This window comes from Shewanella morhuae (assembly GCF_900156405.1).
Classification (GTDB): Bacteria; Pseudomonadota; Gammaproteobacteria; order Enterobacterales; family Shewanellaceae; genus Shewanella; species Shewanella morhuae.
The window spans coordinates 470,993-524,476 of record NZ_FTNN01000001.1 but is presented as its reverse complement, the minus strand read 5'-3'; the positions used below and the strand labels follow the sequence as shown (position 1 = coordinate 524,476).

The 53,484-nt window shown below is 41.1% G+C and carries 51 protein-coding genes and 1 pseudogene (1 of these 52 running past the window's edge); 4 read left to right on the top strand and 48 right to left on the bottom strand.

Annotated features, from left to right (window positions below):
- A partial coding sequence (locus BW947_RS02365; RefSeq protein WP_143562184.1) for an integrase core domain-containing protein occupies positions 1-341 on the top strand: 341 nt, incomplete at its 5' end.
- Here the strand turns inward: BW947_RS02365 and BW947_RS02360 are convergent.
- The 15 genes and pseudogenes from BW947_RS02360 to rfaH all read right to left on the bottom strand — a co-directional run bounded on the left by BW947_RS02360 (position 334) and on the right by rfaH (position 17,920).
- Positions 334-1,005 (bottom strand): glycosyltransferase family 4 protein, encoded by a 672-nt coding sequence (locus BW947_RS02360; protein ID WP_076496712.1) that lies wholly within the window; start codon positions 1,003-1,005, stop codon positions 334-336. The two genes, BW947_RS02365 and BW947_RS02360, sit on opposite strands and share 8 nt — an antisense overlap.
- Positions 1,002-2,135 carry a non-hydrolyzing UDP-N-acetylglucosamine 2-epimerase gene (wecB, locus tag BW947_RS02355; protein ID WP_076496711.1) on the bottom strand — a complete coding sequence of 378 codons (1,134 nt, stop codon included), beginning with the start codon at positions 2,133-2,135 and terminating at the stop codon, positions 1,002-1,004. Before wecB ends, BW947_RS02360 begins: the two co-directional genes overlap by 4 nt.
- Positions 2,123-3,004 carry a dTDP-4-dehydrorhamnose reductase family protein gene (locus BW947_RS02350; protein WP_076496710.1) on the bottom strand — a complete coding sequence of 294 codons (882 nt, stop codon included), beginning with the start codon at positions 3,002-3,004 and terminating at the stop codon, positions 2,123-2,125. The genes wecB and BW947_RS02350 overlap by 13 nt, the downstream gene beginning before the upstream one ends.
- A gap of 2 nt (positions 3,005-3,006) precedes the next feature.
- Positions 3,007-4,044 carry a polysaccharide biosynthesis protein gene (locus BW947_RS02345; RefSeq protein WP_076496709.1) on the bottom strand — a complete coding sequence of 346 codons (1,038 nt, stop codon included), beginning with the start codon at positions 4,042-4,044 and terminating at the stop codon, positions 3,007-3,009.
- Positions 4,045-4,074: 30 nt separating this feature from the next.
- Entirely contained in the window at positions 4,075-5,091 is a 1,017-nt protein-coding gene (locus BW947_RS02340) for a Stealth CR1 domain-containing protein (RefSeq protein ID WP_076496708.1), read from the bottom strand.
- Positions 5,084-6,367 carry an oligosaccharide repeat unit polymerase gene (gene wzy, locus BW947_RS02335; RefSeq protein ID WP_076496707.1) on the bottom strand — a complete coding sequence of 428 codons (1,284 nt, stop codon included), beginning with the start codon at positions 6,365-6,367 and terminating at the stop codon, positions 5,084-5,086. Before wzy ends, BW947_RS02340 begins: the two co-directional genes overlap by 8 nt.
- A complete protein-coding gene (locus BW947_RS02330) occupies positions 6,354-7,349 on the bottom strand; it encodes a glycosyltransferase (protein WP_076496706.1) in 996 nt (331 codons plus the stop codon). The genes wzy and BW947_RS02330 overlap by 14 nt, the downstream gene beginning before the upstream one ends.
- Positions 7,350-7,379: 30 nt before the next feature.
- On the bottom strand, positions 7,380-7,940 hold the full coding sequence (locus tag BW947_RS02325; RefSeq protein WP_076496705.1) for an acyltransferase: 561 nt from the start codon (positions 7,938-7,940) through the stop codon (positions 7,380-7,382).
- 1 nt (position 7,941) lies between these two features.
- Entirely contained in the window at positions 7,942-9,051 is a 1,110-nt protein-coding gene (gene vioA / locus BW947_RS02320) for a dTDP-4-amino-4,6-dideoxy-D-glucose aminotransferase VioA (protein ID WP_076496704.1), read from the bottom strand.
- A gap of 48 nt (positions 9,052-9,099) precedes the next feature.
- Positions 9,100-10,530 carry a lipopolysaccharide biosynthesis protein gene (locus BW947_RS02315; protein ID WP_076496703.1) on the bottom strand — a complete coding sequence of 477 codons (1,431 nt, stop codon included), beginning with the start codon at positions 10,528-10,530 and terminating at the stop codon, positions 9,100-9,102.
- Between the two features lie 4 nt (positions 10,531-10,534).
- Positions 10,535-11,410, bottom strand: coding sequence for a glucose-1-phosphate thymidylyltransferase RfbA (gene rfbA / locus BW947_RS02310; RefSeq protein WP_076496702.1), 876 nt, complete (start codon positions 11,408-11,410; stop codon positions 10,535-10,537).
- Positions 11,411-11,486: 76 nt separating this feature from the next.
- Positions 11,487-12,551, bottom strand: a complete 1,065-nt coding sequence (rfbB, locus tag BW947_RS02305) for a dTDP-glucose 4,6-dehydratase (protein WP_076496701.1) — start codon at positions 12,549-12,551, stop codon at positions 11,487-11,489.
- Positions 12,552-12,770: 219 nt separating this feature from the next.
- A pseudogene (locus BW947_RS02300) lies at positions 12,771-13,732 on the bottom strand (Wzz/FepE/Etk N-terminal domain-containing protein).
- A gap of 149 nt (positions 13,733-13,881) precedes the next feature.
- Positions 13,882-16,626 (bottom strand): SLBB domain-containing protein, encoded by a 2,745-nt coding sequence (locus tag BW947_RS02295; protein WP_076496700.1) that lies wholly within the window; start codon positions 16,624-16,626, stop codon positions 13,882-13,884.
- 787 nt (positions 16,627-17,413) lie between these two features.
- Positions 17,414-17,920, bottom strand: a complete 507-nt coding sequence (gene rfaH, locus BW947_RS02290) for a transcription/translation regulatory transformer protein RfaH (RefSeq protein ID WP_076496699.1) — start codon at positions 17,918-17,920, stop codon at positions 17,414-17,416.
- A gap of 481 nt (positions 17,921-18,401) precedes the next feature.
- Here rfaH and BW947_RS02285 point away from each other — a divergent pair, with 481 nt between their 5' ends.
- Complete coding sequence (locus BW947_RS02285; RefSeq protein WP_076496698.1) at positions 18,402-19,910, top strand: peptide MFS transporter; 1,509 nt, start codon at positions 18,402-18,404, stop codon at positions 19,908-19,910.
- Positions 19,911-20,021: 111 nt separating this feature from the next.
- On the opposite strand, the gene BW947_RS02280 is transcribed toward BW947_RS02285, so the two are convergent.
- Both BW947_RS02280 and BW947_RS02275 read right to left on the bottom strand, forming a co-directional pair.
- Positions 20,022-21,125: a response regulator gene (locus tag BW947_RS02280; protein WP_076496697.1), complete on the bottom strand. Its 1,104-nt coding sequence runs from the start codon at positions 21,123-21,125 to the stop codon at positions 20,022-20,024.
- A gap of 126 nt (positions 21,126-21,251) precedes the next feature.
- A complete protein-coding gene (locus BW947_RS02275; RefSeq protein WP_076496696.1) occupies positions 21,252-22,034 on the bottom strand; it encodes an MlaA family lipoprotein in 783 nt (260 codons plus the stop codon).
- A gap of 216 nt (positions 22,035-22,250) precedes the next feature.
- Between BW947_RS02275 and BW947_RS02270 the strand changes: the two genes are divergently transcribed.
- Together BW947_RS02270 and BW947_RS02265 are read left to right on the top strand one after the other, a co-directional pair.
- A complete protein-coding gene (locus BW947_RS02270; RefSeq protein ID WP_076496695.1) occupies positions 22,251-23,927 on the top strand; it encodes a hypothetical protein in 1,677 nt (558 codons plus the stop codon).
- Between the two features lie 55 nt (positions 23,928-23,982).
- On the top strand, positions 23,983-24,291 hold the full coding sequence (locus BW947_RS02265; RefSeq protein WP_076496694.1) for an EscU/YscU/HrcU family type III secretion system export apparatus switch protein: 309 nt from the start codon (positions 23,983-23,985) through the stop codon (positions 24,289-24,291).
- 67 nt (positions 24,292-24,358) lie between these two features.
- Here the strand turns inward: BW947_RS02265 and BW947_RS02260 are convergent, their stop codons facing one another.
- The 31 genes from BW947_RS02260 to BW947_RS02110 form a co-directional block, all read right to left on the bottom strand.
- Positions 24,359-24,757 (bottom strand): DUF2802 domain-containing protein, encoded by a 399-nt coding sequence (locus tag BW947_RS02260; RefSeq protein WP_076496693.1) that lies wholly within the window; start codon positions 24,755-24,757, stop codon positions 24,359-24,361.
- A gap of 218 nt (positions 24,758-24,975) precedes the next feature.
- The gene (locus BW947_RS02255; RefSeq protein ID WP_076496692.1) at positions 24,976-25,470 is read right to left on the bottom strand and encodes a chemotaxis protein CheW; all 495 of its coding nucleotides are present in this window, start codon (positions 25,468-25,470) and stop codon (positions 24,976-24,978) included.
- Positions 25,471-25,477: 7 nt separating this feature from the next.
- Positions 25,478-26,476 carry a chemotaxis protein CheW gene (locus BW947_RS02250; protein WP_076496691.1) on the bottom strand — a complete coding sequence of 333 codons (999 nt, stop codon included), beginning with the start codon at positions 26,474-26,476 and terminating at the stop codon, positions 25,478-25,480.
- A complete protein-coding gene (locus BW947_RS02245) occupies positions 26,460-27,251 on the bottom strand; it encodes a ParA family protein (protein WP_076496690.1) in 792 nt (263 codons plus the stop codon). The genes BW947_RS02250 and BW947_RS02245 overlap by 17 nt, the downstream gene beginning before the upstream one ends.
- A 58-nt stretch (positions 27,252-27,309) precedes the next feature.
- The gene (locus tag BW947_RS02240; RefSeq protein ID WP_076496732.1) at positions 27,310-27,807 is read right to left on the bottom strand and encodes a membrane anchored protein in chemotaxis locus; all 498 of its coding nucleotides are present in this window, start codon (positions 27,805-27,807) and stop codon (positions 27,310-27,312) included.
- A gap of 13 nt (positions 27,808-27,820) precedes the next feature.
- Positions 27,821-28,948, bottom strand: coding sequence for a protein-glutamate methylesterase/protein-glutamine glutaminase (locus tag BW947_RS02235; RefSeq protein WP_076496689.1), 1,128 nt, complete (start codon positions 28,946-28,948; stop codon positions 27,821-27,823).
- Between the two features lie 20 nt (positions 28,949-28,968).
- A complete protein-coding gene (locus BW947_RS02230; RefSeq protein WP_076496688.1) occupies positions 28,969-31,158 on the bottom strand; it encodes a chemotaxis protein CheA in 2,190 nt (729 codons plus the stop codon).
- 15 nt (positions 31,159-31,173) lie between these two features.
- A complete protein-coding gene (locus tag BW947_RS02225; protein WP_076496687.1) occupies positions 31,174-31,911 on the bottom strand; it encodes a protein phosphatase CheZ in 738 nt (245 codons plus the stop codon).
- Positions 31,912-31,924: 13 nt separating this feature from the next.
- On the bottom strand, positions 31,925-32,308 hold the full coding sequence (cheY, locus tag BW947_RS02220; RefSeq protein WP_076496686.1) for a chemotaxis response regulator CheY: 384 nt from the start codon (positions 32,306-32,308) through the stop codon (positions 31,925-31,927).
- A 47-nt stretch (positions 32,309-32,355) separates the two neighbouring features.
- A complete protein-coding gene (locus tag BW947_RS02215) occupies positions 32,356-33,069 on the bottom strand; it encodes an RNA polymerase sigma factor FliA (protein WP_076496685.1) in 714 nt (237 codons plus the stop codon).
- Positions 33,062-33,943 carry a MinD/ParA family protein gene (locus BW947_RS02210; protein ID WP_076496684.1) on the bottom strand — a complete coding sequence of 294 codons (882 nt, stop codon included), beginning with the start codon at positions 33,941-33,943 and terminating at the stop codon, positions 33,062-33,064. The genes BW947_RS02215 and BW947_RS02210 overlap by 8 nt, the downstream gene beginning before the upstream one ends.
- Before the next feature lie 4 nt (positions 33,944-33,947).
- The gene (flhF, locus tag BW947_RS02205) at positions 33,948-35,333 is read right to left on the bottom strand and encodes a flagellar biosynthesis GTPase FlhF (RefSeq protein ID WP_076496683.1); all 1,386 of its coding nucleotides are present in this window, start codon (positions 35,331-35,333) and stop codon (positions 33,948-33,950) included.
- Between the two features lie 11 nt (positions 35,334-35,344).
- Entirely contained in the window at positions 35,345-37,444 is a 2,100-nt protein-coding gene (flhA, locus tag BW947_RS02200; RefSeq protein WP_076496682.1) for a flagellar biosynthesis protein FlhA, read from the bottom strand.
- A gap of 260 nt (positions 37,445-37,704) precedes the next feature.
- Positions 37,705-38,835 carry a flagellar biosynthesis protein FlhB gene (gene flhB / locus BW947_RS02195; protein ID WP_076496681.1) on the bottom strand — a complete coding sequence of 377 codons (1,131 nt, stop codon included), beginning with the start codon at positions 38,833-38,835 and terminating at the stop codon, positions 37,705-37,707.
- 15 nt (positions 38,836-38,850) lie between these two features.
- Positions 38,851-39,648 (bottom strand): flagellar biosynthetic protein FliR, encoded by a 798-nt coding sequence (gene fliR, locus BW947_RS02190; protein WP_076496680.1) that lies wholly within the window; start codon positions 39,646-39,648, stop codon positions 38,851-38,853.
- A 4-nt stretch (positions 39,649-39,652) separates the two neighbouring features.
- Positions 39,653-39,922: a flagellar biosynthesis protein FliQ gene (gene fliQ / locus BW947_RS02185; protein WP_076496679.1), complete on the bottom strand. Its 270-nt coding sequence runs from the start codon at positions 39,920-39,922 to the stop codon at positions 39,653-39,655.
- Between the two features lie 16 nt (positions 39,923-39,938).
- The gene (fliP, locus tag BW947_RS02180; RefSeq protein ID WP_076496678.1) at positions 39,939-40,685 is read right to left on the bottom strand and encodes a flagellar type III secretion system pore protein FliP; all 747 of its coding nucleotides are present in this window, start codon (positions 40,683-40,685) and stop codon (positions 39,939-39,941) included.
- On the bottom strand, positions 40,682-41,110 hold the full coding sequence (gene fliO / locus BW947_RS02175) for a flagellar biosynthetic protein FliO (RefSeq protein ID WP_076496677.1): 429 nt from the start codon (positions 41,108-41,110) through the stop codon (positions 40,682-40,684). Before fliO ends, fliP begins: the two co-directional genes overlap by 4 nt.
- A 31-nt stretch (positions 41,111-41,141) precedes the next feature.
- Positions 41,142-41,522 carry a flagellar motor switch protein FliN gene (gene fliN / locus BW947_RS02170; RefSeq protein WP_076496676.1) on the bottom strand — a complete coding sequence of 127 codons (381 nt, stop codon included), beginning with the start codon at positions 41,520-41,522 and terminating at the stop codon, positions 41,142-41,144.
- Between the two features lie 11 nt (positions 41,523-41,533).
- A complete protein-coding gene (gene fliM, locus BW947_RS02165) occupies positions 41,534-42,562 on the bottom strand; it encodes a flagellar motor switch protein FliM (RefSeq protein ID WP_076496675.1) in 1,029 nt (342 codons plus the stop codon).
- A gap of 45 nt (positions 42,563-42,607) precedes the next feature.
- Positions 42,608-43,120, bottom strand: coding sequence for a flagellar basal body-associated protein FliL (gene fliL, locus BW947_RS02160; protein ID WP_076496674.1), 513 nt, complete (start codon positions 43,118-43,120; stop codon positions 42,608-42,610).
- A 101-nt stretch (positions 43,121-43,221) separates the two neighbouring features.
- A complete protein-coding gene (locus BW947_RS02155) occupies positions 43,222-44,562 on the bottom strand; it encodes a flagellar hook-length control protein FliK (protein WP_076496673.1) in 1,341 nt (446 codons plus the stop codon).
- Positions 44,563-44,815: 253 nt separating this feature from the next.
- Positions 44,816-45,262: a flagellar export protein FliJ gene (fliJ, locus tag BW947_RS02150; RefSeq protein ID WP_076496672.1), complete on the bottom strand. Its 447-nt coding sequence runs from the start codon at positions 45,260-45,262 to the stop codon at positions 44,816-44,818.
- A 29-nt stretch (positions 45,263-45,291) separates the two neighbouring features.
- On the bottom strand, positions 45,292-46,629 hold the full coding sequence (gene fliI / locus BW947_RS02145; protein WP_076496671.1) for a flagellar protein export ATPase FliI: 1,338 nt from the start codon (positions 46,627-46,629) through the stop codon (positions 45,292-45,294).
- Entirely contained in the window at positions 46,598-47,608 is a 1,011-nt protein-coding gene (gene fliH, locus BW947_RS02140) for a flagellar assembly protein FliH (RefSeq protein ID WP_076496670.1), read from the bottom strand. The genes fliI and fliH overlap by 32 nt, the downstream gene beginning before the upstream one ends.
- Complete coding sequence (fliG, locus tag BW947_RS02135) at positions 47,595-48,638, bottom strand: flagellar motor switch protein FliG (protein ID WP_076496669.1); 1,044 nt, start codon at positions 48,636-48,638, stop codon at positions 47,595-47,597. Before fliG ends, fliH begins: the two co-directional genes overlap by 14 nt.
- On the bottom strand, positions 48,631-50,310 hold the full coding sequence (gene fliF / locus BW947_RS02130; protein ID WP_076496668.1) for a flagellar basal-body MS-ring/collar protein FliF: 1,680 nt from the start codon (positions 50,308-50,310) through the stop codon (positions 48,631-48,633). Before fliF ends, fliG begins: the two co-directional genes overlap by 8 nt.
- 45 nt (positions 50,311-50,355) lie before the next feature.
- A complete protein-coding gene (fliE, locus tag BW947_RS02125) occupies positions 50,356-50,691 on the bottom strand; it encodes a flagellar hook-basal body complex protein FliE (RefSeq protein WP_076496667.1) in 336 nt (111 codons plus the stop codon).
- A gap of 230 nt (positions 50,692-50,921) precedes the next feature.
- Positions 50,922-52,265: a sigma-54-dependent transcriptional regulator gene (locus BW947_RS02120; protein WP_076496666.1), complete on the bottom strand. Its 1,344-nt coding sequence runs from the start codon at positions 52,263-52,265 to the stop codon at positions 50,922-50,924.
- Positions 52,258-53,340 carry a sensor histidine kinase gene (locus BW947_RS02115; RefSeq protein ID WP_076496665.1) on the bottom strand — a complete coding sequence of 361 codons (1,083 nt, stop codon included), beginning with the start codon at positions 53,338-53,340 and terminating at the stop codon, positions 52,258-52,260. Before BW947_RS02115 ends, BW947_RS02120 begins: the two co-directional genes overlap by 8 nt.
- A gap of 109 nt (positions 53,341-53,449) precedes the next feature.
- Positions 53,450-53,484, bottom strand: the 3' portion of a protein-coding gene (locus tag BW947_RS02110) for a sigma-54 dependent transcriptional regulator (protein ID WP_076496664.1). Its footprint extends 1,399 nt past the window's final position; the window shows 35 of its 1,434 coding nt (coding positions 1,400-1,434); its start codon lies off the right edge, out of view; the stop codon is at positions 53,450-53,452.

The window sequence follows — 53,484 nt, the reverse complement described above, 5'->3', positions numbered from 1 at the left end:
GTAAGCCTAAAAACCTGATATTTCACTCAGACCAAGGCAGTCATTACACTAGCCTTAAATACCGTCAACGGCTGTGGAAATATCAAATAACTCAGAGCATGAGCCGCCGAGGTAACTGCTGGGATAATGCGCCAATGGAGCGATTTTTCAGAAGTTTAAAAACGGAATGGGTGCCAACGCAAGGCTATAAGGGTTTTGTGGAAGCTAAACAAGATGTGACTGATTATATTATTGGTTATTACAGCCAAGTCAGGCCACATCATTACAATGCAGGATTAAGCCCAAATGAATCAGAGCGAAGATTTTGGGAAGATTCTAAAGCCGTGGCCAAATTTAGTTGACCACTTCATTGCCTTCAAGACCCAGTTTACTTCGTAATGAAACAGTCTCACGTTGAGTAAAGTAGGGCGTTAACGCCGCCCAATTTCGCAAAATTTCAGTTGGGTATCGAGTACTATTTGCCTGACAAAACACCTCAATATTCTTTTCAGACATCAGGCCAATTACATCTGCTTGACGATATGAATAGTGCTCAAAAAACCTAAAATAGCGCTCAATCAAGGAACCAGCTCGAATCATGCCCGCATCAACGACCCATTGTGGGAACAGATCTCTCAACACTAAATATGATGGGCATTTACATACTTGCTTTATCTTTGAAACTAAACCGCCAAAAAAGATAGAAGGAGAATAGTAAATAACGCCATCAAAAGAATCACTTTGTACTTTATGCTTGATGGCTTGCCAGGCCTTAAATGAAAGCAAGGTTTCATTTAAGGCACGGGTCACTTTGCCTACATCTTTTATGGGCCCAGAACGGAAGCGCCAGACATTGACGCCATCGATATCTTCTTCAAGAAATGACGGAACCTGACTAACAGAAGGAGTAATTACCGTTACATTATGACCGTTAGTAATCAACTCAACTGCGAGTTCGTGAAACATTTTCGCAGCCACTCTTGTGCTATCAGGTAAATAATCATCAATGATAAGCGCTAACTTCAAAGTGATTTTCTCCAAATAACTCGGTTCACGTAATCTGTATAACTTAAAATTGTACGTAACACCTTGTCAGAAACATTTGGAGCTACATAATCCTGTACTTTATTAATCAAACGAATAACACCTCGAGGTTGCTTTTCAAGAATATCAATTGCTTGTAATATTCGCTCGACACTCATACCTGTAAACATTACAGCACCTTCTTCGAATCCCTCAGGACGTTCTTGTGCCTCCCGAATATTAACGGCTGGAAAATTTAAAATTGAGGACTCTTCTGTGATAGTTCCACTATCACTTAGCACCACTTTGGCATCCATTTGCAGACGAACATAATCACTAAAACCGAGAGGTTTTAATAAATTAACTAAGGGGTGGAAAGATAAATTTAAAGCATCAATTTTTTTGCGCGTACGGGGATGAGTCGAAACAATAATCGGATACTGATATTTTTCAGCTAACTCATTTAACACCTGCACGTAGCTATGGATATTTTTATCAGAATCGACATTTTCTTCACGATGCACACTCACTAAAAAGTATTCATTTTGATCCAATGACAGGCGAGAGAGTACGTCAGAAGCTGCTATTTTATCCTGATAAAAAGCCAGCACCTCATCCATAGGGCTACCAGTTTTAACGATTAAATCAGGCTTAATACCTTCATTTAACAGATACTCGCGAGCTATATCGCTATAGGGCATATTTACATCTGAAATATGATCAACAATTTTGCGGTTAATCTCTTCAGGTACACGTAAATCAAAGCAACGGTTACCCGCCTCCATATGAAAAATTGGAATTTTTTTACGCTTAGCCGAAATAGCCGCTAGTGCACTGTTTGTATCACCTAGAATAAGAAGCGCTTCAGGCTTTAAATCGGCAAAGACCTTATCGGATTTGCTAATTACTTGCGCCATTGTTTCGGCAGCGCTGCCACCGGCACACTCTAAAAACACATCTGGCGCACGAATACCCAAGTCATCAAAAAAGATTTGATTAAGCTCATAATCGTAATTTTGCCCAGTATGCACCAAAGTGTGGTCACAAAACTCGTCCAGCTTGGCGATAGTACGAGACAAACGGATAATTTCAGGGCGAGTGCCAACAATAGTCATCACTTTTAGTTTTTGCATGGGACATACCTTGTTAAATAATCGTTATGCATATATTCAATTAACTCTGGCCAACTTGGGGGAGTAAAATCGATCGCTTGGCGCAATAAATCAGAATTAAGTGAACGGTCAATCACCAGTTGGGTAGACTCATTAATCTCAATCTCTTTGCCATAAATGTTAGCCACTAACGAGATTAAACTGTACTTATCAATCGGTTCGACCGACAGATGATACAACCCGCAGATCTCAGGTTTGTAGAGAATGTTGTCGGCCAACAGTTTGGCGATATAACAAGTCGGCAAACCTGAAAACACAGCCTTGGAAAACCCATTCACAGCGCCGCGCTGGCTTAAAAACCAATCAACCAGGCTAGCTGCGGAATCCAGTTCATGACCAATAATGGAGGTGCGTAAGGTTAGATGGCGACCATAGTTAACCTCACCCAAGCACTTAGATTTGCCATAAAGATCCGTGGCGGTTGGCAAGTCAGCTTCATGATACATCCCTTGCTTGCCATCAAACACGCAATCGGTAGAAAAATGGATCAAACGAGCATTATATTGGTCACACAAAGCGGCTAATTGATGTGGGAGTAAGGCATTAATTTCAATCGCAGCAACATGCTGTTTGGCAATATCATGTTGCTTAATCAACCCGATACAGTTGATCACCACATCAGGTTTAGCTTCTATAATTGCCCGCTCAATGCTAGCAATATCCGTTACATCGATTCCTAGTAACAGCTTATCTTGATACTTTTCAAAAAAAGCCTGCTTTCCTTTTATGCTACGCACAGTACCTTTTACGGTTAACTCTGCATAATCTGCCAGATTGCTAAACAGGCTGTACCCCAACATCCCAGTAGCCCCAAGGATCAAAACATTCACTGTTATACCCCTTCTGGCACAATGATATTGCCTGCTTCAATTTCTCGAATAAAATCGAGCTTACGAAGGAGTGTTTTCATTCCTTCAACATCGAGACGTTCAGTATTGTGAGAATTATAATCTTCAACCTTAGACAGATCTTGCTCACCTTGTTCGAAATACTTTGAATAATTAAGGTCGCGATTATCTGCTGGCACTCGATAATATTGACCTTGTTCCTGCGCAACAAACATTTCTTCGCGACTACAAAGTGCTTCAAATTGTTTTTCACCATGGCGTGTACCAATTACATTCACTGGATGTTCGGGCTTATTCATGATCTCCAGTAACGCCTTTACCAATACATCAATGGTCGCAGCTGGTGCTTTTTGTACGAAGATATCGCCGTTTTTACCTTGCTCAAAGGCATGTAAAACCAAATCGACAGCATCATCAAGGGTCATCATAAAGCGAGTCATATTCGGGTCAGTAATAGTGATGGCATCGCCATTAACAACTTGGCGGATAAACAACGGGATCACAGAACCACGAGAAGCCATAACGTTACCATAACGAGTACAACAAATTGTCGTATTGGTATGTTCAAGATTACGACTCTTGGCCACAATCACCTTTTCCATCATTGCCTTCGAAATCCCCATGGCATTAATGGGATACACGGCTTTATCTGCACTCAAACAAACCACACGTTCAACCTTATGGTTGATTGCGGCTTCTAATACATTTTCAGTACCCAACACATTGGTTTTTACCGCTTCCAACGGATAAAACTCACAAGAAGGGACTTGCTTTAACGCTGCTGCATGGTAAACATAATCCACTCCACGCATAGCATTGGCGACACTTTGGTAGTCGCGTACATCACCAATATAAAACTTTAATTTATCCGATTGAAAATGCTTACGCATATCATCTTGTTTTTTCTCATCACGGGAAAAAATGCGAATTTCATTTATATCAGTATTTAAAAAACGACGCAGTACTGCATTACCAAAAGATCCTGTGCCGCCGGTTATCAGTAAAATTTTACTTTCAAACATAAATCACCTCTTAATAAAAATGGAAATAAATCATTTCTCGAAACTGCTTTTTTCAGGAAAGATTCGAAGTAAGTTATTACTTAATGCGATTTTCAACTTTTCGAACTTATGATCATCAATTGACTCTTCTTCACAAATACATAGAAAAGTTGGCAATTTTCTTAATTGGAAAACCTTATCAATGTCAAGCTCATTTTTTACATAAATAGAGAGATGATCACGGAATTGTTTTGGGTAGAACCGACCAGACAGTAAATTAATAAAACGAAACAAATACTGATTGATATCGTTTGGAGATCTAAACTTCGAATATACGGTATTTTTTATTACACCATCTTTATTATCACCGATGAACTTAAGCCAGGTTGATTTAAGGTGTGGTTGAGGTTGATGATATATATCTAACCACATAACTTTTAGTAACAAAAAGTAAAGCAAATTATTCACATTAGTAATCATACTATAGTTTTTAGAGAAGATATTTTTTATATCAAGTTCCAAGACCCGCAATGGCCCTATATATTTATAAGCATTCATAATAAACTGAGCAGCAAGATAATTCTGTGGTTTCAATTTACTATATATAAAACCTTGCCTCGGATATGACAGTTTAAGATAATCAACTGGAAGATTATTGATAAAGAATCGCTCTATATCAACAGGATTCAGAACAAGCATATCGTCATTGAACAATATGAACTTTTCAGCCAACCCATCAATATTTGCAAAATTAATTTCTATTGCTGATGAATTAAAAACTGGCAACGCATCAGGATATATAAATATATTTTCATGCGTGTGAAATTTTAATCTTGGATTTGATAAATTAAGCCATGAAGGTAAATGACCACTAGTAATAAAATGAATATGCCTTACCCATGGAAAAAACTTATCAAATCCCCTAAAAACATATTTTAATGTAGATAGATCTCTAAATCGTTTTGGAGGCATTGCTTTATACTTACTATATTGATTGAGCCATTCAGGGTCACTGCCGTCTACCCAATATATAATAATGTCGACATTATCATTTTTATCACTATCCATTAAGTCTCACCTTAGAATTAGAAACATAAATAAAAAAAATATGAAAAAAACGAACCAGATAAAGTAAAAAAATAAACATAAAAACTGTCTGAACAAATAAGAAAAACGCCAGAAACCATCCATGAATAACAAATAAAAGAACATAGCACCAAGTTAACTCATTTAAGTTTGGACTAATTTTTTTTGATAAAAAAACAGAAGTTAAAACTAAAAATACAATAAATATATAGATAAATAATGAATCTACACCTGACACAATCATACGCCCCCAAAAGCTAACGTGCACATTCCAGCTAATATCAGGATTAATTTTATTTGCAACAACAGACTCAATCCATAGTGCAGATTCATTAACGTTACAAAATAACTGATAAGTAAAGTTTATTATTGAGTGCGTTCTAAAAAAATCATAATAAAAGCTTTCGAACATAATTGAGTTATCAATCAAATACTGTATATTAGCTACAACTTGAAATCTTTCAAATGTATGTATAGCGAAATCAAAATATAATCCCAGAAATCCTTCATCACCAACCATACTTATGAGTATAGAGCTTATTTTATCTACAAAATTAACTGACTCGAAAGAACTATTAAAATTAGTCAATACTAGAGATAGAGCTACAAACTTTGCAATCCTTAACAAAGGAGCAAGAACAAAACCCAAAACAACAAAAAACAAAACAAGATAATTAAACCTTGCGTTATTAACACCTGACTTATGACACAAAACAAAATATGGCAACAACAAAATATAAGTTGACATTGCACCTGTAATTAAAGGAGATAAAAAATAACCCACTACAATAATTTTATAAAGAAAATTTCTTATACCCGCAAAACAAAATATATAAATTAACAAAAGAAAGTGAGGCTGTAATAAAAAGAAAGTATATTTAAAAACTGAACCAACATTTTTTACATTTTCATCAGCAACACCATTAACACCCAACCCCTTAGATATAGAGAAAATATAGAAAATAAAAATAAAAAAAAATAATACGTGCAATGTCATACTTGGAGGTATTTGATGTATCAGCCCTCTTTTTCCTATATTTACTTTATTAACAAAAGTAAAAACCCCTATATTAAAAAAAATGATGCTGATCAAAACTAGAAAAAATGAGAAAAATAAAATTTCTAAATTTGAATGCCAACTTAAACTAGAAAGGTCACCACCAAGATGACCATCTAAAGCGTATATAAAAACGTAGGCAGCGTTAAAAAATATATATACAAATAAAAGTATATTTCTATGTATTTTATTTTCTTTCATCGAAAAAGTCTTTTAAAGAAAAAATTAAATTCAGAAAAAAAAGATAATCTCTCATCAAATAGAAAACTTTCTGGCCTATACTTAATTCAGGGTGTAAACTCCAACTTTTTAAAATTAAAACCTTAGATCTGCCATACATTTTTTTTCTAATTGCTTTGGTAGCCAAATAATATAACTCCCTTGCTAGTGGATAATTAACTAAGGTAACATCCTCCCCTCCATTAACCCCAACCATTCTTTTATAAGCTTGCATATATCCAAAGTATCCTCTAGAAATCATCCTCGGATTTACATTCATTTTTGATTCACTCCATGAACCATTAGAGTTAGCCCTATATACACTAGATAACATTGGAATATATATTGCACCTCCATTTTTAGCGCCTAGACCTTGAATAAAAATATCACCAACAGGGGCAAATGATAACCAATCAATCACATTGTCAAGGATTTTTTTTCTAAAAAATAAAGAAGGAGAAGGCATGGCACCTCCTCCTCCATATAGGACATCTTTAAAAGAAATGATTTTAATCTCAGAACCATAATCGCAGATAGTACCTATAATCAAACCATTTTCACTACAAACATTTGCTTTAGAAAAGCATAGGTCTATCATATCGAACGATTGCAAAACATCATATTGGGTTTGTAACTTATTATTTGAGCACCAATAATCATCCCCTTCACAAAAAGCTATATATGTGCCGTTGCAATAATTAAGTGCATTTATCAAAGGGACATTAATTCCCTTTGAATATAAATTCTGTTTAGGCAAAATATGCTTAATCAAATTAGGGTACTTAATTCTATATTCATCAATAATTTCAGATGTACCATCATTCGAGCAATCATCATGGACTATAACTTCATATTTGAAACTAACATTTTGGGAAACAAATGATTCAAGTGTTTTCGCTATATATTTTTTTTGATTATAAGTTGTACAAAGGACACTTACCGCACAGTCATTAATAACAGTCATTGTTTTTACCATCTTAAAATTTAAAAATACCTATATATTCTGTCGATAAAAACTTGAATCTAATAAATTTCTCTTTCTCTTTTTTAATTTTTTTGCTGGAACACCAACATATATATAAAATGCATCACAATCCTTGTCCACCAAAGAAAGTGAACCAACAGCAACCCCTTCATTTAATGTAACACCAGGTAAAACTACTGAACCAGCTCCTACTATCACATGTTTATTTATTTTAACATCAGCACTAGTAACATTCGTATATTTTGTAGGCACCATTGGATTTGTCATAAACTCGCCACTATAATCATCATTACTTGAATAAATCGCAACTTTAGATGATATATTAGAAAAATCAGCTAGGATAATTTTACCTGCACCAATTAATGAGCAATAAACAGCTATATGGATATAGTTACCAATATCAATCCCTCCTTCACCCGCCGACAAAACACAAAAATCATCGATACGAACATTATTGCCAATCTTAATACGGTTGGCACCATAAATAGAGGCTTTGTCAGAAATCAGCACATTGTTTCCCAGTGCAGCAAAGCCCATTTCATTTAATTGCCGCTCTGTAAGAAACGCCACTTTAACTCTCCTTAATCAGACGAATAATATAGTTTTGATCTTCCGATATAAGCTCATGGAATATTGGTAAACAAAGCACTTTATCTGCTAAAGCATTTGCACAGGGTAGCTGAGTGATTGAGGAACTCGATAAGCCGCGATACATAGGCATATTACTAATCAATGGGTAAAAATAGCGGCGTGATAAAATATTATTTTCTTTTAATTTCTCATATAACTCATCACGGGTAAGTGGATAATCTGGCTCAACTAAAATAGGAAAGTAGGAATAGTTGCAGTTAGCATATTGATTATGTTGATAGAGGCTAATACCTTTTATATCAGCTAGCATTGAACGGTAACGATTATCTACAGCTTGACGCTGCTCCATGGCTTGCTGAATATGCTTAAGCTGTACCAAGCCAAAAGCGGCGTTGATCTCGCTCATCTTGCCGTTAATTCCAGGCGCAGTCACAGTGAGTTCGTCTTCAATACCAAAGTTTTTTAGGTGATCTATACGCTGCTTGGTTTTAGCGTCTGGGCTGATGACCGCACCACCTTCAAAGGTATTAAATACTTTAGTTGCGTGGAAACTTAAAATTGAAAGATCGCCCCATTTAAGTAGGCTCTCTCCCTTATAATTCACGCCAAAGGCATGGGCTGCATCATAAATCACTTTAAGGCCGTAGTTATCTGCAATCTCTTGAATCGCCTCCACATCACAGGGATTGGAATAACAATGCACTGGCATAATTGCGGTAGTACGAGGTGTGATAGCGGCTTCAATTTTAGCGGGATCAATATTAAATGTAGCAGGATCTACATCAACAAACACCGGCTCTAAACCATTCCACATAATAGAATGACTGGTTGCAACAAAAGAATAAGGTGTTGTAATGACCTCTCCGCTGATGCGCATGGCTTGCAAGGCGGTGATTAATGCAATCGTGGCGTTATTAAACAGTGATACATGCTCAACGCCTAAATATTTACAAAGTTCAGCCTCAAGCTGCTGATGAAAGGGACCATTATTAGTCAACCAACGATTGTTCCAAATTTTTTCTAAATACGGAATAAACTCACTTAATTCAGGCAAAAAAGGCTGAGTAACCGGGATGTTTTTGTTGCTCATGTAATGTTCCAATAAAAAATTAAATTAGATAAATAGATGATTAAAAATTTAACGATGTAACACGGAGCGGATCTGTGACAACAACAGCTTTTGTGTCAACCGTAGATAGAGTGCATAACAACTTAAAGCAACTGATATGTTCACAAGCATTTGCAACCAGAGGATTGTTTGTAAATAGGAGCCAGCCCAATATCCCAAAGCAGCGAAAACAATAACTGAGCACCAAATAGGAAGTAAATCCTTACACTGCTGCCATTGGCTAATTCTAGTGAGCTTGGCTGTATAATAGGTATTAAGTAGCAGTGCCAAATAAGAGGTTACACTGAGTCCTATACACATGGCTAAAACGCCAAATGGAATAGTGATAAATAATATTGTTACACCGATGATTTTTTTAAATACTTCTAACTTTAAAAACAAATCACTACGGCCTTTCACTTGTAGTAAATTTAAGTTAATTGCATGAACAGGATAAAGCATATAACCAAAGCATAACACACTAAGTAAACTGGCTGCAGCCTGCCATTGCACTCCCAATAACGCCGTTAATAACGGCTGCGCAATAAGCCCCAAGCCAATGATAAGCGGAAAGATCACTACTGCAGCCATTTTCAGAGTTAAGCGATAGGCGTTCTCCATTTTCGCTTCATCATCTTGTAACTGGCTAAACATAGGGTAAGTTACCCGCTGAATAATTCCTGTCATAGTCATTGCAAGAACGCTGGCCAGTTGATTTGCTTGAGTAAACTGCCCCACTACTGCTGGAGAAAACTTTTTACCAATAATAATTTGATACAAGTTGTTGTAGATAACATCCAATAAACCAGATAGCAATAATTTGCTACCAAAGCCGAATAAATAACTAAAAGCCTCTTTAGTCATTTTCCCCTGTGGCCGCCAAGGTGCAAACATATTAAACAATAAAGTGGTGCAGATTGCGGTAAGCAAAGTTTGCACGACCAATGTCCAGACTCCATAGCCATTTATTGCCAAAATCATGGCGACTGAACCACTGATTAACACACTGATGATCGAGATTTTAGCTTGGGTTTTAAAATCCATCGCCACTGTCAGTATAACTCTTGGGATCAAGGTAAAGGCATTGACTAACACAGTCACACCTAACACCCGTAATAAAGATTGCAGTTCAGTCTGTTGGTAAAATTCAGCAATATAGGGAGCGCTGAAATAAAGTGCAAGGTAACAGAGGCTAGAAATTAGAATGTTATAGTAAAACGCAGTAACTAAATCGCTGTCACAGCGATCGGTCTTACGAATCAATGCTGAAGTAAATCCACTATCAACAAAGACATTCGAAATGGCAATAAATACAGCTAACATTCCCACTAAACCAAAGGCAGTTGGTCCAAGTAATCTAGCCAGCATAAGGGTAATAGCCAGCTGAATGCCTTGTGTTAAAAAGCGTTCAATAGCGCTCCACAGCAACCCCTTTTTCGCTTTACTTGTGAGATCCTGCATATAGTTAAGGTTTGCTCAAGGTTAATAAATATTGACCGTAGCTATTTTTGCTCATTAATTTTCCGCGGGCCATCAGCTCAGTTAGGCCTAGCCAGCCTTGTAGATATGCGATTTCTTCTAAGCAAGCAATCTTGTATCCTTGGCGTTTTTCAAGCGTTTCAACAAATTGTGCAGCCTCTAACAAACTTTCATGTGTCCCAGTATCAAGCCAAGCAAAGCCACGACCAAGCATTTCAACATGCAATTGACCTTTTTTAAGATACATGTCATTTAGAGTTGTAATTTCAAGTTCGCCACGCTCGGATGGCTTAACTCGCTTTGCCAATTGAACAACATCATTAGGGTAAAAATAAAGACCTGTGACCGCATAATGACTTTTTGGATTTACAGGTTTTTCCTCTATAGAGATGGCTTTTTGATCCTGATCAAACTCTACAACTCCAAAACGTTCAGGATCTTTAACTTGGTAACCAAAAACGGTCGCTCCTTCACCTGTCTGAGCTTTATCAACCGCTTTTTTCAGCTTGGCACTAAAGCCCTGCCCATAAAAAATATTATCACCAAGAACCAAACAAACACTGGAACCACCAATAAATTCTTCACCAATAATAAATGCCTGCGCTAAGCCATCTGGGCTTGGCTGGAGAGCATATTCGAGTGTAATACCAAATTGGGAGCCGTCACCGAGTAGACGCTTAAAACTATCGCTATCTTCTGGGGTAGTGATAATCAAAATATCCTTAATACCCGCGAGCATTAACACCGACAGCGGATAATAAATCATGGGTTTGTCGTAAACTGGCAGCAACTGCTTAGAAACGCCCATAGTTATAGGGTATAAACGAGTGCCTGAACCACCCGCGAGAATAATTCCTTTCATATTAAAATCAGTTCCTAGATAAATAGGCCCTAGGTTTAAAGCAAAACTAGGACATAAAACAAAATAATAAAAGAGATTAAATGCCTAAACGCTCTCGCTGATAGCTACCATCTTGGACATGCTGACACCACTCTTGATTCGCTAAATACCATTCAATGGTTTTACGTAGGCCAGTTTCGAAGGTTTCAAGAGGTTGCCAATTAAGCTCATGGCTCATTTTAGATGCATCAATAGCATAGCGGCGATCATGGCCGGGTCTATCAGTGACGTAGGTAATTTGATTTGCGTAAGACATGGCTTTAGGCACGAGTGTATCCAAAATACTGCAAATAGTTTGTACGACTTCGAGATTCTGTTTCTCGTTATGTCCACCTATATTGTATGTCTCTCCAACATTCCCTACGGTGACTACTTTGTAGAGGGCACGTGCATGATCTTCAACGAAAAGCCAATCGCGAATTTGATCGCCTTTACCGTAAATAGGTAATGGCTTACCTTCTAGTGCATTAAGAATCACTAGCGGGATTAACTTTTCAGGGAAATGATTCGGGCCGTAGTTATTCGAGCAGTTAGTCACCACAGTAGGCAAACCATAAGTGCGTAACCACGCTCTAACTAAATGATCGCTTGCTGCTTTTGATGCTGAATAAGGGCTGCTTGGCGCATAAGACGTATTTTCAGTAAATAATGGCAGCTCACCGTCTTGTTCATCTGGATGCGGCAAATCACCATACACTTCATCAGTGGAGATATGATGGAAACGAAACGCTTTCTTTGCTTGCTCAGATAAACCATTCCAATACTCGCGAGTCGATTCAAGTAACGTATAAGTGCCAACAATATTGGTTTGAATAAAATCACTTGGACCTGTAATAGAACGGTCAACATGAGACTCTGCCGCCAAATGCATTACCGCATCAGGTTGGTACTTATTAAAAACTCTATCTAACTCAGCTCGGTCACATATATCAACTTGCTCAAAAGCGTATCTTTCATTTTTATCTACACTGATGAGTGACTCTAGATTACCTGCATAAGTTAATTTATCAACATTAACGACGCTATCTTGAGTGTTATTGATGATATGACGAACAACTGCAGAGCCGATAAAACCAGCGCCACCTGTGACTAAAATTTTCATTTCTACTACCAAATCCGATGAAGTTAACCTGCAATAAAGGGTTATCTTTTAGTGACAAATATTGAAAATATACACTTTTTGTTCTCAGCCTTCCAAACCAGACTGAGACACTTTTTATCCATTTTGAGACAGCTGTATCTTTGCCATCCCACGTAAAGCCTAGGTTTTACTGTTTTTCTAAAAACTGTCCCAATAGGCCCTTAAAAAATTAGAGATGTTTCAATCTCCTTTCCTAACAAAATGCCTTACTAATACAAACATGATGCCGAGCATACCGCCGAGCATAGTGCCTAATACGCAAATTAATGCACGTTTAGGTTTTGCCTTTTCTTCAGGTACTAAAGCTGGATCTATCGTTTTAAATACGTATTCATCCCGTACCTCAGCGAACATAATAGTTTTAGCTTGTTCTTCAACGAGTTTATAAAGAATTGTTTTAATATCTGCGACATTAGTTAGCGCAATCTGTTTATTTAAAAACTCACTACTACGATTCGCCTCAGCAACATCGCGTTCCTTCATGACTTTATTGATATCTTGCACCAACCAAGCGACCCATTTTTGGGCTACTGTCGGCGATATATGCTCAACCGCTAGAGTGACCATGCCAGTTTCTTTATCCGAATTAACTGTAAATATCTTGCTAAAAACTTTATAAGCCTCTTGCATTGATGGTTCCGGCTTCAGAGGTGCCTCGACTTCTCGTACCCAAGTATTGGTTTCAACCGAGTAATCATCTTCATTATAAATAAGAGTATCTTGCTCTCGATTCCATTTTTTAGCCGCCATTAGGTCAGCTAAAATATTATGCTTTGTATAAACTCACTAGTAAATTGACGAGATTTTAATACCTCTATTGCTAGCTGAGTTTTATCTGTACCACCTTTCCCGCCTAAATTAACACCAGCAAGGCTCGCTAAACCACCAAACTGAGACGCTAGCGCACTTAAACCACCGCCCTGCTCCTCAGCGGCTGGAGCAAGCAATGCCTCAGACTTATAAATATTAGGTTGCATTACCGCAAATACCACAGAACCAATGGCAAATACCGTAGTAATGGCAATAATCAACCATTTCCCTTGCCAAATAACTGAGAAAAGCTCACGAAGGTCGATTTCGTCATTGTGTGCTTCCGACGGAAACTTTGCATCTTGCATATATTTTTTTATTTCATTAGGCATTTAAAACTTATCTCGTTATTTAAGTTCTCTAATACGGTCAACGGTTAACAGAACACTTAGCTCACTTTGATGGTGAAGACAGTTCAGTAAAGTAGAAGCAATGTTCAGTTATCCGTAAGCCGCATTCCTAAAGCCACGCTGCGTTGCTACTACAGCCCAGCAATCACAGATACTGCAACCGCGGTATTGTAGATAATACCGGTGATCTGCGTCCACAAGCTTAAATTATCTTTATATTCAGTATCTAAAGGCACAATTATAGTGTCACCCGGCTGTAACTGATCTTCGCTACTAAACCAACTTGAACGTCCTGGCATTAGTACCGAACCATTAGCTTGGATAACATAAGTGCGATCTTCATCGGCGCGCTTACGTGCACCGCCAGACATTGCTAAATACTGGTCTAGAGTCAGGCCATCTTTAAATCTATGCGTTGCAGGATGTTGAACTTCACCCATAACCGCAATGGTTTGCTTTGTTGATGGGACATAAAGAATATCTGCATCCTCAAGCTGAATATTAGCCTGTTCAATCCCTAATGAAATCGCCGGCAAATCAACAACGAGACGACCTACCGCTTTTATATTTTCTAAATCAGCTAACATCAATTGTGCATCGGCATAATTTACAACCGAACCGTCTTTAGATACTCCACGCGTGGCTATGTCGCGACGCAACTGATCGGCTAATTTTTTAATTTCTATTTGTTCTTGTTGACGGACAGATTCACGCACAAACACTGCTGATGGTAGATAGGCATAATCAGTAAAGCCTCCCACCCGGGTAATTAAATCATTTAATGTTTCACCGCGGCGAATGTTATAACGTCCAGGAAATTTGACCTCACCTCGGATTTCGACCACTTTAGTTTCTTGCCAATCCGGAGTCGTCATGACAGTTAACATGTCACGCCCTGTTAAACGAATGTTGGCACCGTCGAATCCCTGCAGAGCTTGTGTTAAATCAATATTATTATGTCTAATACTTGAGCCATTAATATCGGTTGAGGTGGTGGTTAATTCTGCTTTGGCAGTATAAGCCCCCTCCTTTAAACCGCCTGCGGCAATCAGTAAATCATTAACACGAGCACCCACAGTCAGAGGATATACCCCAGGTTCGCGGACTTGACCATCAATAGCAACAATTTGAATCCCTGAACCCGCGCGGCCTTGACTATTTAATTTAACCATTACGGGATACAGCAACTCTTGTCGTCCCATTTGATCGCTGAGTTTAAGTAGCTCAACGTCGTCAAAAAGATTAGCCAACATTTTATTGACAACACCTTTAACGACTTCAGCCTCTTCTGCTTCTTTTTTATCTGTTAATACTACACCCGCAAGATCTGAACGTTGTTTTAATTTACTTTTGTCCAGTTGTACAAATCCTGCTTTAAATAAATCAGTACCTAAAAAGCTACTTGTATTTAACGAAGTTACCTTTTTAATCCGTTCTTTTACTAATTTGTTTAACTCATAACGATTCTGAATATCATCTGAAAAGTTAAAAACAATGATTTTATCGCGAGCATTTAAACTTAAGTCTTGACTGCTATCTCTAGCGCCGATGGCTTTTCCTGGAGAAAATTGATGTACTTCGATATCGCCATATTGATTGACTTCGCGAATCACAATCGCGTAATCAAGATCGGCAGAGGCGGCTAAATCCCCCCACAACGAAGGTAATACATCACTAATTTTTTGACCCGCAAACCATTGATATTTACCAGGGCGAACCACAGCACCGGCGATAGAGATGGCACTTTCGTATTGCTCTGAAGCACTTTTCACTTTAACAACATCGCCGGCTTTAGCTGGTGTACCTTTGCCTTGCTCGGTAGTTAAATCCACATTTACAACTGTTTTCAAAGAATTGCTATTGTATCGTTCAATAGAGCTACTTTTTGGATAGGCTCCGGCGTTTAACCCCGCGGCCATTGCAATAACGTCGGCCATATTTTCATTATGTTTTAACTCGTAAATAGCTGGTCGCCTAACTTCGCCCGTCACGGTAACCAGTCCACCAATCGAGGGAATAAACACAACATCCCCAGAACGGAGCATTAAATCCCCCGAAGCATCACCACGCATAAGGAGATCATATAGGTCTAAAGTGCCTACAAGCTTGCCATTACGCTTAAGTTGCACATTTCGTAGCGAGCCAATTTCATTAACGCCGCCAGCAACAAATAAGGCTTGAGTAATAGTTGAAAGGCTTGAAACGGTGTAAGAACCTGGTTTATAAGCGTCACCCGCCACAAAAATACGGATTGAGCGCAACTCACCCATAGTGATATTTGACTCGATACCAATCATCTGTTGCTTAATTCGCTCGGATAAAGAATCTCGAAGCTCAGAAAAGCTAAGCCCCATAACCGGTATTGGCCCGAGTTCTGGGAACTGTATAACACCGTCACGATTGATAACTAAGTCATACTCTTTGTTATCTTTGCCATAAAGTTGGACTTTAATATTGTCCCCAGGACCGACAAGGTACTCACTAGGCACAGGCACATCTGATACTGGTGCAAAGGTACTCGGTTCACCCGCGAACATTTCGTAGCCGAAACGGCGCAATTTTATGTTGCTGCTATCTTCAGAAAAATCGAACTCTGATTTAGCCGTTTTTTTACGATTGTCAGTCTTGCTATCGTTATCAATTTGATCTCGAGCCCCTACCACTTCTGGGTTTGAAAGCTGAGTTTGTGCCTGAGATCCAGAAAGCATCGCTGGATCGATTCCATATTGCTTCGCGAGCCTTGTTTGTTCCGATTTAGGTAATTGCTTGAACTGCTCAATCATTTGCGGAGATGGCGTGACGGCCAGAGCCTGAGTGCCCATCAATATGGTCGTACTAAGGCCAACTATGATGATTTTTTTGATTTGTTGTAACACCAGTTATCTCCGTTAATATAATTCAATCAAAACGTTAAGTTAAGCCTTCAGCTAAATACTCAGAGCAATTAAAGGCGGGATAATCTTTTATTTGAAGCTTGTGCGCATATATGACAACTGTACGTTCGAGATTTTTGGATCTTGTATTTTGGTTCTTGTATATAGAGCCAAGCTGTAATTCTAATGCTTTCAAACACGCTAACTATCCACGTAGTGGCTTTTGACGTCAGCTTAACGAATGACACTATTTAGTCATGTATCCATGCCTTTAAGACACGCTACCGATCCGCGTGGCGGCCAGAGGCCTTCGGCGTCCGCTTAACGAATGAAACTATTCATTCGATGTCTTTCAGACACGCTACCGCCCATAGATTGCGGCTTCTAAATTGCCCTTCGCGATGCGAAAATTCTTATTTTTCATAAACAAAGCACTAATTGCATATCGTTATAGTAGCAAAATGTAGCGTTTAATATCCAACTGCTAGCGCGTGATACCCCATCAGCTTATAAAAATACGCTTAACAATTAACATTGCATCAATAAAGCTGCATATTACTCTAAAAATGCACTTCACTTTGTGCACTTATTACTCTACTGAATACCTAGCCATTCACATTTCAACCAATTAAGTTGCCGGCGAGTCAAATTATGCGCACCAAGGCTGCAAGCGACTGTTAAATAAGTGATTGACAATCATCTATCTTCCATAAAATAAGTCAAGAGCAGCTTAAGAATAGCTAATGTCTTACAAAAAAACTAGCAAATCTCTTACCGCGATATCTATAAATTAAATACAAACTCTTTCTACACTTTGCTGTGGCACAGCAACGATTTTGACTTGGCCCATAATATTAAAAAGGATATGACAACGCTTATTAGGGCATTTTTCTTGAAAAACACCCTCTAAATCAATGAAAGGCCCATCTTTAAAACGAATTTTCTCCCCCGTTTTCAGCTCCGGTTCATCGGCTAATACGGTTTGGGAAGGCGTTAACTCTTTCATGCGAATGGCATGGATAACTCTATCGTCAATAGGTGTCATTTGTTCACGACAATTAACGATGCGATTCACACCACGAGTAGAATGGACCTGCCTAACACTTGTCTGGCTTGGGTCAAAATTGATGAATAGGTAGTTAGGGAACAATGGTACGCGGCAGATTTGTTTACGCCCACGTTGAGATTTTTCTTCAGAGATCATAGGTAAGTAAGTCTCTAAATTTTGAAGTGCTAAGTTTTGTTGTGCTCTCGTTTCACTACGAGGCTTACAATACAAGAGATACCATGCCTTCATATACTAATCTCACTGCCCTATTTTAAGTGACGTCCATTCACGGGGCGCAATCATAGCAAAGATGTTTAAGCTCATGGAAGTAGTTTTTAGTCAATTAACATCTCTCGCTCAGTATCCATACAATCACTTCTACATTAGCAAAACTGTGTTAACTTTTTCGAATAACTCAATTGTCGACAATGTCACCACTTAGTGCTTACCAAAATTGACTTTTGTTGCTTTTAAGGGGTATATAAGGTGGGATTTTAGCGAAGCAACACATTTGAAAACTAAAAAATTACTTTTACTATAAAAAAGTAACAATAACCCATACGTAACTAGCGGTTATTCAACAATTACAGAGCATGCTATTGTTTATCGTGCTAAATGATTGTCGATTAAACCGCTGACGATTTGGGGCGAGTAATCATTATTTTTCTGTGGTGACATCATCCTGTTTCAGGGGCCCACAGGCAATCACGAGCTTAAGGTAGAATACTTCATGAGCGTAGCAAAACCACAAGGAACGATGCTTGGACATCCAAAAGGATTGTTCTTGCTGTTTACAACAGAACTTTGGGAACGTTTTAGTTATTATGCAATGCGCGCCATTTTGGTGCTGTACCTCGTCGATAGAGTTCAGAGTGATGGCGGGCATGGTCTAGGCTGGACTCAAGCAGAAGCCTTATCGCTTTATGGCACATTCACAGGTTTGGTCTATTTAACACCACTTATTGGCGGTTGGTTAGCAGATAACGTACTGGGTCAACGTAAAGCGATTTATTTTGGTGGCGCCTTGATGGCCGCGGGTCAGTTTTTACTTGCTGCGCCACATAGCTGGATCCCCGGTTTAGAAGCAACCGTATTCTATATAGGATTAGGTACACTCATTCTTGGTAACGGTCTATTCAAACCCAATATTTCAACAATGGTTGGCGATCTATACGAAGAAGGCGATCACCGCCGTGATGGTGCTTTCACTATTTTCTATATGGGTATCAATCTAGGCGCAGCTCTGTCCGGCTTCATCGTGGCTTGGGCATACACCACTTTCGGGTATGCTTCTGTCGTTAATGGAGAGGAAGTTTTTGTTAATAACTGGCAAGCAGGTTTCTTCTGTGCCGGTGTTGGAATGATTTTCTCATTAATCATTCAATTTTTGTTCGCACAAAAGTATTTAGGCGATATAGGAAGAGTGCCGGCAGCTAAGCTTGAAAAGCAAAAAGCACAGGAAAAGGGTGAAGAACGTAAGGAACCACTCACTAAAGTAGAGCGTGATCGTATTAAGGTCATCATGGTGATGGGTTTATTTACTATTATTTTCTGGGCGGGTTTTGAGCAAGCTGGCGGTTTAATGAATTTGTTCACTAACGAATTCACTGACCGCATGGTTGGCTCCTTTGAAGTTCCGACTACTTGGTTCCAATCTTTAAACGCTATCTTTATTGTATTATTCGCGCCAGTGATTGCTTCTATTTGGATCCGCTTAGGCAAAAATGAGCCAAACTCCCCTGTTAAGTTTGCACTAGGGCTATTTTTACTCGCCATCGGTTTCCTTTTTATGATTGGTGCTGTAATGCAAATGGGCGGTGATGCTTCAGTTAAATCAAGCATGTGGTGGTTGGTAGGCGCTTATTTCTTCCACACTATGGGTGAGTTATGTTTATCTCCCATCGGCTTATCTATGGTCACTAAGCTTGCCCCACTGCGTATTGCTTCTTTGATGATGGGAGCTTGGTTCCTTTTCGTTGCGGCAGCTAACAAAATTGGTGGTGTTGTTGGTTCGTTTATTGGCCATGGCGGCGAAAAAGAGGAGCAACTTGCAAATGCAATGGCAATTTTCTCTGGCATCGCAATCACTGCTGCACTTTCTGGCGTAATCTTGTACTTTATGGCTGATAAGTTAGTCGATTGGATGCACGGTGCTGAAAGCAAGCATCAAACAGAAGCCGAAGCATTAGAAAGTGAAATAGCAGTAACAGCTGAGCATGAAGCGATAATTAAACGCTAGTACTTTACTCAACTGCAAAAACAAAAACGCCTTACTGTGAGTAAGGCGTTTTTTATTACTTTGAAAAATATGAAGTGATACTCAATATAAAGTAGAAATGATAGGCATACATTAAAAACTCAACTGCAAGAAACCACCAGCGGGTAAATCAGTATCATAAATCAATCCCTTAAATTGGTCATCGAGCAACAATTGTCTATGTTCTGGCTCACTTGTCGCAATACATAGCTGTTCTTGTGGCAAAATACTACGGAACTGAATGCTTGGTTTGACCCAATCGACTACACCCAACTGCGAGCTCTCTGAGAGCGCTAACGGACTTAGGCCTTCACTATTACGTAAATAACAACGGAGTCCCTTACCCGCATGAGCAATCGCAGCTCGATACTTTGTCAGTTCAATTGAGATATAAATCATATCCGCTTTAATATCGAGACCCGATTTCACTAATCGCTCATTCAAGTAGCTCATCATATTAAATGGCTCGATAATGGCCTGACTCTGCCCACTACGAAAATCTTTAAGTTTCTGATTCACAAAACTTCTCAGTAGAACGCAAGCAAAGGCGGCTCGATTATCTTCAGGATATAAATGGGCCATATACATGATGAGATGATGACTCCCCACCATGGATGAATCGATAAAGTAACTGCTTATATCACTGTTTTTATATAAACTATAATCGACTTTAGCCGCGGGGTAACTGATATTTGATGCAGGAAAAAGCTGTTGTTGAACCTGCTTTGCTGCAGCAACACTTTGTTCTAACATTGCAAGGTTACTGCTCAACTCTTGAAAAGAAAGTGCATCAAAGTCTGCCGCGTACATATCATCAATGTGGGAGCGATGAAGGTTTTGCTTAATGGCTTGTTCGATAATAAATAAATCAGCGACTGGTTTAACTAAATAATCACTCGCGCCAAGCCGTAATGCTTCAACTACATCGGCCATGACATTATTACCAGAAATCACGATATAACAGACTAAAGGCGCTAATGTTATCATTTCCTTTAGCATATCAAGCCCACCAAGTTTGGGCATACTCAAGTCAGCAAGAACTACATCAAAATGCTGCGATTTAAAAAACGACACGCCTTGCTCACCATCACAAGCTTGCGTGACCTGCGCACCTTGCTTTTCAAGGAAGTGGGTCACTATCTGCCTAAAGACTGGGTCATCTTCAACCAACAAAACCGCAACACCATTTAACGCCATAAGGGTTTCCGAATAAAATGCAGTATATAGTCGTTAATCAAGTCATGCTGCCGTTAGAGTCATTAAAAAAGATAAGGCAAATACTTTGCTACTATCAAGAAACACACTCAAATACGGCAAATAACGCTACTCAAGCTCCTGCATATATTGCTCGAGTAACTCATCATCATCTTGTTTTTGAGGAACATTACCATCATAGACCTTATAGTCCATGTGTTGTAAGTATGCATCTTTAACGAAGGCATAGGGGTCAAGAGCGTTATCGACTAGTCGTTCTTGATCAATCGCCGATGCTCTGGAATGAAGGTTTTTAAGCCCCCATTTTACGACGGTTTGCCACATGGTTAACTCCGATAACGGAAAGTATAGTCCATCAACCCAATCTGATGCGAGTTCTCGCACTACGTAGGGTCCTGCAAACGGTGCCATAAAATATGGGCCATTGGGCACACCATAATAACCAAGCACTTCGTTAAATTCGTCTTGTTTACGGCTCATACCCATCATATCCGCAACATCAATAATACCGAGTAGTCCAACGGTCGAGTTAACGGTAAAGCGCCCACCAGCATTTGCAGCCCAGCCTAGCTTTCCTTGTAATAAGTTATTAACTAAACTGCTTGGTTCTTCAAGGTTCTGCACAAAATTATTAATGCCTGTTTTAGCCGGCATAGGAATGTAATCGTTGTAACCATGAGCGACGGGACGATAAATATACCTATCTAGATACAAATAGTTAAAATCCCACATTGCACGGTTGAAGCCTTCAAATGGATCGCGGGGATCATCATAGGTAATTTGCACCGTTGGAGTTGTTTGTGCTGTAGTCGCAAGCGTGGATTGTCCTACTGCATGCGCCTGAGGCAGCAGTATTAATCCCAAAGATAACCCCATCCATTTCAACTTCATATCACTCTCTTAATATAAATATACAGCTTAGGCACCCAGTTTTAGCTAAAGTGACGAGATAAAAATGACGATATAAAGATAATTCGTCTTAATAGCGTACTATCAGTATGGCAGTTGTTTATCACAAAACGCATAAGCATACTGAGCAAAAAAAATTGGTCAATTGTTAATTTTATCAAACGAATATATCGTCGTGTCACTATGAAAGGTCATTAAATGGAGTCGATACCACTTACTAACAATCTAAATGCACAGCCACAAGCGACTGTGGCTCAAACTGATGCACAAAATACGTCTTCACGACCTGTTCCGGTTCAGATACAGACTTCCCCCGAGGGAGACAGTATTATTCTAAACGGTACAGAATATAATTTAAAGCTTGTTAATGCTCAGCAACGGCAAACGCTGTTGGCTACACGCCAATTTTTATTAATGCAAAATACCAATGCCAGCTCAGCTTCCACCCCTACCGCACTAAACGCAACCAATCAATTATTGGCATTGGCTCCCCCTATCGTACTTAAAGTGCCAGATGCCATCATCAATTTGGCGCAGCAAAATGGAATTACATCAGCACTGCTTGAATCTCTTGCTGCCCGTGTCCAAGGCTATCCATTACCCAACGTTACTATCGTTAACAAAGAATTTCACTTTACCAACGGCACCGTTGCAGCACAAAATCCAGGACCACAACTCACGCAAGGTGAATTCTTAGCAAAAATTAGTTTACAACAAGGACGTCCCATTTTATTACTCACTCCAATACAGGGCAAACTTGAAATAGCCATTGGTGCGCCAGTAAATGAAACTCAGATTCCCATAAATAAATTACCATCTGATATTGTTATCGCAAAAATAGAACCCGTGCAGATAATGGCTTCCTTCTTAAAAAAACTTGAAGCTTTGCCGCCTTCATCTGAGCCAACAAAATCGGATCCTACAAAAAATACCTCTAAAGTAGAAGCAAATACTATTGATGTAGGTAAGTTAGTTCATAATATAAGTTTAAGTGGTAAAGGGGTTGGAACTCAAGGAAGTGATGCTAAAGCAAATGTTTCGACAAAAGTGGTGGATGTTTTACAAAAAGCCTTCAATAAAACAGGGGCGCTTCCTATAGAGGCATCACACTTTAATAGCCGCTCAAATCTAGCATCAGAGCTATTTAAGCACATGCCGCACTTAGGGTTGCCGCCGTTAAGCCAATTGAATGATTTAGATTTCCTCAAGACTAATATTCTTGGGCTTGCGAGTCTGAACCTCGCTTCCTCACAAATAAACCCGAATTCTCCCTTTATAAATGCCAGTGCAATTAGTTCACTATTTCAGCTGATTCTCGGTTTTACTGCGAATAACAATTCAGTATCAATGAGCAAAAAACTAGCCGATTATCTAGAGCAATTACAATCTAAAGTTGGGTTATCAACTAAACAACTCGGTCAACTAGGTAAAGCAGGCGGTTTAGAAGCTATGGCACAATTTGCTGCTAACCTACATTTATACACACAGGCAAGTACAGACACTACTGGTAATTTAGTATGGTTTTTTGCATTACCTTATAATATTAATCAACGACATGAACAATTAGAGGGAAAGTTTGAACAGGGAACCGACCCAGATAATGCAGAAAAAAAATCAGGTTGGCGCTTACAACTAAAATTTAACCTAGCGCAAGGCCCTTTACTGATTGCAGCGCAACACCAGGAGCAAAAGTTGGATATTCAATTCCAAGGTAATAATCAAATACTTTTGGATAAAGTAAGCAATTATTTAATACCTTTAAGCCAGAAATTAACACAACTAGGTTTCACCACCGGCGAGCTGACGACTCAGATAGCACAAGTTCCTGCCACTTTACTCCCTGGCGATCATTTTTTAGTAAAAACAAAAGCCTAGCAATTACAATATGACTAACGTTTAGTTGAGATGGATAAAAAATGAGGATTAAAACATGAGCGAAAGCAATGAGCCCAAACAAGCTGTAGCGCTAAGTTACGATGGCCGTAATGCACCAAAAGTTGTAGCAACTGGGGAAGGTTTAATTGCAGATGAGATTATTGCAATAGCAAAAGCTAACGGAGTCTTTATCCATCAGGACCCGCACCTCAGCCGTTTTTTACAATTATTAGAATTAGGGGAGGAAATTCCCAAAGAGCTTTATCTTCTTATCGCTGAACTCATCGCATTCGTGTACATGCTAGATGGTAAATTCCCCGAACAATGGAATAATATGCATCAAAAAATCGTAGAACAAGCTTAATACTTAATAAAATAAAGCTGACTAGGATAGTCTAGCTTTTACTTTATAAAATTTAACTCAATAGGGATCATTTTCGATGTAAGCGAATCAACAACTCAGCTTCAGCTTTGGGTAATTCACACTCTTTAATCAGCTCATCAACACCTGCACCCAGAGCAACCATTTTCATCGCCCGTGTATAAAGCTTTGCTTGTGGATCCTGTTGTGTTGACTCTTCTATTCGCTCAGATTGTTGTAACAACCGTTTTTCTAATTCAATCACGCGACGACCAACACCAATTGTGCCACTGCGTAGTTCTTGCAACTCACGCTTAAATGACTCTCGTTGACGATCGCCGTCTTTAACTAAAACAGTTAATGCTTCAACTTTACTTTTTAGTTTACTCAATTGTTTTTGTAAATAGAGAACTAACCCTAAGCACGCGATGACATAGACTAACGCTGCGATTAAAAATTCATCGCCCATTAAAAATCCTTATACCTATTAATAACCTTCAATTGGCAGATATCAGAAGTGACATATCAATCTTAAAATACTCACTTGAAGCACTTTTATCATATTTGGAAGATATTGATTTATAAAACAAAATAACGTATCAACAAATCATAGAAACTAAACTTACACAAATAAATTAATGAAAAAGCTGAATGCAATGATCCCATTCAGCTCTTTCACACAATTTGTTATAGCTGAGTCAGCTCAACCCATTCTTCATCTGACAATAGTTTATCAAGATCAACCAATATCAGTAATTCATTATCACGATTACTCACACCTTGAATGAACTTAGCACTTTCTTCGGTGCCGACATTCGGTGCATTATCAATTTCAGAGCGACGTAGATAGACAACTTCGGCAACACTATCGACTAAAATACCAATAACTTGCTTTTCCGCTTCGATAATCACGATCCGAGTTGAGTCGTCAACTTCAGCAGGTTGTAATCCAAAACGTGAGCGAGTATCGATAACCGTTACAACATTACCACGTAAATTTATGATACCGACTACGTAATACGGAGCGCCCGGTACGGGAGCAATTTCCGTATAACGTAATACTTCCTGTACCTGCATTACATTGATACCGTAAGTCTCATGATCTAACTTAAAGGTAACCCATTGTAATACTGCATCGTCTTTACTTGCAGCGACAGCTGCTACATTTCTTGTATCTTTCATGTTTACCTCAACCCATTGAGTCCTGACAACCTAAACCCGCATTAAGCATTTCAACTAAGGCTTGTACGTGTAAAATACCACACATCTGTTCTTTCACTACACCAGCCAACCAAGGGCGTTTACCAGCTTGACTACGCCAATTGACCTGCGATTTGTTTATCTTTACTGCATTAACTAAAGACTCACAAGTTAATCCCCAGTTACTTCCCTCTAATAATACAAGATATTGATAATCTACCGATTGCGCTAGTTTATCTGTATATTTTTCTGGCATAACCCACGCACAAGTATCGACAATATTCAACTGTTCTTCCCTATGCGCCTGCACACCTAAAAACCATGCTGGACGGCCAAAAATATGGTTTATCCGTTCAACCTTAACTATGCCACCAAGGCTGACCAAAGGTACCGCAAGGGTAAGACCCGCTACCTTAAAAAAGAGCACTTGAAACTCATCATCAAGCACTTCTTGTAAGTCTTTTGTCACACTGGGTGGCGTAATACCTACTTGGGTTTCAGGTTCTAGTTTTATATCTTGCTTATCATCAGCTTCAATAATTGTAGGTTGAACATTCGATACCGTTTTCGCTGTAAACTGGACAATATCTTCAATAATTGGTGATACAACTTCTAGCTCTGGTGGCGCAGAATCATTCTGCTTAGTTTTTAAGACTGGCGCTAATAACTTCTCAAGCGCTTGCTTATTAACTTGAGAAGACATATCGCTTACAGGTGTAGTAAACTCATTTTTTATTGGTAGAGCCTTTGATTGTAGCTGTTTTTTAGGCACTACTGGTTTTTCTAGATCATGTAATGCAACACTGCGACCATTTTCAGCCAAAATAGCGGTATCGAGTAATACCGCAGCTGTTTGACTAATAGTAACATTCCGATTAGATTCTACGTTTATAGTGCTTTGAGGTGAAACAATACAATTTGAATCATCATCTTCTTGCAGCAATAATGCGAAAAAATCAAAAACAGTTTCATCAACCGATTTTGACATGGCCAAACTCCCCGACTAATAAGAAATCTAATAATCTTTCATAAGCTTTCACACCACGAGAACCACTAACATAGTGCGATACAGGTAAATGCGCTAAGCTAGCATCTCTAAACTTAGTGTCTACAGGAATCACATCTTGCCACAAGGTCTTGCTGTATTCCGCCCCCAGAACTTTCAAGGCGGCTGGAGACGCTTTAGTGCGCTTATCATACATAGTTGGCACTACCGTATAACTATAATGAGTTTTCTTTGATCGCCCCATCAAGTCCATGGTCTTAACCATTCGTTCCAGCCCTTTAATAGCCAAAAACTCTGTCTGTACTGGAATAATAATATGTTGACTCGCAGCAAGTGCATTGACCATTAATACCCCGAGTACTGGCGGGCAATCAACAATAGCCACATCATAATCATCGGCGACTAATGCTAATAAATTACGTAGTACTAATCCCATTCCCTCTTGATGACCTAACGCCCTATCTAAAGTGGCAAGTGCCATGGTAGCAGGTAATAGATCTAAGCCATTAACTAGAGTAGGCACAATATGAGATAACACCAGTTCTTTAGAAAGACTTTTATGTGCAAGAAAAACATCAAACAATGATCCTGCAACTTCTTCAGAATCAATACCTAAGTAATAACCTAATGAGGCATGTGGATCTGTATCTATCATAAGAACACGTTTACCACGCTTAGCGAGTGTACCCGCTAAGCTCGCAACCGTTGTGGTTTTACCGACGCCACCTTTTTGATTAGCTATAGTCCAGACTTTCAAAAAATGCTCCAAATGTGTATTTAACTGCCTATTAATCTTTAAAATGCGTACTTAATCGTCATTGACTTTCCCTGGTTGTCACTCGAATACCACCATTAGGTAGGCTAATCACTTTTACACCATCGACATTCTCAGTAATAACAATGGCGTTATCAGGCTCGACTTGCTTCAGATTTATATCAGGTATTTGGAGCTGTTTTGGAACTGAGAACTCTTGAGTAGAATGCCCATTTTCTGCCGTTATTTCTGAAGTATGCTTTTCAAGTAAATATGGAATCTCACTCTTTACAATAGGTTCTGCTCCTATTGTAATCGCTTTCTGTCCATCTGAGGCAACTTGCAACATCATCTGGGTTTGTTCAGGGTGAGAAGCCAGCCAAGTGGCAATTGCTTCTGCTTGACCATCGGGCACCATTAATAATACCTGACTCGATTCTAATCGTGCTACATCTGCACGCAACACACTATTTTTATAACGATAATCAAGACTTAACGCACTAAGGCATAAAATAGCAATGCCCATTAATAATATAATGAGCACAATATTAGTGCTCATCTGATCTTGCTGCTTAGCCACGAGTGGATTCTTTTAAAATTGATTCAGCCATATTGTCTAAAGCAATTGAATGTGTTGCTATACCTGCGCTAGCAACAGCTTGCGGCATTCCATAAACAACACAACTGGCCTCATCTTGAGCCCATATAGTGGCACCTGCAGATTTCAACATGCGTGCACCTTCCCTTCCATCTGCTCCCATTCCTGTCAAAACAACGGCAAGTATATCGCCACCAAAAGCTTTTGAAGCAGAAGCGAAGGTTATATCAACACAGGGCTTATAATTCATATCCGCACTACCTGCGAGTATTTTTAATCGACCAGTAGATCCTGTTCGTTCGATCATCATTTGCATGCCGCCCGGTGCTAAATATGCACAACCAGGTTTTAACATGTCACCGTTAACAGCCTCTTTCACTTCAATTTTGCACAAACCATTTAGACGACTCGCAAATGCCGGAGTAAATGCTGCTGGCATATGCTGAATTAATAAAATAGGGTGCGGATAGTTTGCTGGAAATTGTGTGAGTATTTTCTGTAACGCAACCGGCCCACCTGTAGAGGTGCCAATCAGTAACAATTTATACTGTTTACCACTGGCTCGAATCGATGCCGCTGGTGAGGTACGTACTGGCGCCGCAACAGGTGTTGCAGCGACGATATTTGAAGTCCTTAAACCGCTTGTTGCCTGACGCGATGATGGCGTAGGTGTAACAATTGCACGCGCAGCTGGCCTAAATATTCTGCGGCGCCCAAGCGCTTTAACCCTTTGTTGCAACAATAAAATTGCATCATCTTTATTGGTTGCAATATCTTCAAAGCGTTTTGGTAAAAAATCTAACGCGCCTGCATCTAAGGCGTCTAACGTCGCCCTAGCACCATCGTGGGTTAATGAAGAAAACATTAAAATCGGTGTTGGACATTTCGCCATAATCTCGCGAACTGCAGTGATGCCATCCATTACGGGCATCTCAATATCCATAGTGATCACCTGAGGATTAAGTTCGGCCGCCATTTTAACCGCTTCGGCCCCATTAGAGGCCGTCGCGATAACTTCCAACTCAGGATCTTGATTGACTATCTCACTCACTCGTCGTCTAAAAAAACTTGAGTCATCAACGACTAATACTTTAATGGTCATTCCATTCCTTAGCGTGGAAATTAATTTCTACTTTTCGCATAATGCTTTAATAAACCAGGCACATCTAAGATCAGCGCAATGCCACCATCCGATGTAATTGTTGCGCCTGCCATTCCAGGTGTGCCTTGTAGCATAGTGCCAAGGGGCTTAATAACAACTTCCTCCTGACCAATTAAGCCATCGACAACAAAACCAATTTGCATCATACCTAATTGCACTATCACCACATGACCATGGGTTTTATCGCCATGTTTAAAAGTGGTTTTCTTTTTATGTAACCAGTGCTCCAAATAGAACAGTGGTACCGCTTTATTACGAACAATGACCGTCAATTGCCCATCAACAATATTGGTTTTAGTTAGATCAAGATGGAATATCTCGTTAACACTGGATAAAGGTAGTGCAAATACTTGTTTGGCAACATCGACCATTAACGTCGGCATAATCGCCAATGTTAACGGGACCTTAATCTCAAGTACTGTGCCTTTACCTTTCATTGAATCAATATGCACTGTACCGTTAAGCTGGCTAATGCGTGTTTTTACGACGTCCATGCCCACGCCACGGCCAGAGATATCCGATATTTCAACCTTAGTTGAAAAGCCTGGAGCAAAAATGAGATTATAGGCCTCATTATCGGTCATACGTGCGGCAGAATCCTCATCAAGTACACCACGATTTACCGCGATTTGTTTCAACTTTTCTGGATCCATACCTGCGCCATCGTCTTCGATTTTGAGCAGTATATGATCGCCTTCTTGGCTTGCAGATAAAGTGATGGTCCCCGTTCTCGATTTACCATTGGCTTCGCGCTCATTTGGCATTTCAATGCCATGATCGACGGAGTTACGCACTAAGTGGACAAGTGGATCCGCAAGCGCTTCTACTAAGTTTTTATCTAGGTCGGTTTCCTCTCCAACCATGATTAAATCAATTTCTTTATTCAATGTACGCGCAAGATCGCGTACTACTCGAGGAAAACGACCAAATACTTTTTTGATCGGTTGCATACGAGTTTTCATTACCGCACCTTGTAAGTCGGCGGTGACGAGATCTAAATTAGCTAAAGCTTTCGACATTTCTTCATCATCACGACTGATGCCTAAGCTAACGAGACGGTTTCGCACTAATACAAGCTCACCGACCATATTCATGATCTGGTCAAGCCTTGCAGTATCTACTCGTACAGTCGTCTCACCCTGAGGTACATTCGATGATGCAGCTTTTGCTGGTGCTTTATCTACGACAGCTAATTCAACTTTAGGCTTAACCGCTACAACACTTGCCACAGCTGGAGTTGGTGTTGGAGCTGCGATTACTGTTTTCACTTCAACTGTTGCAGCTTTTGCTTCAACTTTAGTTGGAGTACTGCCTTTACCGTGCAACTCATCGAGTAATCGTTCAAACTCATCATCGGTAATTTCATCCGCATCAACAATAGATTGAGGTGGAGGTGTCGAGGCAACCTTCGGCGGGCTAGTGATTTCAGTTTCAGCTTTAAATTTACCTGAACCGTGTAATTCATCGAGTAATGCTTCAAACTCATCGTCAGTAATATCACTACCAGACTTTGCTGAATCGGGCTTATTAGCTACTGTCGGCAATGTACTAACATTAGCCGCAGGGCCTTTCCCTGAGCCATGAAGAGCATCTAACAAAGCCTCAAACTCTGCATCATTAATGTCATCAAGAGAAGATGAATGAGCGGCAATATCAATGGGGATATCTTGAATGACTGAAGGTTCAATAACAGAAGGTTCTGTCTCTATAACAACGTCAACAATAACCTCTGCGGCGAGCACAGTTTCAGAGGTTAAAGGAGCTCCAGAACTTAACATTTTTAATCTTGCCAACAAACCTGATTCAGCAGGGTCCTGTTGTTCACCTCGCTGGGTTTGTGCAAACATCGTATTAATCGCATCAACAGCCTGCAGAATAATATCCATCAGCTCGGCATTAACACTACGCTTGCCTGTTCGCAATAAATCGAAGGTGTTTTCCGCTTCATGACAAACGTCAACCATGGGGCTTAAGCTGAGAAATCCTGCGCCGCCTTTGACGGTATGGAACCCTCGGAAAATGGCGTTAAGCAAATTGGTATCGTCAGGATTATTTTCAAGTGCAACAAGCTGCTCTTGAAGAAGCTCTAAAATTTCACCCGCTTCGACTAAAAAGTCCTGGAGTATCTCTTCATCTACATCAAAGGCCATCAAATTGACTCCCAGTTAGAAACCCAGACTAGACAGAAGATCATCCACTTCGTCTTGACCCGTTACGACATCCTGACGAAGCTCAGCATTCATAATCGGGCCTTCAGCTTCAATATTATTTTTCTGAGCAATCTGATTATCGATCACCGGCTGCTCACCAAAGACCGTCAGCATAGAAACTAGATTATTTTCTACTTCCATAACCAGATCAATAACACGACGTATCATTTGCCCTGTTAAGTCTTGAAAATCTTGCGCCATCAAAATTTGATTAAGTAATTCACGTAATCGAGTAGAGTCATTCTCGCTGCGAGTCATCAAGTCTTGTACGTCATGACAGAGAACTTTAAACTCATTTAATGCAATCTCACGACGCATCAACCGATCCCAAGTTGGCATAACACGTTGAATATTGCTGGTTAAGGCATTAGCCAAAGGCAAACACTCTTCTACCGCATCCATCGTTTTATTAGCTGCTTGTTCGGTAAGGTCAATAACGTAATTTAACCGTTGCTTGGCGTCGGGGATTTCTGTACTGGCTAATTCAGCAAGACGATTATCAACTTGAAAATCCATCAACGCGCTATGAAGCTGTCGAGTGAGTTTTCCGACTTCTTCGAATAGCTCCCTTTGAAGTGGAACGGCAAGTTCTCGAAATAAATCATCAGCCTGACTTTGCTCACCTGCACTTAATAATTCAACAAAGTGCTGAGCTTGTTCGAGCGTAATGAGCCCTGATGTTTGTGACTTCATAGCTCATCCTTGCTCAAGCGAGTCGTTCGAATATTTTATCTAACTTCTCTTTCAGCGTTGCCGCGGTAAAAGGCTTAACTACATAACCATTCACACCTGCTTGAGCAGCTGCAATGATTTGTTCACGTTTTGCTTCAGCAGTCACCATTAATACGGGTAAATGTTTAAGCGAATCATCTGCGCGAATTGCTTTTAACAGATCAATCCCTTGCATGCCAGGCATATTCCAATCTGTAACAACAAAATCAAAACCTCCCTTTTGCAACATCGGCAAGGCAGTTGAGCCATCGTCTGCTTCTTGGGTGTTATTAAACCCCAAGTCTCGCAACAAGTTCTTGATGATACGCCTCATTGTTGAAAAATCGTCAACAATAAGAATCTTCATATTCTTGTCCAAGGTTTCCTCCGGTGAGCTGACATTATGTGCTCAATTAAAAATTATAATTATGTCCACTGCTTAAGTTTAGCTTTCAATCGTAACATTGCCTGACTTAATATCTGGCTAACCCGCGATTCACTAACCTCAAGAATGGCGCCAATCTCTTTTAAATTCAATGCTTCATCGTAGTACAGCGATAATACTAATGCATCTCTCTCGGGTAATAATTTAATCGCCGCCACTAACGCTGTCTGGAATTGAGTCTGAGCTAATGTTTCAAATGAATCATCACCAGACCAATCACTGTCAGTCAGTATATCCTGAGAGACACCTAAATCCTCTATCCCTATGATTTTACCAACAGAAACATCGTTAAGAATATGATGGTACTCATCGAGTGTCATATCAAGTTTTTCTGCAATTTCTGTATCGCGTGCATCACGTCCCAGAGATTGTTCTAACTCGCCAATTGCCCGTGCGACCGTACGATTATTTCGATGAACGGAACGCGGAACCCAATCACCACGGCGAATTTCATCGAGCATAGCGCCACGTATCCGTATGCCGGCGAAGGTTTCAAATTTTGCACCTTTATCACCATCAAACTTGGATGATGCTTCTAATAACCCCATCATCCCAGCTTGCAGTAAATCATCTAACTGCACTGATGCAGGTAGCCTAGCGAGTAAATGATGCGCAATTCTTTTAACCAACGGGGCATACTGTTCAACGATAGATGATTTATTGTCTAAACAAGTATACGCTGCGGCTTTATTCACTCATTTTTTCCTCTTGAAAATCTGGTCGCTGTACTAAACGCTCAACGAAAAACTCCAAATGACCACCAGGTTGCTGCGGTACTGGCCAGCTCATAATCTTATTCGCTAATCCTTGATAGGCAATTGCCGATGGTGATTTAGGATAGGCTTCAACCACGAGCTTTTGTTTACGTACTGATTTACGAAGATTTTCATCAAATGGAATTGTTGCAACTAATTCTAGAGCGACATCTAAAAATCTGTCAGTCACTTTACTGAGTTTAGCAAATAATTCCATGCCTTCGCGTAAACTACGCACCATATTGGCAACTATTTTAAAACGGAACACACCATGCTCACGGCTCAGTATTTTAATCAGAGCATACGCATCGGTGATCGAAGTAGGCTCATCACATACAACGACTAATACATCTTGCGAAGCACGTGAGAAGCTGAGCACCATATCTGAAATTCCTGCGGCTGTATCCACCACCAAAATATCAAACTGGGTTCTCATCTCGCTAAAAGCACGGATCAATCCCGCATGCTGCGCAGGACTTAATTCTACCATCCCTTGCGTTCCTGATGTTGCTGGTACGATCCCAATTCCTTTAGGACCACGAACGATAATATCGTCAAGTTCAGCATCACCAGAAAGAACGTGCGATAAATTACGCTCAGCGCGAATACCCAGCATAACATCGACATTGGCGAGGCCAAGGTCAGCATCAAGCACCAAGACACGCTTGCCTTTTTCGGCTAATGCCACAGCAGTATTAATGGAAACTGTGGTTTTACCGACACCACCTTTACCACCGGTTACCGCGATTACTTTCACTTTTTCGTTGTAGGGTTGATTCATCATACGTAAACCACTTGCTTGATCCAGGGTCATAAATCTACTCAAATGCACAGGCCATGCTATCTGACCACGCTGTGTCTTGTAATGATTGTTGTTCTGTACTATCTAACGCTTCAAGCGCCTGCTGAGCTAAAGTCAGGGTATCCGCCACTTTCATATCTTCAGGAACTCTTTGTCCATCAGTAACATAACTTAACGGTAATCCATTTTGGATTAATACACTTAATGCTCCTGCTAATGATACAGATTCATCAAGTTTTGTCAGAACGACACCAGATAAAGGAATGCGTTTAAAATGATTAACAGCATCTTGCAACACACGGCGCTGTCCTGTGGCTGACAGTACCAGATAACTGCGAATTGGTATCCTGCTATTTGCAGTTAAATTATCAAGTTGCTGGTAAAGACGCATATCCCGCTGTCCCATTCCAGCCGTATCGATCAAAACAAGCTTACGATTACGGAACTGATAAAGAATTTGTTCTAATTCATTTAGATCATGGGCTTGCTTTACTGGACAGCCCATTATTTTACCGTAAGTAGCTAATTGCTCATAGGCACCAATACGATAATGATCTGTGGTGATCAAGGCCACATGCTCAGCGCCATGATGAGCCGCAAAACGTGCCGCAAGTTTAGCTAATGAAGTCGTTTTACCTACACCAGTAGGGCCAACAAGCGCAACAACCCCGCCTTGCCTTACAATATCATCGCCTTGATTATCTAGCATATTAGCTAGACTCTGCGGCAAAGCTCTGACTAATTCAGCTGGTGTATAATGCTGGCTTAATTCAGCTAATTTTTTTGCCACAGCAGGAGAAAACTCCGCCTCAAGTAACTTGGCTTCAAGCATAGCACCAACAGGATCAATACGCTTTTTATGCTCTGTCATTAAAGAGGACACCTGATGCGTTAATAAATTACGCAGTGAGGCTAGCTCGTCACGCATAGCTTCAATATCAGCGGTCTGCTTTTGAGAAGTCTGTGGCTTTTTATCAAACATAGCAGGCGCTTCACGTCGCTCTGGTTTAGCCGCTGTTGCTGGCGCTTGCAAGCCTTTTGCCCATGCGGGTAATTCAGCGTCAGCTTGTTGATGTGTCATTTGTTGATTCAAACGGCTTTGCTGTTTTTCTAATAAAGCCTGTAAAGAATCTGCTGGTGCTGCTGGCTTAGCGCGGGTTTCAACCCGAACCGGCTGCTTTGCCCCTAATGAAACAAGATCATCACTCACGTCCATAAACGTCGGCGCTGGTGCGGTTAGTGCAGCTTTGTCTTTAGGTTCGTCGTAGTCAACCGCAGCGACAATCTCGATACCGCCGTTGACTTTTTTATTTGACATAATAACGGCATCTGAGCCGAGTGTTTCTTTCACTTGGGCCAGTGCAGCGCGCATGTCTTTGGCAAAAAATCGTTTAATCTTCACTTATGCGTCCTCTACTGACCCACTGCAGATACAATACGTATTTGCTTCTCATCAGGTATTTCTTGGTAAGAAATGACTCTCAGATTAGGAATAGTATGTTTAACAAAGCGTGACAGCGTCGCGCGCAACATACCTGACGTCAACAATATAGCGGGTTGTCCGACCATTTCTTGCTTCTGAGCAGCATCTGCAAGTGACTGCTGCATACGCTCTGCAAGACCAGGTTCGATATTTGGACCATCTCCACCAGTTGCCTGCATTGACTGATGCAACATCTGTTCCAACTCTGGCGCCAATGTTATGACGGGGATTTCTAGCTCTGGCCCTGATATCTCCTGAACTATCATACGTTTCAATGCTATACGCACTGCCGCAGTTAACACTTCCGTATCATTACTCTTAGTGCCGTATTCTAACAAAGTTTGTACGATTGTGCGCAAGTCTCTGACAGAAACACCTTCATTTAATAGGTTTTGCATCACTTTTACGACATGCCCTAGCGGCATAATGTCGGGAATAAAGCCATCTACAAGTTTAGGTGAGTGTTTTGCAAGCATATCCATCAATTGTTGCACTTCTTCATAACCTAGCAACTTAGCAGCATTATTTGTTAGCAATTGACTAATATGAGTTGCTACAACTGTTGCGGCATCGACTACGGTATAGCCTAAAGTTTGTGCATGCTCACGTAATTCTGGCGCTATCCATACAGCTTCTAAACCAAATGCTGGATCGCGCGTTTCAATACCATCCAGTTTCCCATACACTTGACCAGGGTTGATGGCTAATTCGCAGTCATGGCGAATATCGGCTTCTCCTACGACAACCCCCATTAACGTAATGCGATAGGCATTAGGCGATAAATCTAAATTGTCGCGAATATGCACTGCAGGGACTAAGAAGCCTAATTCTTGAGATAGTTTTTTACGCACACCTTTTATACGGCTAAGTAACTCACCACCTTGCGCTTTATCTACCAATGGAATAAGACGATATCCGACCTCAAGACCAATAGTATCAACATGATGCACATCATCCCACCCCAACTCCTTCGGCTCTGAATTTTGCCTTTCAATCGGTCCTGATTTGACCTGTTCTAGGGCTACAACGCGCTTAGTCTCATTTCGCTTATAGACAAAATATGCAGCACAGGCCGTTAAAACTGCAAAGCTTAAAAATGCCATATGTGGCATGCCAGGGACAATACCCATAACAAACAGCACTCCAGCGGCAATGCCCAATGACTTATGACTGTCAAACATCTGACTCATCATCATTTGGCCCATATCGCCGGATTCATTTTGACGAGTGACCATTAGCGCCGCTGCAATAGAGAGTAGCAGTCCAGGTATTTGTGCGACTAGTCCATCACCAATCGTCAATAAGGTATAAATTTCGACGGCTTCAGTGAAACTCAAACCATGTTGCACAATCCCGATGATAAAACCACCTAAAATATTGATTACTAGAATCATGATCCCAGCGATCGCATCACCTTTTACAAATTTTGAAGCACCGTCCATCGCACCGTAAAAGTCGGCTTCACGGGTCACTTCAGCACGACGTATTCTCGCTTGATCTTGGTTTAATGTGCCAGCATTCAAGTCGGCATCAATTGCCATTTGTTTACCTGGCATTGCATCCAAGGTAAAGCGGGCACTTACTTCAGCAATACGCCCGGCACCTTTAGTCACCACGGCAAAGTTAATAATAATGAGGATAATAAATACGACTAAACCAACTGCATAGTTACCACCAATCACAACTGAACCGAAGGCTTCAATAACTTTACCAGCCGCATCACCGCCATTATGACCTTCGAGTAATACCACACGGGTTGAGGCTACGTTTAGCGCAAGGCGTAATAGGGTTGCAACTAATAGCACTGTCGGAAAAGCAGCAAAATCTAACGGTCTATCGGTATAAATAGCTACGAGTAAGACGATAAGTGCGAGTGCAATGTTAAAAGAGAATAGAATATCAAGTAAAAATGGAGGAATGGGTAGCACAATCATGGCTAATGAGGCAAGCACAATCATAGGCGTACCAATGCCTTTGAATGAACTCAACTTCATTTGTTTTACTTGACCAAGAGTCGCTTTAACATCCATTCGCTATAACCAAAATTTTGACATGTAACAATCGAAAAGCAAAAAATGAGCCAACAAAAACATCGTCATCTCTAAAATTGATATAAACACAACTGACAGGCTAAATTATCAGCAAAATAGATTGATAGGTCCACAGAAATAGCTTTAAAAACAGTGCAGAGAGTCATACGACACATAAGGGCTAAGCATTGGTAACACTATCAATATCTTGAGTATTACAACTCATACTGGGAGTTATTTGCGCTATTCACTTCAAAAAATTAATATTTTAATTCATCAGGAATAGGTTGGTTAAGCGGAATGGGAATAGGTTTACGACCGCGCCCTTTTTGATATTGCCTTAATTGAAATACATAAGCCAAAATCTGTGCAACAGCGGTAAATAAACCTTCAGGAATTTGTTGGTCTAACTTAGTGGTATGGTAAATTGCTCTAGCAAGCGGCGGCGCAGAAACAATGGTAATATCGTGTGAGCGCGCAATTTCTCTAATTTTAAAGGCCACATCATCAACCCCTTTAGCAATGACAAAAGGAGCAGTTGAACGTTTTATATCATATTTGATGGCGACGGCAAAATGCTCGGGGTTGACCACAATAACATCGGCATTAGGTACTTCAGCCATCATGCGCCGTTGTGCCAATTCACGCTGCATCTGCCGAACGCGTCCTTTTACCTCGGGTTTACCTTCGGTATCTTTGTATTCATCCTTCACTTCTTGTTTAGTCATTTTAAGCTGTTTGTTATGATTCCAAATTTGGAATGGCACATCAATAACGACAATAAATAAAATAGAAGAACATAACAAAATAAACATCCAAATGAGTAAATCTAAAGCATGATAAACATTACCTGGAAGGTGGTCGCTAGACAAAAGCATAATATCGTTAAAATAATAGCTTAATAAAAAATATGCCGAAAAAGCTATCACAGAAAACTTAGCAATACCCTTAGTCAGTTCAACTAATGCCTGCACACCAAACATACGCTTAAAACCTGCCATAGGACTCATTTTACTGGCTTTGGGCATCATTGCTTTAGTTGAAAAATTAATTCCCCCAAGTAAAATATTACCGATAAACGCCACAACGACAATCAATAACATAATTTTAGCCATAGGCCAGGCTATTTCGTTTGCAACCACACCCCAGACATTAAACATTTCTTCAGTATCAAAAATTTGTGCCCTATCCATGGTAAATACGGTTTCAAACACTCGGGTTAAGCTGATGGCTAGACTTGGGCCCAACATATAAAAACCACATGCTGCCGAAATTAATACTGCTGCAGTACCGAGTTCTTTTGAGCGAGCTATCTGGCCTTTTTCCCGCGCCTGTTCTAGACGCCTCCCGGTGGGTTCCTCACTACGTTCACCACTTGATTCTTCAGCCATTTGCAGCTCCTATTATCAGATAAGGCCATCAGCGTTACATTGCAAACTGAGCATATCGCAGAGCAAAAGCTGAGCGGTAGACCAAACCTCATCAAAATGCGCCATCACGGGCGTTAGAGTTAACCAAAGAATAAACAACCCACCGATCATAGTGATCGGAAAACCAATAGAGAAAATATTTAATTGCGGCGCGGCGCGGGTCATCACGCCAAAAGACAAGTTCACTAATAATAACGCAATGATTGCTGATATCGACATTGTTAATGCTGCGCCAAACATATACGAGCCCCAGTCCGCCAGTGCCCGATAACTGGTAAGGCTTAATCCTTGATTGGAAATAGGTAAGGTTTCAAAACTCGCAACTAACATGCGGATCATTAACAGATGACCATCAACGGCTAAGAAAATCAACGTTGCAAGTAATAGAAAAAAGTTACCAATTACGGGCGTTTGCTGCCCAGAGCCTGGATCAACCATAGAAGCAAAGCCTAAACTGGTTTGCATACCGATAATCTGCCCAGTTAATACAAATACTTGCATCACCATCTGAGTAACAAACCCCATAGCAACACCAATAATAATTTGCTGAGCCGTAATAAATACAGCTCCTAAAGAGAATAATTCGACATTTTCAACAGGGGGAAGAATAGGAGCGATAGAGAAAGTAATCGCCATAGCTAATAATAAACGTACACGTGCAGGTGTAGTTGCTGCGCCAAATACCACCATCACCATCAGCATACTTGCCACTCGAAATAAGGGCCAAATATATGCTGCTATAGTTTGGGTTATGGTATCGAGTAACACCTCCATTTGATTAGCCTATCACTTGCGGAATGCGATTGACCATCTCGATAAAAAAGTCCATCAGGGTTTGAACCAACCAATGCCCCATAAACATTAAACCGAACAGCGTGACTAATAATCGAGGTAAGAAACTTAAGGTTTGCTCGTTAATTGACGTTGCAGCTTGGAATACAGCAACGATAAGCCCAATGCCGAGTCCCGGTAACACAATTGCCGATACCATCATTACAATAACAGCGAGTGCCTCGCGAAAAATATCAATTAGGGCTTCTGGACTCATGCGTATTTCCCTTTGGCTACCCGAAACTATTGGCTAATGTCCCAAGGACTAAGCTCCAACCATCAACGAGAACAAATAGCATTATCTTAAACGGCAGAGACACAATCATAGGTGAAAGCATCATCATACCCATGGCCATCAGAATACTCGCAACCACAAGATCTAGTACCAAAAACGGCACAAAGAGCATAAAACCGATTTGAAAAGCAGTTTTTAGCTCACTGGTTATAAAGGCGGGAATAAGCACACTCATAGGCGCTTCTTCAGGGGACTTAATCCCTTGATAACCTGAAATTTCAATAAAGGTTTTCAAATCTGTTGTTCTGACTTGGCCTAGCATGAACCCCCTAATGGGTTCTTTGCCTTTATCGAACGCTTGTTGCAATGTTAATTGCTCTTCAATGTAGGGTTTAACTCCTTCATCATAAATTCGGTCAAACACAGGCGCCATAATAAAAAAAGTCATGAACAAACTCATACCAATTAAGACTTGATTAGAAGGCGTTTGTTGTAAACCAATGGCTTGGCGCAAAATAGAGAGCACGATGATAATGCGTGTGAAAGAGGTCAACATAATCAGCATCGCAGGTAAAAAGCTTAGCGATGTCATCAGTAGTAGAATTTGCATGGTAACAGAGTATTCTGTTGAACCGTCTGGCGCCGTAGTGACTGTCACTGCGGGTAAAACGCCATCAGCAGCCCAAGCCGACGGCATAAATATCAAAATCACTACCCCTAGTAACGCAAGCATACGTGTTGTCATTGTTTTGATTTCGCCTGACGTAGCCGACTCGCAAAAGAGTCTGATTCTATGTGGATAGGCTCAACCAGTTTATCAATCAAGTTTACTTGTTGCCCGCTAACACCGATTAAATACTGTTGTGTACCCAGTTGCACCAATACTAGGCGCTCTTTTTGTCCAAGAGAGGTGACCGCAAGCGTTTTTAAAACGCTATTATTGGCAGGAACAAGATTAAAACGTCTTAATAAATACGCTAGAGTAAAAATCAACAATAAAACAACAATTAAGCCACCTAACATACTCGCTAACGTCGCGATCTGCGAAGGCTCATGTAATGATGCGCTAGAATTCGCGACATTAGCGGCATTGGGCGCATTATCAGCCAGTAGGCTGCTACCTTGAGTCTGCGAGGCTGCAGCTAAATTCATAATCACTGATGTATTCATCAAAAAATTCCAACTCGGTTTATATTCACTATTATTTAAGCTTTTTAATACGTTCAGTCTGGCTGATTACATCAGTTAAGCGAATACCAAATTTATCGTTTACCACTACTACTTCACCATGAGCAATCAATGTCCCGTTGACCATCACATCCAGTGGCTCACCTGCGACTCTATCGAGCTCCACCACAGAACCTTGATTCAACTGTAATAGATTACGAATACTGATATAACTACGACCTACTTCCATTGAAATCGTCACCGGAATATCTAATATCGTATCCAGCTTTGCCGCTTCAGCTTGACTAATCGGCCTTGAATCGTCCACCAGTTCATCAAGCTCAATAGCATTGGCTTCTTCTAGCGCCTGTTCAGCCATCGCTGCGGCCCAATCATCGGTATCTTCTGTGCTCATCTTACTTCACCCTATATTTCTGATATATCGCGAGTTTTATTTTTTCGTGTTACTAATTGCAGCTCGGATTTGACGGTTTCTGGACGCGGAATTTTTTCACAAATTTTAAGAGCAAGATTATCTCTAGAACGCCCCATTTTACAACGATACGTTGGTAAGTCTTCGACTCTCATCATGATATATTCTGGCAATTCGATAGGAATAATATCACCCGCTTTAAAATTCATAACATCTTTGAGGGTTACTTCATGTTCAACAATGTTGGCATCAAATCCCACCTTCACATCCATTATTTCATCGTGTAGCGCTTGTGACCAACGCATATCCGTATCTTGTTTATCACTCTGTACCCCCGCATCAAGCAACTCTCGAATAGGCTCAATCATCGAGTACGGCATAGTTATATGAAAATCTCCCCCGCCGCCATCAACTTCAATATGGAATGAATTTATCACCACAACTTCAGTAGGACTGACAATGTTCGCCATTGCAGGGTTAACTTCAGAGTCCAAATAATCGAACTCTACATCCATTACTGGCGCCCAAGCATCTTTATAGTCTTCAAAAATAATCTTCAGTAATAATTGTACGATGCGTCTTTCTGTCGGCGTGAACTCACGACCTTCAATTTTGGCATGAAAACGTCCATCACCACCAAAAAAGTTGTCGACTAGAATAAACACTAATCGCGCTTCCATGGTAATAAGTGCCGTCCCTTTTAGGGGGCTAAAACGTACCATATTCAAACTAGTAGGAACGAACAGTGTATGAACGTACTCACCGAATTTAAGCATTTGTACGCCGTTAATCGACACTTCTGCAGCACGGCGCATCATATTGAACATGCTGATCCGTAAGTGACGAGCAAAACGCTCATTGACGATTTCCAACGTGGGCATACGCCCACGAACTATTCTGTCTTGCGAAGAGAAATCATAGGATCGCGCATCTTCTGGGGAGATGTCATCTTCATCGTCATCGACGTCATCGACCCCGTGTAAAAGAGCATCAATTTCGTCTTGGCTTAATAAATCACTCACTATATTGCCTTCGCCTCTTTAGATTTCCGACTGACAGCACAGCTGTTATTGCATAACAAAGCCGGTGAATAACACTTTTTCGACCACTTTACGCCCAGTCACTGACTGCAGAGTATTTTGCACACTCAACAGCGCTAGCTGGCGTAATTCATCTTTACCTGCTTGCGTACTGAGTCTCTGGACATTGGAGCCACTAAACGTGGTTAAAAGTGCATCTTCAATTAACGGAATATGTTTTTGTGTCAGTACATCATCAGTTCCGCGCACCATAAGTTGAACTTTAATCTCAACTAAGCGGGCTCTATCTGAACCGGGAAGATTGAATAAAAAAGGACGTGGCATAGGAACATAAGCTGCAACCCCTGCCCCACTTGGCACTTCTGTTTGTACAGTATCAGCGGGGATGGCAGCATCTTCTGAACTGCTACCCAACAAAAACCATAAGACGGCCGCGATAACCAATAAAACAATAATCCCCGCGCTCACGAAGATAAAAAGCTTTTTCTTGCTTTTCGATTTATCAGTGCTTCCTAACTCAAGCGATTCTTCTTTAGGCATTCACTATTCTCTTCAATTTAGGCGAAAACGCATTATGTTTTGTTATCTTAATCAAATCGTAACGACATTATTCGCGTAAGTTATTGCTATAGGTTACCTGCTTAAGCGTAATAATCTATACCTGAATTTATGCTTGTGGTTTGATTTAACACTAAATCGAGTTCTTCTGCTGCAATTTCATCCATATCGGTATGATTTGAACCGTCTCCATCGCCAAAATTACCTTCTCGGGGATGGCCTTGGTCCCCTTGGGAAACATGACTGTCGGCCAATTGCATTCCTTGGTCTTGCAACAACTCACGCAATCTTGGCATTGCTTGCTCAACTAAATCACGCGTTTGTGACTGAGTGACATGAAACTGTACTTGGGTTTGATCGCCATGCACTTGTATTTTAACCAGCATATGGCCTAATTCTGGCGGATCGAGTCGGATCTCCGCGTGTTGAATCCCCTGGCTCACCATAGTAATCAATTGCTGCCTCATAACAGGTGAAAACCGTTGAATCATCTCTTGCATTTGATTCTGCTGCTCAACACCTTGACGCAATGACAATTGCACTGACACTGTTTCTTGACGGTTCAACTGCGACAGTGATAATCCATGGGTTGACGATGCAGGCTTAAGATCTGACAAGCTACTGTCATCATCAATGAGATTATTGTCTCGCGAAATATCCATAGCGACGGTTAATTTAGCATCTTTAAGTAACAAACTAGCTGCTGCATCACTATCCGCATCAAGAGAACTTTTGCTTCCTGTTTCAGTTTTTAATACTTCAGATGCAATTGGAGAACCTAAAGTATCAAGCTCTAAAGTATTTGCTGACGTGGTAATGTTAGCGGTTTTTAGGCCAGTCAGTGCCGAGTTATTAGCCATTGATTTTGCGATAGCAGCTTGATTAATTAGATTGTCTTCATCGCTATTAATAGCACTACTGACATTTGTTGCCATTGACTGGTTTTTTACATCTTGATTACTTAATGTCATCGTATCATCGATTACATTACTTATATTCTGAGTATCAACAACAGCATTGGTGCTTAATGGCGTTATCAATGAAGGGTCTGCTGATAACGCATCTTTATCTTCAGTGATTACGGTTTCACCTTCAGTATCCAAAAACGTAAGCGGCAATATCTCTCCCTCCGATGCCGCTTTCTTCATACCATTTGCCATATCTATTTGAGCAAAGATAAGATTAACATCGTCACTATCTGTTAATTTATCTTCGTCAACAGATTTATCTTTAGATGTAACCTGCGAAGGTTCATCTAGATTGACCGGTGTTTTTTTAGCTGACGAAACAGAATGTGAACTCGCGGAAACAGAAGACAGTGTAGATGAAAAGTCATCATTATTAGACGTTTGAGAAGATATCTTCGCGGAGTTGGCCGCAGTATTTCCCGTATTACTCAACAGGGCATTGGTCATTTGTTGCATAAGCACTCCCAAACAGTACCCAGCTCACTGCGAAAGAGCTAGGTAGAACGTCAATTTATCGCTGCTATTGCAGAGGTATAATACAAATCAAAGCAAGTAAGATGCCAAACGTTCAGGTTTACGGTAAATTTCGTATAATTAGTGTTCATATACTCGAATTGTGATTATTCGGCCTAATGAAAATCAGGCTTCGAACTAACATCCGCATTAATCTCAATTGATGAGTATGTACCTGATGTTATGTAAAATAGCCCTAGCGCTGATGACGACGAAAGAACTGTTGCGAAGCAAATTCATCAGTCATTTTTTGCTCGCGTTTTTGTTCAACCACTTGGCGTTTTTTCTCTTTACTGGCTAATAGCAATTCAACAGCTTTACGTTTTTTCTGTTTTTCTAACCAATGCTGTTGCCGATAATCCTTTTGCATCTCACCATCGGCAACGACACGATGTTGCTGAATAATGGCATCGTCAATCTGTCTAATAAAACGATGAAATTGGTGATAATGATTAGCGCTAATCGCTTGACCTTGCTGGGATTGCATTTGTTTCATGTAGTCTAAACGGTAGTTATTGAGTGCACTCAGTTGATTCAGGCGTTTTTGACATTCTAGTTGCGCTGACTTTAGCAACAAGGCTGCTTGTTCTTCGGCATCATTAGCAAGCTTTAACACTAATAACAACGGATCGGCGTTAGCCATACCCCACCTCAATTAGTTCAATAACGTCATTATTTACATTGTGCGGCAAGTTGCCCGAGCATGAGTTGGCTGTCGGCAAAACTGAAAGCATCGCGCATGGTTTGTCGCAAAAAAGCATTCATTGCTGGCTGTAATCGTATCGCATTATCGATGCGAGGATCGCTACCTTGAGCGTAAGCCCCAATGGAAATCAAATCTCGATTTTGCTGATACAAAGAATAGGTTTGTTTAACGCGGCGCATCGCTTCCAAATGTTCATTGGAAATGACCATAGGTGCGACTCGGCTAATAGACGCTTCAATATCTATCGCAGGATAGTGACCAGAGTCTGCAAGTGAACGCGATAATACGATATGCCCATCGAGAATCGCCCGAGAAGCATCGGCAATAGGATCTTGTTGATCGTCACCTTCGGTCAGCACAGTATAAAATGCTGTTATTGAACCTTGGCCAGGGCCGCCGTTTCCGGCGCGTTCAACTAAACGTGGTAGCTTAGCAAACACTGAAGGCGGATAGCCCTTAGTGGCTGGCGGCTCACCAACAGCCAAAGCAATCTCGCGCTGCGCTTGGGCATAACGAGTCAAACTATCCATGAGTAACAAAACGTTATAGCCTAAATCACGAAAATATTCGGCAATTCGGGTCGAAGTTTCACAGGCTCGAAGGCGCATTAACGGCGAGGTATCCGCAGGCGCCGCGACAACAACGGATCGCGCACGACCTTTCTCCCCAAGAATTTCTTCAATAAACTCTTTTACTTCGCGGCCACGCTCCCCCACCAGCCCAACCACAATAATGTCAGCAGTAGTACCGCGAGTCATCATGCCTAAAAGCACACTTTTACCCACGCCAGACCCCGCAAATAAGCCCATACGTTGGCCTTTTCCCACGGTCAACATAGCATTGATCGCACGCACACCCACATCGAGTGGTTCAGTAATGGCACGGCGAGATAACGGATTAATCACAGCGCTATGTCGCGGCGCTTGTTGATCGGTTTGCAGCGCCCCTAAACCATCTAACGGCACACCGTTACCATCGAGCACGCGCCCTAATAATGATAAACCCACATTGAGCCCAGTTTGTTCACCTAAAGGCACTACGCGTGCACCGGGTAATACCCCACGCAATTCTTCTATAGGCATTAAATACAAGAGTTCACCATCGAACCCGACAACCTCGGCAATTAACTCACCAGCCATGGTTTCAATCGAACATAAACTGCCCACCGGCGCACGGCAACCACTTGCCTCTAAGGTTAACCCCACCACCCGTACTAGCTGACCGCTGGCCACGGCGCGAAAGGGAGGAACCTTATCGATATGACGGTTAAGTCTATTCAGTAGTTGATGTTGGCGATTTGGCATCTGAACCTGTATCTGAATGATTATTGGTGGAGGCAGGTTGAATATCTTCAGCTTGTTGGGAAATAGAATCTACGGTTTGGCTATCCAACTCTGACTCTACGTTAAATTCAGGCTCAACGATTTCTGAAGGTGCGAGCTGTTTAGCGGTATTTTCAGCCGCTATCGTCTCTTGCAATTGCCGCTGTTTATCCGTTAAGTGTGCGTGTTGATCCCGTAAAGGTTCAAACACAGCATCGATACGTGAAGCAAGGGTTAAATCAACCAAAGAACGATGACTACTAAGAACACAATCACCCAGACTTAAAGAGGGGTCGATTTCAAGTTCCCATTTACTACGGGTTAATTGAGCACTGGTATAAAGCTGCTCAACTAAAACAGCATCGTCCGGATGCAGTCGGATAGTTACGGGCTGATCTTTAATCGGTAGCGATTCAATACCTAAGCGCAATGCTGACAATATTTGTTCAGGGTGAGTTTTTAATTCGTGACCTATGACTGATTTGGCTAATGTCATACTCAATGTCATCAAGGAAAGTTCGATATCACCATCGAGTAATTGCAGCGGGGTTTCAAATTGAGTCAATAAAGCTTCAAAACGAGATAACAATGTTTTAGCTTGGGCTAAACCCGACTCTAATCCTTGTTCATGCCCTTGGGCGAGTCCCTCTGTATGGCCTTGCTCCAAGCCTTGTAGTCGCCCTTTTTCTAGTCCTTGCTCATACCCTCGCTGCTGACCTTCGGTAAAGCCTTCTTCTTCGGCTTGAGCACGAATACTCTCAATCTCGGCCATCGTTGGCGGAGCCACACTCTCTACGGTTGTAGGCTTAGGCTGTTGGTGGTTTGAGCGACCAAATACATTGGATATTGAGTCATCTTCAGCTTCAGTCACATCAGGCAGCGCCCAATGGCTAAACTCGATATCGCTATCGCTCACAATTTTCTTCGACAATTTATTATCACTTGGATTAGAGGAACTCATCGCCACCAGTGCCGCCTAACATAATTTCGCCGCTATCGCTTAAACGACGCGCTATCGATAGGATTTCTTTTTGAGCCACTTCCACTTCACTAATACGAATAGGCCCCATGGCCTCAAGATCATCACGTAATAGTTCAGCGGCACGTTTAGACATGTTGTTCAAGAATTTCTCTTTCAACTGCTCATCAGTGCCTTTGAGGGCTTTCATCAATACATCTTGCTGAACTTCCCGCAGCATAGCTTGAATACCACGGTCATCAACATCGAGTAAATTTTCAAACACAAACATTAAATCTTGGATTTGCTGCGCCATTTCTTCATCAGACTCGCGCATGGTTTCCATTAACTGGCTTTCAATGCCGGTATCTAGGTAATTCATAATGTTGGCTGCCGCTTTAAGGCCACCCATTTTCGCCGCTTGTACACCACCTTGGCCAGCAAACTGTTTTTCCATAATATCGTTTAACTCTTGCAGTGCCGCAGGCTGTACTTCTTCAAGGTTTGCGATACGCATCATTAAATCTAGGCGGGTGTTCTCTGGGAATTGGCCGAATATTTCCGCGGCTTGATCGGGATCTAAGTAAGATAGAACAATCGTTTGGATTTGAGGGTGCTCATTTTGAATAATCGTCGCCACTTGACGCGCGTCCATCCACTTCAACGAATCTAAACCCTTAGCGCCACTACCCATAATGATTTGTTCAATCAAATTACCCGCTTTATCAGCACCCAATGCAGCGGTTAAGGCTTTACGGACAAACTCTTCACTGTTAAAACCAATTGAAGAATACTTTTGAATATCATCAAGAAACAGCTTGTGTACCCCGATAACTTTTTCTTGACCAAAATCATCCATCGCCGCCATTGCCATACCTACCTTTTGCACTTGCTTAGGTTCTAAGTGCTTTAAAATAGAGGCGGCATCGGTCTCACTGAGACTCAAAAGTAAGATGGCAGTTTTTTCAATACCACTGATATCTTTGATATTAAAAGCAGGTGCAGTGACGTCTTTCGTCTTATTCTCAGCCATTGTCTTGTAACCAGTTTTTTATTACTTGGGTAGATAGCTCAGGCTCATTGGCCACAAGCGCACGAATAGCTTTAATCATATCATCATCTTTGTGAAGATTAGGGATATGAATTGAACCATCATCAGCATAACTGTATTCCGCCTCTTTGGTATTGAGCATCCCCAAAGTGTCAGCGGCATATTGGTCCTCTATTTCAGCCAGTTCATTACCGAGTCTCATATCCTCAGGCATGTCTGCACTATCTGGGTAGATTAAACGTTTCAGCATCGGGCGCACTACAGCTAATATCAACACTAAGATAACCAATGCACCGATGCCTAGCTTAACCGCACGCCAGAACCAAGGTTGCTCCCACAAGTCTAGCGCAGGTAAATCATCAACTAATTGATCCATAAATGGAACTGTGACAACTTCCAACACATCGCCCCGCTGCGAACTAAACCCCACAGCTCCCTCAAGCAAACGACGTATATTGCTCAACTCTTGCTCAGTACGAGCAACTCGCGCCACTTGCCCCGTTTCTCCAGTAGCGCCCGGTTTGAAATCCACAGCGACAGAGACACTAATGCGACGAACCGAACCCACTTGTTGGCGGGTATGACTAATAGTGGTATCTAATTCAAAATTACGCGTCGCTTCACGATGAGAATTGCCCGCAATCACCGACTCTGTTGCCGTCGTTGCATTTTCAGGAATATTCGATTCCATTGGAGGTTGATTGGTTAATGCGCCAGGAATACCGCCAGAAGAACCCGTGCTATTGTTTTCAACGGTCATCTCACTGCGTAATGCAGGTAAATCCGGGTTATAGCGCTTTGATGTTTGCTCGACCGCAGTAAAATCCATGCTGACATCGACTTGCGAGGTAAAATTTTCAGGGCCTAAAATCGGTACTAAAATGGATTCAATCTTAGTACGGTACTCTGCCTCTTTTTGCTGCACTAACTCAAGCTCGCGGCGCGCTATCGCTGATGCGCCATCTTGACTGCCAGAATTTAATAAACGGCCGTTAGAATCAGTGACGGTAACACGTGCAGGCTCGAGCCCTTGAACAGCAGAAGCAACAATATCGACAATAGCATCGACTTCACCTTGACCTAGACCGCCACGGCGAGTGTTGATGACTACCGTCGCACTCGGTTTTGAGGCATTACGAGCAAAGACGTTTTCTTTAGGTAAAGCTAAAATTACTTTGGCGCGACTAACACTTTGTAACTGCTCAATCGCGCGAGCCAAATTCTCTTCTTGGCTGTGCTTAAGTCGGGCTTGTTCCATTCTTTGGCTGACACCAAAACCACTGTCTTGAGTCAAAAAGTCTTTACTCGTGGTAGAGTTGTCAATGCCTGCACGACTCAACATCATTTTAACTTCTTGGTATTTATCTTCAGGAACTTTAATAACATCTACATCAATCTGATACTTCACTTTATTTTTATCAAGCACATCTAGCACTTGAACCATTTCTTCTGTTTCCATTTTACCCAATGGACGATATTCAGGTTCCTGCGCCCACAGCATGACAAATACGGCCAAGGCTAAGCAAATTGCTAAAGCTAAAATCATGGTGATCTGACGTAGACTATCAGCGCTGCCAAGATTTGCCATCATTCCAGGCTTATGTTCTTGCTGGACACCTTGGTCAATTGAGTCGGAATTGGATCCAACAATCATTTCTGTACTCACGATTCGTACCTGCTAATTGGGTTATTTACTGGCCTAGACAGGCATGCTCATGATTTCTTTATAGGCTTCTACAAGTTTATTGCGCACTTGCACCGTTGCCTCAAAGGCGACACTGGCTTTTTCACGGGCGATGACAGTATCAGATAAAGAAACCGTAGTATCCCCCATCTCTAAACGCGTCGCTAGGTTTGATGATGTCGACTGTAAGCTGCTGACATTACCGACGGCTTGTGATAGCAGTTGACCGAAGTCAGCGCCACTGGTGTTATTGACTTGCTGCATGATATTTGGCTGAACGCCGAAAGACGGCGTGATTTCGCCTTGGAGTTTCTGCATTTCCTGCAGGAATGAATTTGCGCCTATTTGCATGCTGAGCTCCCAGTCGTCGAAATCTTGACGTTCAAATATCTATATATGGGATATATGCAAAATAACGGCCAAGTTTCACAGGGTCGTTATTAATAAGCAATCAATGGGATAATAAGGCATCAATAGTGGGAGTATTAAAAAATAAAGCGGGTTACATTTGTGATTGATATTTAACACCACCAACCTCTCTTCTTATATGGAGGCTGTGGTGTTATCGATTGAATATAAACCTAATTTGGCAGTTGGATCCCCATATCACGCATTTTCGCCATCTTGTATCTTAGGGTACGAGCACTGATGCCTAATTTTTCAGCCACCAGTTTACGACTACCCTGACATAGATTTAGTGTTTCAAGAATAATCACGTGTTCTTGTGCTTTAAGCTCTTCACCTAAACCATCGGGCTCAGCAGCAAACAGCTCTAGGTCTTCACTGCCTAAAATCACATCTTGGGTATCGATAATAATGTCATTCGCAGTAATCAATTGACCCGCTCTTAATATCAAAGCTCGCTGGATCACATTATCGAGTTCACGTACGTTACCTGGCCAACGATGGCTCAATAACCGTCGACGGGCATTCTCATCTAATTCAGGCACATCGGCAACATTCAGTGCCTTAGCATGCTTAACCAGTAAATGGCGCGCAAGGGGCAATATATCGGCAGGGCGTTGGCTTAATGCCGGCCATGCTAAGGGAAACACGTTAATCCGATAATAAAGATCTTCCCTAAACCCGCCCGCCGCGACCACTGATTTTAAGTCTCGGTTTGATGTGGCAAGCACGCGCACGTCTAACTTGATGGTTTTACGGCCACCTAAACGCTCAACTTCACGTTCTTGTAATACCCGTAATAATTTAGCTTGTAAGCTCAAATCCATCTCAGATATTTCATCTAGCAGTAAAGTACCACCTTGAGCTTGCTCAAATTTACCCGGACAAGCTTGATAGGCACCAGTAAATGCACCCTTTTCATAACCAAAAAGCGTTGCCTCGAGCATATTCTCAGGAATAGCCGCACAGTTAATGGCAACAAAGGCTTGATCAGCACGGCTGCTGTGTTGATGAATATAACGTGCTAAGACTTCTTTACCCGAACCACTTGGCCCTAAAATCATCACAGAAGCATCAGATGCGGCAACACGTTGAGCCAGCGCTAACAGCGCTAAACTTTTCTCATCAGCAACAACAGGCTGATCTACATTTTGCTTTAACGGCAAATAACGCGAAACCTGATTGAGTAAAACCTCTGGGGCAAAGGGTTTGGCTAAGTAATCAACAGCACCTAATTTAATCGCATTAACGGCACTGCCGATAGTTGCATAGGCCGTCATCAACAACACCGGTAACTTAGGATGATACTGCTGTAAATAGTTTAATAAACCTAAACCACCGATGCCCTGCATTTGTACGTCACTAATGACCAAATCAAACTGATGTTGTTTCAAGGCTAATATCGCATCTTCACCCGAGGCCACATCAATGCATTCATATTGAGCGAGCATTAAAGTATCAAGTAAAGCCTCACGCAATGATGCATCATCTTCAACGAGTAACAACTTGGCTTCAGACATGAGATGCCCCCAAAGGTAATACACGCGCAGATTTAGCACGAGGAAACACTAAAGACACTGTACAACCCTTATTAGGTACACAACTGAGTTGCAGCTGCCCACCATGATTACTGACTACAGATTGCACCACGGCTAACCCAAGTCCCGTTCCCTGCGCTTTGGTGGTAAAAAAAGGTTCAAGTACCTGATTCTGCATACTCGCATCTAAACCTTTGCCATTATCGATGACATCCAAGAATAACTGTTCGCCCTCTTCTTTTGCTTCAATCCGAATTTTAGTCGCGCCAGCTTCAAGACTATTCATCACTAAGTTATTAATTGCTGAGCTTAATGCGTTCGAATTAGCCAACATCGAGCTGCTTGATGCATTATTAAATAACAAGTCACATCCATACTGTGCTGCTATTGGTTCACAATTAGCTAAAACATTGTCGATAACATCGGTAAGCGAAATTAAGTCCCCAAGTTGATCCTGACGGCCTTTTGCCATTAATAGCATGTCATTAACCTGGCGTTCTAATTCGTTAAGCCTATCAACGAGCTTCTGTTGAAACTTAGTTTTAGCGGCGTCTGACAACTTAGGGCTTGCTAAATTTGAGGCATATAACAGTGCCGCAGATAATGGCGTACGTACTTGATGCGCCAAGGTCGCGACCATTTTACCGAGCGCAGATAAACGCTGCAGATGGGAGATATTTTTCTGTAATAACCGCGTTTCAGTTAAGTCTGTTAATACAATTAACTGACCAGGCTCTGGTGTAAGGGGAGTAATAGCTAGTTTGACACGCCGACCATTGCGCAGCGATACCTCATGTCCATCATCATCCTGTGGAGCAAACGCACTATGGATCACATCAATCCATCGAGCCCCGCATAACGAACGTTCAAGTAATTCAGCCGCAACTGGATTAGCATCTGTAACGATACCGTCGCCATTAATAATCACCACGCCAGATGGCATAGCCTGTAAAATATGTTCCATACGATTGGACATATTTGCGGCCTCACGCAGTTGGTTCCATTGTTTGCTAGTGTGCTTGAATGACTCAATTTGCGCTAGTGGATTGGCTGACATAGTCACTCCGTCAAAAAATTGCTTATGACGGAGTGAATGCAGAATCTATGCCAAATTAGACATTAAAATCTAGAGGGTGAAACTATTTAAATAACAATGAAATAGAAGGTTAATCTTTCGTCATACCATACTTACGCATTTTCT

Excerpts from the sequence above, each read along its gene's own strand:
- flhA (WP_076496682.1), bottom strand. The coding sequence starts at position 37,444 with ATGGATGTTAAAGCGACTCTTGGTCAAGTAAAACAAATGAAGTTGAGT.
- BW947_RS02280 (WP_076496697.1), bottom strand. The coding sequence starts at position 21,125 with ATGGCGTTAAATGGTGTTGCGGTTTTGTTGGTTGAAGATGACCCAGTC.
- BW947_RS02225 (WP_076496687.1), bottom strand. The coding sequence starts at position 31,911 with ATGAAGTCACAAACATCAGGGCTCATTACGCTCGAACAAGCTCAGCAC.
- wecB (WP_076496711.1), bottom strand. The coding sequence starts at position 2,135 with ATGCAAAAACTAAAAGTGATGACTATTGTTGGCACTCGCCCTGAAATT.
- flhB (WP_076496681.1), bottom strand. The coding sequence starts at position 38,835 with ATGGCTGAAGAATCAAGTGGTGAACGTAGTGAGGAACCCACCGGGAGG.
- fliR (WP_076496680.1), bottom strand. The coding sequence starts at position 39,648 with ATGGAGGTGTTACTCGATACCATAACCCAAACTATAGCAGCATATATT.
- BW947_RS02120 (WP_076496666.1), bottom strand. The coding sequence starts at position 52,265 with ATGTCTGAAGCCAAGTTGTTACTCGTTGAAGATGATGCATCATTGCGT.
- BW947_RS02345 (WP_076496709.1), bottom strand. The coding sequence starts at position 4,044 with ATGTTTGAAAGTAAAATTTTACTGATAACCGGCGGCACAGGATCTTTT.
- BW947_RS02210 (WP_076496684.1), bottom strand. The coding sequence starts at position 33,943 with ATGACCCTGGATCAAGCAAGTGGTTTACGTATGATGAATCAACCCTAC.
- BW947_RS02330 (WP_076496706.1), bottom strand. The coding sequence starts at position 7,349 with ATGACTGTTATTAATGACTGTGCGGTAAGTGTCCTTTGTACAACTTAT.
- fliO (WP_076496677.1), bottom strand. The coding sequence starts at position 41,110 with ATGAATACATCAGTGATTATGAATTTAGCTGCAGCCTCGCAGACTCAA.
- BW947_RS02340 (WP_076496708.1), bottom strand. The coding sequence starts at position 5,091 with ATGGATAGTGATAAAAATGATAATGTCGACATTATTATATATTGGGTA.
- fliI (WP_076496671.1), bottom strand. The coding sequence starts at position 46,629 with ATGCCAAATCGCCAACATCAACTACTGAATAGACTTAACCGTCATATC.
- fliL (WP_076496674.1), bottom strand. The coding sequence starts at position 43,120 with ATGCCTAAAGAAGAATCGCTTGAGTTAGGAAGCACTGATAAATCGAAA.
- BW947_RS02240 (WP_076496732.1), bottom strand. The coding sequence starts at position 27,807 with ATGAGCACTAATATTGTGCTCATTATATTATTAATGGGCATTGCTATT.
- BW947_RS02265 (WP_076496694.1), top strand. The coding sequence starts at position 23,983 with ATGAGCGAAAGCAATGAGCCCAAACAAGCTGTAGCGCTAAGTTACGAT.
- BW947_RS02285 (WP_076496698.1), top strand. The coding sequence starts at position 18,402 with ATGAGCGTAGCAAAACCACAAGGAACGATGCTTGGACATCCAAAAGGA.
- fliF (WP_076496668.1), bottom strand. The coding sequence starts at position 50,310 with ATGATTGTTGGATCCAATTCCGACTCAATTGACCAAGGTGTCCAGCAA.
- fliJ (WP_076496672.1), bottom strand. The coding sequence starts at position 45,262 with ATGGCTAACGCCGATCCGTTGTTATTAGTGTTAAAGCTTGCTAATGAT.
- fliP (WP_076496678.1), bottom strand. The coding sequence starts at position 40,685 with ATGACAACACGTATGCTTGCGTTACTAGGGGTAGTGATTTTGATATTT.
- BW947_RS02275 (WP_076496696.1), bottom strand. The coding sequence starts at position 22,034 with ATGAAGTTGAAATGGATGGGGTTATCTTTGGGATTAATACTGCTGCCT.
- rfbA (WP_076496702.1), bottom strand. The coding sequence starts at position 11,410 with ATGAAAGGAATTATTCTCGCGGGTGGTTCAGGCACTCGTTTATACCCT.
- fliH (WP_076496670.1), bottom strand. The coding sequence starts at position 47,608 with ATGAGTTCCTCTAATCCAAGTGATAATAAATTGTCGAAGAAAATTGTG.
- BW947_RS02230 (WP_076496688.1), bottom strand. The coding sequence starts at position 31,158 with ATGGCCTTTGATGTAGATGAAGAGATACTCCAGGACTTTTTAGTCGAA.
- BW947_RS02315 (WP_076496703.1), bottom strand. The coding sequence starts at position 10,530 with ATGCAGGATCTCACAAGTAAAGCGAAAAAGGGGTTGCTGTGGAGCGCT.
- fliQ (WP_076496679.1), bottom strand. The coding sequence starts at position 39,922 with ATGAGTCCAGAAGCCCTAATTGATATTTTTCGCGAGGCACTCGCTGTT.
- rfaH (WP_076496699.1), bottom strand. The coding sequence starts at position 17,920 with ATGAAGGCATGGTATCTCTTGTATTGTAAGCCTCGTAGTGAAACGAGA.
- fliG (WP_076496669.1), bottom strand. The coding sequence starts at position 48,638 with ATGGCTGAGAATAAGACGAAAGACGTCACTGCACCTGCTTTTAATATC.
- vioA (WP_076496704.1), bottom strand. The coding sequence starts at position 9,051 with ATGAGCAACAAAAACATCCCGGTTACTCAGCCTTTTTTGCCTGAATTA.
- fliE (WP_076496667.1), bottom strand. The coding sequence starts at position 50,691 with ATGCAAATAGGCGCAAATTCATTCCTGCAGGAAATGCAGAAACTCCAA.
- BW947_RS02235 (WP_076496689.1), bottom strand. The coding sequence starts at position 28,948 with ATGACCATTAAAGTATTAGTCGTTGATGACTCAAGTTTTTTTAGACGA.
- BW947_RS02115 (WP_076496665.1), bottom strand. The coding sequence starts at position 53,340 with ATGTCAGCCAATCCACTAGCGCAAATTGAGTCATTCAAGCACACTAGC.
- BW947_RS02260 (WP_076496693.1), bottom strand. The coding sequence starts at position 24,757 with ATGGGCGATGAATTTTTAATCGCAGCGTTAGTCTATGTCATCGCGTGC.
- BW947_RS02270 (WP_076496695.1), top strand. The coding sequence starts at position 22,251 with ATGGAGTCGATACCACTTACTAACAATCTAAATGCACAGCCACAAGCG.
- fliN (WP_076496676.1), bottom strand. The coding sequence starts at position 41,522 with ATGAGCACAGAAGATACCGATGATTGGGCCGCAGCGATGGCTGAACAG.
- BW947_RS02155 (WP_076496673.1), bottom strand. The coding sequence starts at position 44,562 with ATGCAACAAATGACCAATGCCCTGTTGAGTAATACGGGAAATACTGCG.
- rfbB (WP_076496701.1), bottom strand. The coding sequence starts at position 12,551 with ATGAAAATTTTAGTCACAGGTGGCGCTGGTTTTATCGGCTCTGCAGTT.
- wzy (WP_076496707.1), bottom strand. The coding sequence starts at position 6,367 with ATGAAAGAAAATAAAATACATAGAAATATACTTTTATTTGTATATATA.
- BW947_RS02250 (WP_076496691.1), bottom strand. The coding sequence starts at position 26,476 with ATGTCAAAATCGGTTGATGAAACTGTTTTTGATTTTTTCGCATTATTG.
- BW947_RS02255 (WP_076496692.1), bottom strand. The coding sequence starts at position 25,470 with ATGAAAGATACAAGAAATGTAGCAGCTGTCGCTGCAAGTAAAGACGAT.